General features: G+C 47.2%; 61 protein-coding genes (2 of these 61 cut by a window edge). 22 read left to right on the forward strand and 39 right to left on the reverse strand.

The features are described 5' to 3' along the window. Window positions 1-314 carry the 5' end (the start) of a hypothetical protein gene (locus VFH06_05080; GenBank protein HET6747450.1) on the reverse strand. 550 nt of this gene lie to the left of the window's left edge, so 314 of the gene's 864 nt are visible here — the first part of the coding sequence; its start codon is at window positions 312-314; its stop codon lies beyond the left edge, outside the window. A 244-nt stretch (window positions 315-558) separates the two neighbouring features. Between VFH06_05080 and VFH06_05085 the strand changes: the two genes are divergently transcribed. The 6 genes from VFH06_05085 (at window position 559) to pth (ending at window position 7,110) form a co-directional block, all read left to right on the forward strand. Continuing rightward, entirely contained in the window at window positions 559-2,652 is a 2,094-nt protein-coding gene (locus VFH06_05085) for an ATP-binding protein (GenBank protein HET6747451.1), read from the forward strand. A 45-nt stretch (window positions 2,653-2,697) separates the two neighbouring features. Further along, entirely contained in the window at window positions 2,698-3,633 is a 936-nt protein-coding gene (locus VFH06_05090) for a response regulator (GenBank protein ID HET6747452.1), read from the forward strand. Between the two features lie 14 nt (window positions 3,634-3,647). Further along, on the forward strand, window positions 3,648-4,337 hold the full coding sequence (locus VFH06_05095; GenBank protein ID HET6747453.1) for a pseudouridine synthase: 690 nt from the start codon (window positions 3,648-3,650) through the stop codon (window positions 4,335-4,337). 87 nt (window positions 4,338-4,424) lie between these two features. Beyond that, complete coding sequence (locus tag VFH06_05100) at window positions 4,425-4,811, forward strand: hypothetical protein (protein HET6747454.1); 387 nt, start codon at window positions 4,425-4,427, stop codon at window positions 4,809-4,811. Window positions 4,812-4,913: 102 nt separating this feature from the next. After that, window positions 4,914-6,272, forward strand: a complete 1,359-nt coding sequence (der, locus tag VFH06_05105; GenBank protein ID HET6747455.1) for a ribosome biogenesis GTPase Der — start codon at window positions 4,914-4,916, stop codon at window positions 6,270-6,272. Between the two features lie 271 nt (window positions 6,273-6,543). After that, on the forward strand, window positions 6,544-7,110 hold the full coding sequence (pth, locus tag VFH06_05110; GenBank protein ID HET6747456.1) for an aminoacyl-tRNA hydrolase: 567 nt from the start codon (window positions 6,544-6,546) through the stop codon (window positions 7,108-7,110). A 21-nt stretch (window positions 7,111-7,131) separates the two neighbouring features. Here pth and VFH06_05115 read toward each other — a convergent pair whose 3' ends face one another. Further along, window positions 7,132-7,881, reverse strand: a complete 750-nt coding sequence (locus VFH06_05115) for a ZIP family metal transporter (GenBank protein HET6747457.1) — start codon at window positions 7,879-7,881, stop codon at window positions 7,132-7,134. 334 nt (window positions 7,882-8,215) lie between these two features. On the opposite strand from VFH06_05115, the gene dprA reads away from it, so the two are divergent. From dprA to VFH06_05150, 7 genes are all read left to right on the forward strand, one after another. Continuing rightward, window positions 8,216-9,073: a DNA-processing protein DprA gene (dprA, locus tag VFH06_05120; protein HET6747458.1), complete on the forward strand. Its 858-nt coding sequence runs from the start codon at window positions 8,216-8,218 to the stop codon at window positions 9,071-9,073. Window positions 9,074-9,104: 31 nt separating this feature from the next. Then, window positions 9,105-9,602, forward strand: a complete 498-nt coding sequence (locus tag VFH06_05125; GenBank protein HET6747459.1) for a hypothetical protein — start codon at window positions 9,105-9,107, stop codon at window positions 9,600-9,602. Between the two features lie 79 nt (window positions 9,603-9,681). After that, entirely contained in the window at window positions 9,682-10,041 is a 360-nt protein-coding gene (locus VFH06_05130; protein ID HET6747460.1) for a hypothetical protein, read from the forward strand. Window positions 10,042-10,641: 600 nt separating this feature from the next. Further along, complete coding sequence (gene topA, locus VFH06_05135) at window positions 10,642-12,930, forward strand: type I DNA topoisomerase (GenBank protein HET6747461.1); 2,289 nt, start codon at window positions 10,642-10,644, stop codon at window positions 12,928-12,930. A gap of 48 nt (window positions 12,931-12,978) precedes the next feature. Continuing rightward, window positions 12,979-13,404 carry a hypothetical protein gene (locus VFH06_05140; protein ID HET6747462.1) on the forward strand — a complete coding sequence of 142 codons (426 nt, stop codon included), beginning with the start codon at window positions 12,979-12,981 and terminating at the stop codon, window positions 13,402-13,404. A gap of 243 nt (window positions 13,405-13,647) precedes the next feature. After that, on the forward strand, window positions 13,648-14,700 hold the full coding sequence (locus VFH06_05145; GenBank protein HET6747463.1) for a sigma factor-like helix-turn-helix DNA-binding protein: 1,053 nt from the start codon (window positions 13,648-13,650) through the stop codon (window positions 14,698-14,700). Window positions 14,701-14,747: 47 nt separating this feature from the next. Next, window positions 14,748-17,552: a type IV secretion system DNA-binding domain-containing protein gene (locus VFH06_05150; protein ID HET6747464.1), complete on the forward strand. Its 2,805-nt coding sequence runs from the start codon at window positions 14,748-14,750 to the stop codon at window positions 17,550-17,552. Window positions 17,553-17,638: 86 nt separating this feature from the next. Here VFH06_05150 and VFH06_05155 read toward each other — a convergent pair whose 3' ends face one another. Next, on the reverse strand, window positions 17,639-17,923 hold the full coding sequence (locus VFH06_05155; GenBank protein HET6747465.1) for a hypothetical protein: 285 nt from the start codon (window positions 17,921-17,923) through the stop codon (window positions 17,639-17,641). A gap of 172 nt (window positions 17,924-18,095) precedes the next feature. On the opposite strand from VFH06_05155, the gene VFH06_05160 reads away from it, so the two are divergent. Further along, on the forward strand, window positions 18,096-18,860 hold the full coding sequence (locus VFH06_05160) for a hypothetical protein (GenBank protein HET6747466.1): 765 nt from the start codon (window positions 18,096-18,098) through the stop codon (window positions 18,858-18,860). A gap of 693 nt (window positions 18,861-19,553) precedes the next feature. On the opposite strand, the gene VFH06_05165 is transcribed toward VFH06_05160, so the two are convergent. The 12 genes from VFH06_05165 to VFH06_05220 form a co-directional block, all read right to left on the reverse strand. After that, window positions 19,554-20,498 (reverse strand): hypothetical protein, encoded by a 945-nt coding sequence (locus VFH06_05165; protein HET6747467.1) that lies wholly within the window; start codon window positions 20,496-20,498, stop codon window positions 19,554-19,556. Between the two features lie 9 nt (window positions 20,499-20,507). Further along, window positions 20,508-21,683 carry a UDP-N-acetylglucosamine--N-acetylmuramyl-(pentapeptide) pyrophosphoryl-undecaprenol N-acetylglucosamine transferase gene (locus tag VFH06_05170; GenBank protein HET6747468.1) on the reverse strand — a complete coding sequence of 392 codons (1,176 nt, stop codon included), beginning with the start codon at window positions 21,681-21,683 and terminating at the stop codon, window positions 20,508-20,510. Then, a complete protein-coding gene (locus VFH06_05175; protein ID HET6747469.1) occupies window positions 21,616-22,920 on the reverse strand; it encodes an FtsW/RodA/SpoVE family cell cycle protein in 1,305 nt (434 codons plus the stop codon). The genes VFH06_05170 and VFH06_05175 overlap by 68 nt, the downstream gene beginning before the upstream one ends. Window positions 22,921-22,923: 3 nt before the next feature. Then, a complete protein-coding gene (mraY, locus tag VFH06_05180) occupies window positions 22,924-23,952 on the reverse strand; it encodes a phospho-N-acetylmuramoyl-pentapeptide-transferase (protein HET6747470.1) in 1,029 nt (342 codons plus the stop codon). 5 nt (window positions 23,953-23,957) lie between these two features. After that, window positions 23,958-25,706, reverse strand: coding sequence for a penicillin-binding protein 2 (locus VFH06_05185; GenBank protein ID HET6747471.1), 1,749 nt, complete (start codon window positions 25,704-25,706; stop codon window positions 23,958-23,960). A gap of 11 nt (window positions 25,707-25,717) precedes the next feature. Beyond that, window positions 25,718-26,068 (reverse strand): hypothetical protein, encoded by a 351-nt coding sequence (locus VFH06_05190; protein ID HET6747472.1) that lies wholly within the window; start codon window positions 26,066-26,068, stop codon window positions 25,718-25,720. A gap of 176 nt (window positions 26,069-26,244) precedes the next feature. Further along, window positions 26,245-27,141: a 16S rRNA (cytosine(1402)-N(4))-methyltransferase RsmH gene (gene rsmH, locus VFH06_05195; protein ID HET6747473.1), complete on the reverse strand. Its 897-nt coding sequence runs from the start codon at window positions 27,139-27,141 to the stop codon at window positions 26,245-26,247. Window positions 27,142-27,598: 457 nt separating this feature from the next. Next, window positions 27,599-27,961, reverse strand: coding sequence for a hypothetical protein (locus VFH06_05200; GenBank protein ID HET6747474.1), 363 nt, complete (start codon window positions 27,959-27,961; stop codon window positions 27,599-27,601). 270 nt (window positions 27,962-28,231) lie between these two features. Next, a complete protein-coding gene (locus VFH06_05205; GenBank protein HET6747475.1) occupies window positions 28,232-28,432 on the reverse strand; it encodes a hypothetical protein in 201 nt (66 codons plus the stop codon). Between the two features lie 21 nt (window positions 28,433-28,453). Next, on the reverse strand, window positions 28,454-29,167 hold the full coding sequence (locus VFH06_05210) for an HAD hydrolase-like protein (protein ID HET6747476.1): 714 nt from the start codon (window positions 29,165-29,167) through the stop codon (window positions 28,454-28,456). Continuing rightward, window positions 29,154-30,173, reverse strand: coding sequence for a gluconeogenesis factor YvcK family protein (locus VFH06_05215; protein ID HET6747477.1), 1,020 nt, complete (start codon window positions 30,171-30,173; stop codon window positions 29,154-29,156). The genes VFH06_05210 and VFH06_05215 overlap by 14 nt, the downstream gene beginning before the upstream one ends. Then, window positions 30,173-31,435: a family 1 glycosylhydrolase gene (locus VFH06_05220; protein ID HET6747478.1), complete on the reverse strand. Its 1,263-nt coding sequence runs from the start codon at window positions 31,433-31,435 to the stop codon at window positions 30,173-30,175. Before VFH06_05220 ends, VFH06_05215 begins: the two co-directional genes overlap by 1 nt. Window positions 31,436-31,537: 102 nt before the next feature. Here VFH06_05220 and VFH06_05225 point away from each other — a divergent pair, with 102 nt between their 5' ends. Next, a complete protein-coding gene (locus VFH06_05225) occupies window positions 31,538-32,386 on the forward strand; it encodes an LssY C-terminal domain-containing protein (protein HET6747479.1) in 849 nt (282 codons plus the stop codon). Here VFH06_05225 and VFH06_05230 read toward each other — a convergent pair. The 7 genes from VFH06_05230 to VFH06_05260 form a co-directional block, all read right to left on the reverse strand. Beyond that, window positions 32,383-33,912 carry a PIF1 family DEAD/DEAH box helicase gene (locus tag VFH06_05230; protein HET6747480.1) on the reverse strand — a complete coding sequence of 510 codons (1,530 nt, stop codon included), beginning with the start codon at window positions 33,910-33,912 and terminating at the stop codon, window positions 32,383-32,385. The two genes, VFH06_05225 and VFH06_05230, sit on opposite strands and share 4 nt — an antisense overlap. 358 nt (window positions 33,913-34,270) lie before the next feature. Next, window positions 34,271-35,251 carry a Kiwa anti-phage protein KwaB-like domain-containing protein gene (locus VFH06_05235; protein HET6747481.1) on the reverse strand — a complete coding sequence of 327 codons (981 nt, stop codon included), beginning with the start codon at window positions 35,249-35,251 and terminating at the stop codon, window positions 34,271-34,273. 78 nt (window positions 35,252-35,329) lie between these two features. Next, window positions 35,330-35,773: a hypothetical protein gene (locus tag VFH06_05240; GenBank protein ID HET6747482.1), complete on the reverse strand. Its 444-nt coding sequence runs from the start codon at window positions 35,771-35,773 to the stop codon at window positions 35,330-35,332. Between the two features lie 170 nt (window positions 35,774-35,943). Further along, complete coding sequence (locus VFH06_05245) at window positions 35,944-36,654, reverse strand: flavodoxin family protein (GenBank protein HET6747483.1); 711 nt, start codon at window positions 36,652-36,654, stop codon at window positions 35,944-35,946. Beyond that, window positions 36,651-37,388, reverse strand: a complete 738-nt coding sequence (locus tag VFH06_05250; GenBank protein ID HET6747484.1) for a DNA alkylation repair protein — start codon at window positions 37,386-37,388, stop codon at window positions 36,651-36,653. The genes VFH06_05245 and VFH06_05250 overlap by 4 nt, the downstream gene beginning before the upstream one ends. Window positions 37,389-37,415: 27 nt before the next feature. Further along, window positions 37,416-37,838: a DUF1761 domain-containing protein gene (locus VFH06_05255; GenBank protein ID HET6747485.1), complete on the reverse strand. Its 423-nt coding sequence runs from the start codon at window positions 37,836-37,838 to the stop codon at window positions 37,416-37,418. Window positions 37,839-37,891: 53 nt separating this feature from the next. Next, complete coding sequence (locus VFH06_05260) at window positions 37,892-38,521, reverse strand: hypothetical protein (GenBank protein ID HET6747486.1); 630 nt, start codon at window positions 38,519-38,521, stop codon at window positions 37,892-37,894. 205 nt (window positions 38,522-38,726) lie between these two features. On the opposite strand from VFH06_05260, the gene VFH06_05265 reads away from it, so the two are divergent. The 3 genes from VFH06_05265 to VFH06_05275 all read left to right on the forward strand — a co-directional run bounded on the left by VFH06_05265 (window position 38,727) and on the right by VFH06_05275 (window position 40,459). Continuing rightward, window positions 38,727-39,359, forward strand: a complete 633-nt coding sequence (locus VFH06_05265; protein HET6747487.1) for a hypothetical protein — start codon at window positions 38,727-38,729, stop codon at window positions 39,357-39,359. A 145-nt stretch (window positions 39,360-39,504) separates the two neighbouring features. Next, window positions 39,505-39,966, forward strand: coding sequence for a hypothetical protein (locus tag VFH06_05270; GenBank protein HET6747488.1), 462 nt, complete (start codon window positions 39,505-39,507; stop codon window positions 39,964-39,966). A 124-nt stretch (window positions 39,967-40,090) separates the two neighbouring features. Further along, a complete protein-coding gene (locus tag VFH06_05275) occupies window positions 40,091-40,459 on the forward strand; it encodes a hypothetical protein (GenBank protein HET6747489.1) in 369 nt (122 codons plus the stop codon). Here VFH06_05275 and VFH06_05280 read toward each other — a convergent pair. Beyond that, a complete protein-coding gene (locus tag VFH06_05280; protein HET6747490.1) occupies window positions 40,434-41,228 on the reverse strand; it encodes an inositol monophosphatase family protein in 795 nt (264 codons plus the stop codon). The genes VFH06_05275 and VFH06_05280 overlap by 26 nt on opposite strands. A 74-nt stretch (window positions 41,229-41,302) precedes the next feature. Here VFH06_05280 and VFH06_05285 point away from each other — a divergent pair, with 74 nt between their 5' ends. Next, complete coding sequence (locus VFH06_05285; protein HET6747491.1) at window positions 41,303-41,569, forward strand: hypothetical protein; 267 nt, start codon at window positions 41,303-41,305, stop codon at window positions 41,567-41,569. On the opposite strand, the gene VFH06_05290 is transcribed toward VFH06_05285, so the two are convergent. Together VFH06_05290 and VFH06_05295 are read right to left on the reverse strand one after the other, a co-directional pair. Next, window positions 41,570-42,394, reverse strand: a complete 825-nt coding sequence (locus VFH06_05290; protein HET6747492.1) for a hypothetical protein — start codon at window positions 42,392-42,394, stop codon at window positions 41,570-41,572. Window positions 42,395-42,399: 5 nt separating this feature from the next. Next, window positions 42,400-43,749 (reverse strand): glycine--tRNA ligase, encoded by a 1,350-nt coding sequence (locus tag VFH06_05295; protein HET6747493.1) that lies wholly within the window; start codon window positions 43,747-43,749, stop codon window positions 42,400-42,402. A gap of 102 nt (window positions 43,750-43,851) precedes the next feature. On the opposite strand from VFH06_05295, the gene VFH06_05300 reads away from it, so the two are divergent. Further along, window positions 43,852-44,520 carry a tetratricopeptide repeat protein gene (locus VFH06_05300; protein ID HET6747494.1) on the forward strand — a complete coding sequence of 223 codons (669 nt, stop codon included), beginning with the start codon at window positions 43,852-43,854 and terminating at the stop codon, window positions 44,518-44,520. A gap of 89 nt (window positions 44,521-44,609) precedes the next feature. Here the strand turns inward: VFH06_05300 and recO are convergent, their stop codons facing one another. The 8 genes from recO to VFH06_05340 are packed head-to-tail and all read right to left on the reverse strand — an operon-like array spanning window position 44,610 to window position 49,926. Next, entirely contained in the window at window positions 44,610-45,284 is a 675-nt protein-coding gene (recO, locus tag VFH06_05305) for a DNA repair protein RecO (protein ID HET6747495.1), read from the reverse strand. Then, the gene (locus VFH06_05310) at window positions 45,281-45,655 is read right to left on the reverse strand and encodes a response regulator (protein ID HET6747496.1); all 375 of its coding nucleotides are present in this window, start codon (window positions 45,653-45,655) and stop codon (window positions 45,281-45,283) included. The genes recO and VFH06_05310 overlap by 4 nt, the downstream gene beginning before the upstream one ends. Continuing rightward, on the reverse strand, window positions 45,652-46,392 hold the full coding sequence (locus tag VFH06_05315; GenBank protein ID HET6747497.1) for a HAMP domain-containing sensor histidine kinase: 741 nt from the start codon (window positions 46,390-46,392) through the stop codon (window positions 45,652-45,654). Before VFH06_05315 ends, VFH06_05310 begins: the two co-directional genes overlap by 4 nt. Before the next feature lie 36 nt (window positions 46,393-46,428). Beyond that, window positions 46,429-47,085, reverse strand: a complete 657-nt coding sequence (locus tag VFH06_05320) for a hypothetical protein (protein HET6747498.1) — start codon at window positions 47,083-47,085, stop codon at window positions 46,429-46,431. A gap of 19 nt (window positions 47,086-47,104) precedes the next feature. Further along, window positions 47,105-47,617, reverse strand: a complete 513-nt coding sequence (locus tag VFH06_05325) for a methyltransferase domain-containing protein (GenBank protein HET6747499.1) — start codon at window positions 47,615-47,617, stop codon at window positions 47,105-47,107. Further along, window positions 47,618-47,827, reverse strand: coding sequence for a hypothetical protein (locus VFH06_05330; protein ID HET6747500.1), 210 nt, complete (start codon window positions 47,825-47,827; stop codon window positions 47,618-47,620). It abuts the gene before it with no gap. Then, window positions 47,811-48,914 carry an exodeoxyribonuclease VII large subunit gene (gene xseA, locus VFH06_05335; GenBank protein HET6747501.1) on the reverse strand — a complete coding sequence of 368 codons (1,104 nt, stop codon included), beginning with the start codon at window positions 48,912-48,914 and terminating at the stop codon, window positions 47,811-47,813. The genes VFH06_05330 and xseA overlap by 17 nt, the downstream gene beginning before the upstream one ends. Further along, complete coding sequence (locus tag VFH06_05340; GenBank protein ID HET6747502.1) at window positions 48,883-49,926, reverse strand: lysylphosphatidylglycerol synthase transmembrane domain-containing protein; 1,044 nt, start codon at window positions 49,924-49,926, stop codon at window positions 48,883-48,885. Before VFH06_05340 ends, xseA begins: the two co-directional genes overlap by 32 nt. Window positions 49,927-49,949: 23 nt before the next feature. Here VFH06_05340 and VFH06_05345 point away from each other — a divergent pair, with 23 nt between their 5' ends. Then, the gene (locus tag VFH06_05345; protein HET6747503.1) at window positions 49,950-51,113 is read left to right on the forward strand and encodes a DNA methyltransferase; all 1,164 of its coding nucleotides are present in this window, start codon (window positions 49,950-49,952) and stop codon (window positions 51,111-51,113) included. An 83-nt stretch (window positions 51,114-51,196) separates the two neighbouring features. After that, entirely contained in the window at window positions 51,197-51,469 is a 273-nt protein-coding gene (locus tag VFH06_05350; protein HET6747504.1) for a 50S ribosomal protein L27, read from the forward strand. Window positions 51,470-51,519: 50 nt separating this feature from the next. On the opposite strand, the gene VFH06_05355 is transcribed toward VFH06_05350, so the two are convergent. The 6 genes from VFH06_05355 to ftsE all read right to left on the reverse strand — a co-directional run. Beyond that, on the reverse strand, window positions 51,520-52,857 hold the full coding sequence (locus VFH06_05355) for a hypothetical protein (protein ID HET6747505.1): 1,338 nt from the start codon (window positions 52,855-52,857) through the stop codon (window positions 51,520-51,522). Window positions 52,858-52,977: 120 nt separating this feature from the next. Then, on the reverse strand, window positions 52,978-53,367 hold the full coding sequence (locus VFH06_05360; GenBank protein ID HET6747506.1) for a response regulator: 390 nt from the start codon (window positions 53,365-53,367) through the stop codon (window positions 52,978-52,980). Between the two features lie 52 nt (window positions 53,368-53,419). After that, the gene (locus VFH06_05365; GenBank protein HET6747507.1) at window positions 53,420-54,637 is read right to left on the reverse strand and encodes a S41 family peptidase; all 1,218 of its coding nucleotides are present in this window, start codon (window positions 54,635-54,637) and stop codon (window positions 53,420-53,422) included. Between the two features lie 77 nt (window positions 54,638-54,714). Continuing rightward, entirely contained in the window at window positions 54,715-55,908 is a 1,194-nt protein-coding gene (locus VFH06_05370; GenBank protein HET6747508.1) for a CHAP domain-containing protein, read from the reverse strand. A 107-nt stretch (window positions 55,909-56,015) separates the two neighbouring features. Then, a complete protein-coding gene (locus tag VFH06_05375) occupies window positions 56,016-56,993 on the reverse strand; it encodes a permease-like cell division protein FtsX (protein HET6747509.1) in 978 nt (325 codons plus the stop codon). After that, window positions 56,990-57,671, reverse strand: the 3' portion of a protein-coding gene (ftsE, locus tag VFH06_05380; GenBank protein HET6747510.1) for a cell division ATP-binding protein FtsE. The gene runs 2 nt beyond the window's last position; the window shows 682 of its 684 coding nt (coding positions 3-684); its start codon straddles the right edge of the window (only 1 of its three bases is visible, at window position 57,671); its stop codon occupies window positions 56,990-56,992. Before ftsE ends, VFH06_05375 begins: the two co-directional genes overlap by 4 nt.

The raw sequence follows: 57,671 nt of genomic DNA on the forward strand, positions 1-57,671 counted from the left end.
CAGAGCTGCCGGACATCATGAGCATCACCAGTTGCACGCGCCAGCTCTTGCAGGGAAGGGGAGAGATCAACCGCACCCGCCACCCGAGCTCCGCCTTCGCCTACTATGTAGTTATGGAAAGAGTTATTAAAGCCGAGCTTCTGTTCGCTTCCTCCGCTATAGTCAAATCCTTCTATCATGTCGCCACGATAAATCGGAAAACCGCTACAATACCGTTCTTTTGATACTTCTAAAGCGCGACTACCAATCTTACGCAGGGCCTTTATTTGTTTCTGGTCAAATTCAAAAAGACTGGACGCCAGACGTTCGCTCATAGTTTTACCTCAATTATTTATTACTTATAGGACACCCCCGAGCATACCTAAGGAAAATCCATCTCAAAACTTGTTGTGCAAACTCCACACATTTTCAAAAATAAGAATACACCCGTGGTCGCCTTGCACTTCCTTCTTATGCTTGGCATAATAGGCGTAGGAAGATCACACTCGTAAATAGGGGGCATTTATCAAACCATTACCGCTCACACGCTTCTGGCATCGCCGTATCTGCGAGGCGATCATGCTTGTTTCGCTGATCGTATTGACGCTCTATTTCTGGGCATATTTTGCCGATGTTAAAAGCATCGGCTCATCGCTACTCGTACCCGATCTGGCGGCCATTACTGCCGGCATCGCCTTTGCGGTTGGGTTCGTTTCGTACTTATGGGCACCAAAAAAGCTCATCGCACTTGGAGTAGGAAGCGCCTATGCGCTCCTTTGCCTCACCACCACCTTGCTGGTCTTCACAACCGGCGGTACTTCTTCGCCATTCATTGCCTTATGGATGGTGGTTGCCGTATTTGCCGGTGTTTTTGGCTGGTATGCGCTCTTGCCGTTGTTTCTCGCTACGCTTGGGTATATGGGCTGGCTCAGTTTTGAAGCAACCCTCACAAGGGAAATGATCGTTACGATAGTGCTCGCCGGCGAACTTCCGCTTGTCGCGAGTTATCTGATGTGGCACAAAAAAGATCAAGAAGTAGCAGAAGGGGAAAACACCACAGGAAAGGCCTACAAGGAGCTCGCCGCCGAATACAGCCAAGTATCCGGAAAATCGGATGTGGTTATTAGCGCCATCGCCGATGGTGTCATTGCTCTCGACAGCAAAGGCACTATTCAGCTCATCAACCCCGCGGCAGAACAAATCGTCGGTTGGACTAGGCAGGACGCGCTCTCGCTTGATTACAAATCGGTTTTAAAGCTCATCGATACTAAAGATGCCGAACTCACTCCCGCCAACGATCCCATTTCCCAAGCCATAGCCACCAACAAAGAAGTTGAAACAGACAAACTTAGTCTGCTTACAAAATCGGGTAAAAAACTTCTCGTTTCTATTACCGTTTCTCCTACCGGCCAGCCAGGATCCGGAGTTATTGTTGTATTCCGAGACATCACCAAAGCCAAGGCCGAAGAAAGGGAGCAAGCGGAATTTATCAGCACTGCCAGCCACGAAATGCGCACGCCTGTCGCCTCGATAGAAGGATACCTTGGTTTAGCGCTCAACCCCAATACTTCTCAAATCGACGACAAAGCCAGGGAATATATAGGTAAAGCGCACGAATCCGCTCAACACCTTGGACGTCTCTTCCAAGATCTTCTGGATGTCTCGAAGGCTGAAGACGGTCGTCTGGCCAATAACCCCAAGGTTGTTGATGTGGTCGATTTCATGCACGATATTATAGAGGGGTTACGGCCAAAAGCCGAGCAAAAAGGCCTCCGGATGATCTATAAACCCATGCCTGAGGCGAGCGATGAAAGCACCCAGGGCGAGCGTCGCCTCAACCCCGTATATTACGCCAACGTCGACAATGATCATCTGCGCGAAGTACTCAATAACTTGGTTGAAAATGCCATTAAATACACGCCCAAAGGAGATATTACCGTTGATATCGGCGGTGATGAATCGGGCGAACATATCGTTATTTCTGTTGCCGACAGTGGAATCGGCATTCCAAAAGAAGATATGGCACACCTCTTTCAGAAATTTTATAGGGTAGACAACAGCCAAACCCGTGAGATAGGAGGGACCGGGTTAGGACTCTATCTGTCTCGTCGTCTTGTTGAGGCCATGAATGGTCGAATCTGGGTAGAAAGTGAGTTTCAGAGAGGGAGCACTTTCTATGTTGAGATTCCAAGGATCAGTCATGAAGAGGCAACGCGCATAATCGAGGCTGCCGATATCGCAAAAGAACAAGCTCCACCTCAAATTATTCCCGATCCGACGTACGCAGCATCGGCAATTCCAGCTCCTGTGCCAAACGTTGCCTCGCCTACGCCCGTCACGACGCCGCCACCTTCCGGCGCACCAGCTCCTATCGCACCTCCTCAAGTCCAGCAAATGGAGCCAACCGTTATGTCCGAAACGGCCTACGTCAGTCCTCCGGCAGAATCGATTGCCGAGCAGCTTCATGGCGCTATTCAATCTGTTACACCTCCTCCGGTGACTGCGCCAGCACCTCCAAGTAGCCAACCTCGCCCTATGCCAACCGCTCAAGCACCTTATACCGTACCTCGTGTTAATACACCCATTACGAGCATCGAGCAGGACCCCGCACGTTACCTTCGCCCCCAGCAAGCTGGCGTTGTCGTTCCTCCTCGTAACCAAAATCAACCATAAGCGCTATAGCATTTTTAAGATTCACTTAGTACAATAGAGGGTAATATGACCAAAATACTACTGGTAGAAGACGATAAAAGTCTACGCGAAATCTATGGCGTACGGCTTTTGGCCGAAGGCTACGATATTGTCTCAGCGGGTGATGGAGAAGAAGCGCTTGCAATGGCAATAAAAGAGCGCCCTGAACTTATTATCAGTGATGTCATGATGCCTAAAATCAGCGGCTTTGACATGCTTGATATTTTGCGCTCAACAACTGAAACAAAAGATATTCACGTTATCATGATGACCGCACTTTCAAGCGAAGATCAACGCGCTCGCGGCCAGGCGCTTGGTGCCGATAAGTACCTTGTCAAATCGCAGGTAGGAATCGAGGATGTCGTTCGCACCGTTCATGAAGTCCTAAAAGACGCCCCTGTTGCCGGTGCCAGTCCCGCTCAAGCATTCGGTGGTCCTGCACCAAGCAGCGTGCCACGTCCGGCTCCTTCGGTTGCTCCTCGCCCCACAACAACCCCTGCGCCTACAGCACCGTCGTTCACGCCTCCTCCGGCGCCAAGTCAGCCCAGTTCACCACTTCCGCAGCCAACTGCACCATTTTCAACCGCGCGACCTTCCGGACTTGGAGAGCGAGTTATTCATCCGATTGGCTCGTCAACTCCACCAAGTGATCTCGCAAGTCGTATGGACCAAGAACTACAGGGCGCTACGAATCCTTCACCGGTGTCTGAACCAGTAGCTCCGGTGGCACCCTCTGTACCATCTACCCCTCAGGCTCCGGCGCCCGCACTAGCTTCACCCGCATCAGCAGTCCCACCAACCACACCAACACCATTAGCTCCTTCACCTTCAGTCCCTTCAGCACCCCAGGCATCGATCATACCCGACGGGCAAGCCTCCGGTGTTCAATTCGAAGAAATACCTCGTCCGCCGGTACCCCCTGCGCCAGGCAGCTCAACAACGCCACCCACACCTCAGGCATGATATAATTCATCCTGATGACAGAACCTCCCCTCGAACGACTCAACAAACACCTCGCACTTCAGCTTGGTGTTTCTCGTCGTGAAGCTGATGACCTAATAGAGAAGGGGAAGATACGAATAAACGACTCTGTCGCGATTTTAGGTGCCCGTTTTAAACAAGGTGATGCTATTTTTGTTAATGGCAAGCCTTTGCAATCAGAAGCATCCTATCGCTACATACTGTTTCATAAACCCATAGGATACGTTTGTTCACGCCGCGCTCAAGGGGAAAATCCTACGATCTACTCGCTTCTTCCACGGGAGCTAGCTGCTCTCAAGCCGGTTGGAAGGCTCGATAAAGACAGTTCTGGGCTTATCCTTTTAACAAACGATGGGGATTTTGCCTACCAAATGACTCACCCCAAGTTCCATAAAACAAAGGTCTATGAGGTATCTCTTGATCATATGCTTGAGCCGCTTCACCAGCAGATGATAAGTGACTTTGGTGTACAGCTCGAAGACGGCACTAGCCAACTTCAGCTCGAGCGACTCGATGAGACACGAAAAAGCTGGCGTGTCACTATGCACGAAGGCCGTAACCGCCAGATCCGTCGAACCTTCGCCGTGCTTGGCTATACTGTTGTGAAGCTTCATAGAACTCACTTTGGGTCGTATGTCCTTGCCAATCTCCCGCCAGGTGAGTACGCTACCTTCTCTCTCAAATAATTCGAATACCTCAAGATTGACTTTCTCTTAAGATACAAATATGATAATTTAGTCCACTTTCAGTTTGATTTAGAAGAGGAGAGTCTTTTGACTCGTCGAATCATTCTCTGGGTACTCGGAGCCCTGGTTGGCGTATTCGTGCTCACAGCCTGTGGTTCCGGCTCGAATCTGCCGGTCAACGTGAACATCAACGAAACCGGCGTCAATGTGTCGGCCGATCCGTCGATGATCACCAGCGAGGTACTTCACAACGGCCTGGTCGCCCAAGGCTTCAAGGCGAACGGCGACAAGACCGAGTACACCAAGGGTGACGTGGTTATCCAGGTGGCAGGCGGGAAGCCGACGGGTGTCAAGTACAAGGGCCAGGCCCTGGACGGCTGCAAGCCCACCGGGCAGTCAGTGCTCTTTGGCGCTGCGACCGGGCTGCTCGACGGCACCCAAGAGGATATCCTCCACCGCTTCTGCGGAAACTAGCACCAGTGGACCCCGCCGATGTTTTGTCGGCGGGTGTTCCTTTTACCATATACCGCTCATGCTCGCAAAATTCTTTTACCTCTGTTATAATTAGCGCTAAGTATGGCCTCAAAACTCCCTACAGTGGCGATCATCGGTCAAGCGAACGTTGGTAAAAGTTCGCTTTTTAATCGTATGGTAAGGGCCCAGCAGGCGATTGTCGCCCGCGAAGCAGGGACAACCCGCGATAACGTCCTCGGCCGCGTGGAGTACAATTACCACCAATTCTGGCTGGTCGATACCGCCGGTCTTAAAGATCCGAATGATGAATTTGAGGCATCTATTCAAGAACAAATTACAGAGGCGGCAGAAGCAGCAGATGTCATTCTTGTGGTCGTCGATAGTACTCAATATGTCAGTGATCAGGACCGGCTTGTTGCCAAAAAAGCCCTTAAGAGCAAAAAACCAGTCATCCTTATTACCAACAAGGCCGATCTTAGAACCGGCGTACCAGCCGATGAATTCAAGCGTCTTGGCATCAAATCTATCATTCGTACCAGTGCCGAGCACAATAGCGGCATCACCGATGCGCTCGATGAGATTATCGCGCATATCCCTGCTAAAAGTGAGGATACGCCTGATGAAGTTCTGCGGATTGCCCTTATCGGTCGACCAAATGTGGGCAAGTCCAACCTCTTTAATACGCTTGCAGGCAAACAGCAAGCGCTAGTGGCCAATATCGCCGGTACTACTCGAGATATCAATCGTGTCAGCATCCGGTACAATCAGCGCGAGGTAGAACTCCTCGACACGGCAGGTATTCGTAAGCCGGGCAAACAAGAGGTAGGTATTGAGAAGTTCAGTGTTCTTCGCACACTTCAAGCTATCGAGGAGGCCGACGTCTGCTTCCTCCTCATGGACGTCAACGAGTTGAATACGCAGCTCGACCAAAAACTTGCCGGCATCATCGACGAAGCAGGCAAGGGAATGGTAATTGTCGTCAGCAAATGGGATAGCGTTGAAGGAAAAGACGCCTTCACCCGAGATGCTCTCGCGCCGCGTATCGCCCACACCTTCAACTTTACTCCTTGGGCACCTCTTATTTTTACAAGTAGCGTAACAGGACAGAATGTCACAAAACTATTTGATCTCGCCCTCGATATTGACGCACGTCGCAAACAGCCTACCAAAACACGTGTTCTTAATGATTTGCTCCAGAGCGCGATCCAAAAACATCCACCAGCCGGCCTTAAAAACACCCACCCAAAACTCCGGTACATGGTACAAACTGATACAACACCGCCTTGGTTCGTTATTTATGGTTCCAATCTTAAATTCGTGCATTGGAGCTACAAACGCTACCTCGAACGACTCATTCGTGAAACCTACAGTTATATAGGCACCCCAATCAAGCTTTCTTTCCGAGATGAAAAACAAATCAAAGCCAACCGCGAAAAGGCGGCCAAGGACCTAAAAAAATAATCCGCTTTTACTAGGCGCTCAAGCTGGTGACGACTTTTCGCGTATAGTCGTCACCAGCGAGCACCTGGAAAAGCGGATTCAGCAGTGAGCCACTTGTCGTGGTCGTGGAACTTGCCTCCGATCGACATTGATTTTCCGGCACAACGCGCGCAGGCTGTCCGTCACTTTACGACGCGTCATCCTACTGTGGGGCTGCTCGTCATTCCACATGGAATCACCTTTCTACTCAAACACTATTATAAAATAAAAGGATTCATTATACAATAAGACCATGAAACTTATCTTTGCACAAGGAAACCCAGGCGCTACCTACGATAACACCCGTCACAACATCGGCTTCGCCGTTCTGGATTCAATTACCAGCACCCTTCAGCTCTCATTTACCGAAAAAACAAAGTTCCAGGCGCTTTTCACCGAAACAACTATTGACGGCGAAAAGATTATCTTTGCCAAACCTACCACGTTTTACAACGAGACAGGCATAGCTGCGCGCACCATCGCCGATTTCTACAAGCTCGATACCGCCAAAGACATCTTGGTAGTCCATGATGAACTCGCCCTACCATTCGGCACCATCAAAACAAGACAGGAGGGCAGCGATGCCGGCAATAACGGTATCAAATCACTCAATCAGCACCTTGGCCCTCGATATGCACGCATCCGTATCGGCATTTACAATCCGCTGCGTGATCAAATAAACGATGCTGATTTTGTCCTTGGAAAGTTCACGAGTGAAGAGGCAAAGGCCCTACCGCTTATCGTTAATCAGACCAACATCTACATCGACCGGTTCATAGCAGGAGAGCTCGCTCCAACTCGCACCAGCATTGTCCTCTAAGAATGCAAAAACATTTTTGCGCTATACACCAAGCAACGTTATAACCGTACCCACGAGCACCACCCCAATAAGCAACATAACCGCCTGAATCGTTCCGATACGACGAGGTTGCTCATGAATGTCCGGAATAATATCACTGGCAGCAACATACAGAAAGAAGCCCGAAGTGAGAGCAAGCAGCACCGGCACAAAATCATGAGAATCTTTAGCAAAAACATACACTAATATCGCTGCGATAACGGTGGCTATTGCTGTCGCTAAGTTGGCTATAATGACCGTCTTTCCTCTCCAGCCGCGCGAAAGCAAGAAAGCAAATGTTCCTAACTCTTTAGGAATTTCGTGAGTCGCCACGGCAAAGGTAGTTATGATACCCGTAGGAACACTGACAAGAAACGCAGCGCCTATTGCCAATCCGTCGATCGCGTTGTGTGTCATGTCGCCAACAACGACAAGCCATCGCTGGGACTTCTTATTGCCGGGCATCTCTTCGTGCTGATGGTGATGATGAAACCAGCCAGCCAGCCGCTCAAACAAGAAAAACAACACAAATCCTACCAAACAAAAGAGGAGCATCTGCTTCGGGTCCGCTTGTTCAAACGCTTCGGGGAGAAGATCAAAAAAAGCTGCCGCAAGCAAAGCGCCTGCGCCAAATGGCATCGTCATTAAAAGCGCTGCCTGACGGCGCTTTTTAACTCGAAGTAACACTATACCGCCTATAAGTGAGATGAGGCTGCCTAAAATAACAGCAATAGTTATATAAAGAATCGTCATAATTGCTTCTTATCATATCAGTTTTTCAAACAACAAAAAAGCACCAGGTAAGGGTGGGCATCACCTGGTGCCATTTTGCCCTTTAACGCACCCCTGAGGGTATAGCGTGACCCACCTCACACATATGGAGGTCCGCTTGTTAAAGGGATTAGTATGCGCGCAATGCTTTAACGCTAAAAAGTGGAGGGTAGAATACTTAATAACGCATTGCGCACAACCTAACATAAGTTAGAATAGGGGGTATAAGGTGCGTTTGACCAAGACGTGCTTAATCAATCGTGTTCCATAATAGCACGTATTTGACTTTGCGTCAATACCTTTTGTCATATTTCTCATGAAAATCAATAGAATTTTTCCAGATAAGCATAAGTACTTACAGATTACAGATTGTATTGCTAAAAAACCAAAAACATTATACTATCGCGGGACTTTGCCTGAAACTCGTCTCCCTAGCGTCGCTATCGTAGGGACACGCAAACCAAGCGCGTATGGCAAAGAGATAGCTCATCGGCTCAGTACAGAACTTGCGAAAGAGGGAATTGTCATCATTAGCGGACTAGCGCTAGGAATAGACGGTATTGCCCACCGCGCTTGCCTTCAAACCGGAGGTAAGACTATTGCCGTACTAGGGAATAGCGTCGATCATATTTATCCGCGCAACCATCTCGGGCTGGCCGAGCAAATAATAGAGCAGGGAGGAGCAGTTTTAAGCGAGTATGAGCCTCCCACCGAAGCGCGAAATTATCACTTTTTAGAGCGCAACCGCATTGTAAGCGGGCTGGCGGATATAGTGGTGATCGTAGAAGCTGCCGCCAGAAGCGGCACGCTCAACACTGCCAGCCATGCAATAGAACAGGGGAAGCACCTTTTTGCTGTGCCTGGCAATATAACGAGCCCTCTTTCATCCGGATGTAATGCCCTGATTCGTCAAGGCGCTCAGCCTCTTTTGTCTCCTCGCGATATCCTCGATATACTTCTGCCTCAAAAAACTGCCCGGCAAGGGGCACTCCCACTTACTTCATCCCCCCTTGAAGCCAAAATCATTACATTAATCGAGCAGGGCATCCGAGACGGCGATGAAATTCAGCAGCAGCTTGGTGTTTCAGCTCAAGAATTCAGTCAAACACTTACACTCATGGAAATTACGGGTATCATTCGGGGCCTAGGCGCCAATCAATGGACGCTCAATTGACAAATTAATAAGGATACTTATTAATACTATTATGGGTACTTCCAAGAGGAACGTCCTGATGGTGTGCGTTGCCGCCATCACCACCCTGGTCGTCACCGCATGCGGTGGTAACCCCCAACCCGCACCGCCCATTCCGTCCACCGTACAGGCAATTTCTCAGGAGCCTGTACCGAGCAAGGGGGAGCGCGTCGTGAGCTTTGCTGTTCCCAGCGAAGCTTCGGGCGCGCTACTCCAGGAGTACTCGATCGTTGTCGGGGCGAGCACACTGGTCTGCACCACGCAGTCGCCTCTGGAGCTGTCTCTCACCGAACCCACCAAGGGTTACAGCGGTGAGATCACCGTCCAGAAGTTCAATAACGGGCTGGTCCGAATCAACTGGGATTCCACGGCTGTGCGCTCCATCATCGTGAACAAACAGCGGTGGGCGCCGATCGATACGAGTAGCGCTCCGCCGCTCGCCACCAACCTTCGCCCCAACGACTGGGGAGGAGAGATCACCAGCATCACAGGCTGTAATTGGGGTATGTAACCAGTGGAAAACCCTGTGGCCGTTCTTCGGGGTACACCTGAAGAACGGCCACATTTCCTTTTGTCCTATATAATTAGGCTTGTTCATTCCAAACGCCAGCGAGACAGGAAGTGATATGACCGAGCGTACGGCTATGCTCTATTTGAGCAAAGCAGCCGCGTCAAGTATCCAGACTGAGCTGCGACAACCGTTCGGCGCAGCCGCACAGGCTAAGGCACATGGGTACATTCTTGAGACCATCGCAAGCTACGCCCTTAAGCAAGGCCTCCATGGGATCGCAGAGGAGCTGGAGACATTCGCAGTACGCGGCGGCGAACTCCGCATTTACCAGGAGGGGCTGGAGGCAATAGAAGCTACGATGGAATTCTGGCCAGACGACACCCCTGAGCCTTCCTTTGACCATCTCGTTACCTTGCGTATTCCGCAAGGGTCTGTCTGAGGTGAACGGCTGGGTAGCCTCTTGACGCTGTCGCGCTAAGAGGCTACCCGAATTTTAATATTTGCAAAAACCTACACATATTATGTAGCGAAATTTGACCCTTGCTTAAGGTATTATCTAAACTGAAGTGTACCGTTCCGTGAGCTAGGGGAGATCCGGAACAATCCACAGAGCAGAGGAGGTGAACCGTTGGATCATCAATGGGAAAGGGAATTCTCTGCCGGAAGACGGTACTGTCGGCGCGCCCACAAGATGAAACATAGATTTCTGAGTGAGGGTGCTGCTGAAGCAGCAAGAGCAATAATTAATAGTCGCGACTTTGATAACAAAAGATCGTACTACTGTACAAGCTGCAAGGCATGGCATCACGCCACCGTTGTCGAAACCGACGAAACAGATACAATATTTTACCGGTGCGTTTCTTCTTTCTAATTGGAGGAGCAATGGGCCATAGCGCCCGCTCGTGGATCAGCCGTCCGAATTATAATAAGGACGGCTTTTCTCATGCACAAGATTTTATATTTACAAAAGCAAAAAACTAGCGTAGTATCTATCTCTAGCGCTTCCAAAGAAAGCGTAAGAAGGTTAGACTCTATAGTAATGGGCAAGCAATTAGTAATCGTAGAAAGTCCAGCAAAAGCGAAGACGATCGAAAAGTATCTTGGCAAGGATTTTGTGGTCAAAAGTAGCATTGGCCATATTCGTGGATTGCCCTCAAAATCAGGAAGTATAGATGTCGCTAACAATTTTGCGCCACGCTTTGAAGTAGACCCCGATAAAAAAAAGGTTATCTCTGAACTTAAAAAAGAAGTTAAGGCGGCTGATACCGTATGGCTTGCGAGCGACCCTGACCGCGAAGGGGAGGCGATCGCCTGGCACCTAGCCGAGGTATTAAAGCTCGATCCTAAGACCGCTAAGCGTATCAGTTACGATGAAGTAACGAAAACTGCCATCATGGACGCCATTGCGCATCCTCGCACTATTGATATGCCCCTTGTTGAGGCTCAGCAGGCGCGCCAGTCACTTGATTACCTCGTGGGCTTCGAGCTTTCACCGGTGTTATGGCGAAAAGTCCGTCCGCAGCTTTCAGCTGGTCGTGTGCAATCGGTTGCCGTTCGCCTCGTCGTTGAACGCGAAGCAGAAATCGACGCGCACGTTCCTGAATCCACATTTAAAATCACCGCCGAATTTACCCTTGAAGACGGCACTGTTTTACCCGCCACAAGCGCCAAAAAACATCAAACAGCCGATGAAGTCCGTGCAATTCTTGAAGCATTCGCAATCAGTAATTTCACTGTTGCCGATATTGAGAAAAAGCCCGGTTCACGCAACCCAAGCGCACCATTTACTACTAGTACGCTACAACAAGAAGCCAGCAGTAAGCTTGGTTTTAGCCCGCGCAGCACCATGCAGCTCGCTCAACGCCTATACGAAGCAGGGCACATTACATATATGCGTACCGACTCGGTAACATTATCCGCTCAAGCCCTCGGCGCCATGACAGCGCACATAAAAAGCACGTACGGAGAAAATTACCATCAATACCGGACCTTTAAGTCAAAAAGTGCTAACGCTCAAGAAGCGCACGAGGCTATTCGCCCCACTAATTTTACGGTTGACTTTGCTGGCGCAGACGCACAGCAGCAAAAACTCTACAATCTCATATGGCGCCGCACGTTAGCCAGCCAAATGGCTCCAGCAGTGCTAGAAAAGACCACTATTTCCGTGGCGGCAAGCAAATCGGACGAAATTATGGAGGCTAAGGGCGAAATCGTCGTCTTTGATGGCTTCCTTAAGGTATATGGTCGCAGCGGTGACGATGTCCTACTTCCAGAGGTAAAAAAGGGAGATCCGCTCACCCTCAAGCAAGCTGAGGCCCTCGAGGTGCTCTCTCGTGGTCCAGCTCGTTACACCGAAGCTTCTCTTGTGAAAAAGCTTGAAGAAATGGGTATCGGCCGGCCAAGCACCTATGCCAGCACGATTAACACTATCCAGACCCGCGGCTATGTCGAACGAGGTGATCTCGAGGGTATTCCTAAGAAAATCCAAAAGATAAGCCTCAAAGATGGTATCGTCTCTCAAAACGAGGAAGAAATCGCGTATGGAAAAGACTCAAACAAGCTCTTTCCGACCGATACAGGCAAGGTAGTCACTGACTTTCTCGTGAAGCACTTTACAGAAGTAATGGATTACGATTTTACCAAATCTGTCGAGGACAGGCTTGACGAAATCGCAAATGGCCAAAAAGACCGCGTCAAGGTACTAACCGATTTTTACACGCCGTTCCACAAGCTCGTTGAGGCCAGCGGTGACATTTCACGCGCCGAAGCGACACAAACGCGCCATATAGGAGATGATCCAAAGTCTGGTTTGCCAATTTTTGCACGCTTTGGCCGTTTTGGCCCCATGCTTCAAAAAGGTGAACAATCAGACGACCCCAAGCCAACATTCGCACCGCTCCCGGCTGGCGCCAAAATCGAAACAGTCACCTTAGAGCAAGCGCTTGAAATGTTTAAATTGCCACGACTTGTAGGCAAAACAGAAGACGGGAAGGAAATTAAGGCAAATATTGGCCGTTTTGGCCCCTATATCGTGATCGATAAGACGTTTGTGAGTATCAAACCACTCGATCCACACACTATCACTCTCGATGAAGCGCGAAAACTCTATATCGAGAAGCTGAAGGCCGATGCTGAAAAAAATATAGCCGACTTTGGCGATGGTATTAAAATCCTTAAAGGACGATACGGTCCCTACATTACTGATGGCAAAAAGAACGCTAAAATCCCCAAGGACACCGAGCCTAAGGATATTACACACGAACAAGCGAAGAAGTTACTCGCAGAAGCACCCACCAAAAAGGCTCGACGAACTTTTCGTCGAAAATAGCATCGTAGGTGTATAATTACTTTTGTTGTCCCTTTACAGAGGAGCGGTATGTTCGTCATTCTTGCAGAAGTTGTCCCCTTTGTTCAACAAGAACTCGTGAGATCATTGCCAGAATCTCGAGGCTGGAACTTCCTGGAAACAGCCAAAGCATTTATGCGCCATAGTGTGAGCGTCGCAAGGAGAGGAGTAAGTGTTTGTGGTAGCTGTGCCTCATATATTAATCACTCCGGCCAGGAACAGCTCCCGGCACATTGTCCTAATTGTGGCATTGAGTGGCGCCACCTCCTGCCTTGCTTTCTTTATTTCGCACTCGGTTCATTTAACAATACCAACGCGGTCAAGAAGTCAGATGAGAACTACTGTAAAGAATTGGCACCTCACCTCACATACACTCCGAGTGTCGCACTGACGTATATATCCCCGGCAACTCGCCCGGGTTACGATATCAACGATGACTGGCAAATCATCACGTAGTAGATGAACGAGGACCAGCGGGGCGAGTTACCTTTTACTTGCCCCGCTCTCTTAAATGACATACTTTTCCACAGTATTTTACAAAATATATCAAAAACATTCTTTACTAATTGCGTCTACTTAATGCTATAATTAATTTTAGTAAGGAAGTTATTTGACATTATAGAAACATTATTCTATAATCGAGGATAGATTGATTAAAAATCTTATTAAAAGAGGTAACAGAAGAAAGGAAACCACATCATGAGTGATACTGCCCAGCCAGATACCGCGACTATGCTCACTACTGCCGTAAATGAAATTCTTGAGGTGATTGAGCACGAGCGTGAGCGCGAGATCATCACACGCCGTTTCGGCTTATTTGACCGTCGCGAAACACTCGAGCAAATCGGTGAATTACTTGGCATTACTCGTGAGCGTGTTCGCCAGCTTGAAAAGGCTATTCTCGTTCGTCTTAAAAACATCGCTGAAGACGATAAAGTCCCTGCGATTCACACCATTGAGCGAGCGCTTGTTCGCGATCTTTCAGAAACTGGCCGCGTTGCTCGCGTTCACGATATTACCGAGCGCCTCGTCGGTAAGGATCACGATGCCCGCAACCGTGCACATATTGCGTTTATCGCTGAACTTTCTCCAAATATTACCGTGGTTAACGAAAACGACAACTATTATCACGCTATCGCCATCAAAGAGCACGGTGACGAAAAGAAAATCAAATCGGCCGTTGACGAGGTAGTACAGACTATCAAAAAGCACGGCGAACCTCTCTCTATCGAAGACCTTCATGGCAAACTCGATCACGAACACCCAACTCACGTACGCGCACTTGCCAGCACAAGCAAGCATCTTGCCAGCCTCAAGGATAACTGGGGTCTTGTAAAATGGCCAACCGTTAACCCTAAAAACATCCGTGATAAAATCTACGTTATTTTAAACGAAAACGGCTCACCAATGCATTTCTCTGACATCGCCAAATCTATCAAACAGAGCAGCTTCAAACGTAAAGATGTTACTACGCAGGCTATCCACAACGAATTGATCAAAGATAAGCGCTTCGTGCTCATCGGTCGCGGCATTTATGCTCTCGACCATTGGGGATTCTCTAAGGGGACTGTCGCAGATATCATTACCGATGTCCTTAAGAAGGCAGGGGAGCCACTCCACCGCGACGAGATCGTCAAACGCGTACTCGAGAGCCGCCACGTCAAAGAGACAACCATTCTCCTTAACCTCCAAAGCAAACCTCAATTCAAGCGTGTAGCCAAAGCAACTTACGCACTGGCTGAAGAAAAATAACGCTCCCTTGCAAAGCTAGGGCACCAATGGGACAATAGAGCGTAAGGATGAACGCTATTTTGTGGATGATCGACTTCTTGCTACAATGGTACGTTTGGGTGCCCATTGTACTTATTTTAGTGTTTTTAACGTGGCGCAACTACCGCAAAATCGATGCTGTTCAGGCTACCGTCGATAGTGTTTTGCTGATTCTTGAAATTCCTAAAGCCAACGACAAAAAAGAACTCGCAGCCGAACAATTGTTTGCCAGTTTGCACGGAATCCTGCGCGATAGCAAAGAATTGAAACTTTCAAAAGGTATCCAAGAACACCTTAGTTTTGAATTCGCCTCTGTTAACGGGCAGATCCGTTTTTATGTCTGGGTACCAAAAGCACTCCAGAGTTTTGTCGAAGGCCAGATCTACTCACAGTATCCCACAGTCCAAATCCACACGGCTGATGAGGATTACGTCGCACACGAGCGGCGCCACAGTGTTGTGTACACGGCAGAGATTGTTCCGACCGATAGTGAATTTCTTCCCATTAAGACATTCCAGAGTTTTGAAGTCGATCCGCTTGCCGGTATTACTGGAACGCTTGCTAAGCTCGAGTCAACCGGTGAGGAAGTATGGGTACAGATTTTAGCTCGTCCTATTCCGGATGTCTGGCATAAATCTGCCAGCAAATGGATCACCAGCGTCAAAAACGGCAATCCCCTCGCATTCCTCTCCGGAGAAGGCTTTAGCTTTAAGTTTTTTGGCGATATTATTGCCGCTCTCTCCAAACCACCAGAGGATGGCAAAGTAGGTAATGGGCCCAAAGAGCTTTCAGAACGTGAAAAAACTCGTATTGCCGAAGCCGAGAAGAAAGCGACGAAACTAGGCTATCAGGTTAAAATCCGCCTGGTTTACCTTGGTGAGAGCACCACGAACGCCAAGCTGCGCATGCAAGCCATCGTCGGTACATTTAAGCAGTTTAACAGTACCAATCTCAATGGTTTTCGTATGACTGGCGGCAGCTTTAAAAAAGAAGATCTGGCTCAGTATAAAGCTCGACTTTTCATGGATAGGGGATTCATCCTTAATATTGAAGAGCTTGCGTCGGTATACCACCTTCCACACACCAATGTGGAAACCCCTAACATTGTTTGGGCAAGCAGCAAAACCGCCGAGCCTCCAGCTAAGCTGCCAATCATCACGGGGAACGATGCTATTGATGAAAATATCAGTGCCTTCGGCCTCACGAACTTCCGCGGTATTAATCATCAATTTGGCATGCTGCGCTATGATCGGTCAAGGCATATGTACATCATCGGTCAAACCGGTGCAGGTAAATCCGGTACACTTGAACTACTCGCGCTCTCCGATATTTTCCATGGTCAAGGGTATGCTATCATCGACCCGCACGGCGACTTTGCCATGAATAATCTTCGTTTTATCCCTGGTAGTAGACTTGAAGACGTCGTTTATTTCAACCCTGCCGACACGGCGTATCCGTTAGGATTTAACCCGCTTGAGGTAACCAATCCTGCCCAAAAAACTAATATTAGCTCCGAAGTAATCGGCGTATTAAAGCGTATGTTTGGTGAATCTTGGGGGCCTCGGCTTGAATATATCCTCCGCTATACTATCCTAGCCCTCCTCGACCGTCCAGAAACAACCATGCTCGACATTACCCGCATGCTTACCGACAAGAAGTTCCGTAAAGAAACGCTGTCATACTGTACTGACACTGTCGTGCTTCAGTTTTGGAACGTAGAATTTGCCAGCTGGACTGATAAATTCCAAGCAGAGGCTATCGCGCCAGTGCTCAATAAGGTGGGTGCCTTCACCGCAAACCCTGTTATCCGTAATATTATCGGCCAGCCAAGAAGTACCTTCAATATTCGTAAAATCATGGACGAGGGGAAAATTCTTATCGTTAACCTCTCAAAAGGTCTCATAGGAGAAGACAATGCCTCGATTCTGGGGTCGTTCCTGGTCACCAAAATCCAACTTGCCGCCATGAGCCGCTCCGATATCCCTGACATCAAGGATCGTCGGCCGTTCTATCTTTACGTGGATGAATTCCAAAACTTCGCTACCGATTCGTTTGCAACGATTCTTTCCGAGGCCCGAAAATACGGCCTTAACCTTACCGTAGCCAACCAGTACATTTCACAGATGAGTGACACTGTACGTGACGCTGTATTTGGAAATGTTGGTACAATGATTTCGTTCCGCGTTTCACCAGACGATTCACCAATTCTTGCCAAGCAATTCGAACCAACCTTCGAGGCCACTGACTTACTTCAAATGCACAACCGTAACTTCGTTATTAACATGGTGATAAACGGTGAAAAAGCGCCCGCCTTTAGTGCTCGCACTCTTAACTTGCCACCACCGCAGACAGATAACACGGGCCGCATTGTTGAATATACACGCGAGCATTACAGCCGCAACAGACAAGAAGTAGAAGACGAAATCAGCGAGCTTATTCAACCCACCGGCGCCAAAAAGACCACTCCCATACCAGCCGCGGCACCGAAAGCATGGCCTATTAATGCTCAAACCAATGTTATTACCCCGAATGCTCAACCCGCTAGCCCGGCAGGGGAGGCGATTAAACTTGCTCTTGAGCAACCCGGCCAGCCTAAAGCACAGGCTAGTCCTCAGCCCCAATCACAGCCTCAAGCCGAAACTTCTGCCCTAACAGCAGAAGGAGACGCACCAAAGAAAAAACGACGTCGTCGCAAGCGCAAAAAGCCAGGTGAAGGGGAGGGAGCTCTGCCACCGGTTGTCCCCCCAAAAGATCTTCCATCTCCAGCACCAATAGGCGAAGCGAAACCGCTTCCTAAAAGCGAAGGCCACGAAACTGAAATCCGGCTTCGCTAGCTCTAAATTAAAGTATCCGCCCTGCTTCTTGGAGGCGGATACTTTAATTACCTCAAAGAAACAAGGACGGATGAGTCCGTGGGTAGTCAAGTATCGAGAAGTCGCGCAAGCGAAGTACCCTTCGGCTTCGTGATGCTATAGAACCGCTGCGTACGATCCATCCCCTGCACGGGTCTCACAATGACACGTAAGAACCCCTTTCCGACAAGCTCCATACACGAATCGTATACGATCCTCGCCGAAGAAGCTTTTGAAAAAACCTCAACCAGATCCGACTCCGGGCATTCTTCGTCAGGAGTACGTGCCAAATAACGCAAAATCGGCCCGCAGTCCATACTCCGACGCCATTCATCAATCTCACGGATATTCACAACTGCCCTCCTCAGGAATCCACCGAACACTATTTTTTATAACATCCTTTCTTAACCATATCAAGTTGATTACGTTATCGAATCCCTCAATTAAAAAATATGAAACGGAATACCCAAACCGAAGAGAAGTACTTAAGCTTGCTTTTTCATTAGACAAGCGGATAATTTAAGCATGAATGAGCTATCTCACTCAATAGCAGAAGCTATAAAGTTCAGGGCCACGACTTCGATTTTAGGGACTTATTTTTTATTCTGGTTAGTATTCCATTGGCAAGCTTTTTACGTAACATTTTTTGTAAACGAGGACCTCATTCTCACGCAACACCATATATTGAAAAATGAGTATATAAATCAATATTTCATTCAACCTAGGCCCGATTCAATTTCTTTTTGGGTGTGTATTATTGTGCCTGGAATACTAACTTATCTGTGGATTTGGGTGTTACCAAAGCTACTCTTTATAAAAGCATTCAAAAGAGAGAGGGAATACACATATGAAAAAAGATCCCAGGTAGTAAAGGACCAGATTAGATTAAAGAAACTCGAAGAAGAGCTGGCTAAAAAGAACGTAAATATTGCCGACCTAGAACTTGATGCGACAAAAAAAGAGCTTAGCGCAGCCAAAAACGAACTCAGTAAGGTAAGAAGCGAGTTAGAAGTACAAAGAGTATTCCATGCAACTGAAGAGCTTACCGACAATGAAAAACAATATCGTGAATTCATGAAAAAAGATAATGCCCATAAAATTCTCGATGATATAAAAGAATGCATCTATAAGTATAGCGGTCGGCTCGATAGGCCCTCATACAATTATACGTTAAATACTGATTCCTACGTAGCCGCTGACACAAACAAGCTTGTAAGAAGAATTAAGGGAACGACGTACCCAACTATCGAGCTCACCGATTTAGGAAGATATTTTTTGAGTAAATTATAAGCAATACCAAGAAGGTAGAACAAAAATAGAACATAATTAATAGAGTGTTCGTTTCCAAGAATCATTTCAAAGCTCCATGGAATTTCGCTGAGCCTTGGAGTTAAATAGATCATACAGAAATATTTATTATTTGACCCAAAGGAGGCAACGATGCATACAGGAGTCAGGGCTAAAGGAGGGAAGCAAAAACTACATTAGAACAAAAACAAAACTATTTTGATAATAAAAGTCTTATAGATTATATGTCGCACAATATATCTTTTACGACATTAAGATATAGTAAATAAGATGTATAAGCACTCATCTACAACAGGGTACTATTAAGCTCTACGAGCTCAATACAAGGAACTCCGGCTTAACACACTCGTGACTTTATACATTCCTAGCGTCCGCACCTCTACTGAGTTTAGTCGTCTTCGAATCATTCTAAGCGTTCCTGCTTATGAGTCCTATACTTTTCCACAGCAAGGCTATTTGCATTTTTCACGTTCTATATTTTTATATATGTTTTTTGACTTTTTTCTTTAAGTATTTATTCGTATAGTTACTTCCCCTATTTTACCTATATCCCCTGCTCTTTTTAGTATTTGTTTGCTTTTTTATATATTCAATACTTTTATATGTTTTTTGAATACGATCTCAAAAAAGAACAAATATAGAACACTCTTTCAGGAAGGAAAGAGAAGCTTTTCTCTATCGATAAAATGCTTTCCCGCTCACCCGAATATCAATGTATTGTGGTGACTGTTTTTTTTGCTGAAACCAATGGATTGCTCGCACCATATCTTCTACCTGCTCCCCTACTCCACGATCAATTGAAAGTTTTATGGGATATGCCAACCCATCGATATGAAGTTCCACTTCACGAGTTGTTCCCGTAGGAATCGCTACTTGAGTTACAGTGTAGCCCTGGGCCTTTGTAAGACCCACGGTGCGCCCAACAAAACTCAAGAAGCGATTGCTAGCTATCGCTTGACCGCCCGCTGCCTGTACGCCGCTATTATCGACGATCTGAACGGAGGGAGTAGGATAATAATTATGCGAGAAGGCCGTTCCTGAAGAATCTACATACTGCTGGCGTCCCTGAATAGACCATCCTGCCAGAGGCTGCCTCATTGCTATCGTATAGTCAGATCTTCCAAATCCGCTATTATTGCCGACTCGAACCGAAGCCACTTCGGGTAGTTTTTGCTTCACATATTCGTTAAGAGCATCTGAATTTGTTAAAAAACGTAACCGTTCAACAGGGCGCGTCACCAGATACGACTGGATCGTATCGGCATAGCTTTTATCGACAGGAACATCAATACCTGGTGTCCGGACATCAACGCTTGCCGTAAACTCATATACGAGCACACAGAGCCCCATAGCCGCAAACAATACGACGAGCAGGAGAGAGCCGAGACGTCGACGTTTTTTTCGAAGTTCGTGGGCCTGAACACGAGGCGACTTAAGCTGTGCGTTTGCTTCGCCAGCACTTGCTATTTCAGAAGAGCGGCTTCCTGTCAGTGTTCGATTACGACGAAAATTATACCTCTGGTCGATATCGGTAAGCCTCTGTTGCTCACTCCTTCCCTCAGTTGGTGCCGCGCGGCGACCGGGCTGTGGGTTTGACTGTTTTTTAGAAAAAAGTCCCACCGCGTCCGCCTATTCTCTTCCCCGTCTTATAGAGCCCATCACTCTTTCGATAATCGCGGCCATATCTGCGGCCGCCTGGGGTTTAGCATACGCATGGAAGGCCTTACTCATTTTCTGCAAGCGAACAGGATTAGCAAGAAGCGTTGTAATAGTGTCAACAAGCAATTGAGGGTTGACTTGTAGTTCAATTTCGTCAATTACCTCAACCGCTCCTGTTTCAGCGTATACGGCCGCATTCTTCAACTGATGTCCCCCTGTCAAGTAAGGACTGGGCACTAAAATAGTAGGACGAGCTAGAGCGGCTAACTCAAGTATTGTCGTCGCACCCGCACGCGCCACAACGATATCTGCCGCACCTAGATATTCGTGCATGTTACCGCTAATAAAAGGATGAAGCTGAAAGCGAGGGTCATCCTGAGGCGTGAGCGTTTTTACGTCATCGAACTGATTGGTTCCTGATATAAGAACGAGTGACGTTATATCAAGTAACTCATGGATACGTTTTACGACAGCATCGTTAATGTTTTGCGCACCTAAACCACCGCCGGTCACTACCACCAGAGGTTGCCTAGGATCAAATCCAAAAGACGCCTTCAGTTCTTTGCGTTCTTCAAGAGAAAAAGGCTTGAATGCCTCGTTTACCGGCGTTCCTACATACTGCGACTTCTCTTCAGGGTATGGATAATACTTTAGTGGTGCTCCTGTACCAATGTAGGTAGCAAATCTCGACAGGATTCTATTTGTGAGTCCTGGATGAGCGTCGGAATCATGAATAACGAGAGGTATTTTAAAGAGCCATGCCGCGCATCCTACGGGCAGACAAACAAAGCCGCCTTTCGTAAACACCACATCAGGCCGCCATAAGAAAAGTTTGACGACGCTTTGTAAAAAACCACATCCCACCAAAAAAAGATCACGGATATTTGGCAGTAATATTGAGAAAGGCCTTAGTAATTGACGCCACACGGGTAGTGAGTGGTACCGACGCAGCTTACCAGCAATAACAGTATCGACACGAATAGAAGGATCGTAGTGGCGCATAATACTCCTGGCCTCTGGGGCAAATTTTCTATCGCACCAAAAACGCACCTCAAGGTTGGCGTCTTTCTTTCGTAACTCACGAAGTACTGCGACGACCGGCGTAACGTGACCGCCCGATCCCCCGCCGAGTGCCAGGATTCTCATATCCATTCTCCTTATTTACTGAACCATGAATTGTATAGCGCGAGAGTTGAAATGCTAAGCCAAGCGCACCGGCAATGAAAATCATACTTGTACCGCCAAAACTAAGCAGTGGCAATGTGATACCCGTAAGCGGAAAAATCCCTATCATGGCTGCTACATTCAATATAACATGCGCCGCAAGCCAACCAAATACGCCCGCTACTGCAAGTTTCATCCACATGTCTGGCAAATGGTCGACGATCCGTAAGAGCCGTATTAAAAGCGCTGCAAACAGCAATAATATAAGTGTTAAGCCGATAAAACCGAATGTTTCACCCATAATCGCGAATACGGAGTCGTTAATAGCCTCGGGCAAGTAGCCTGTAGCCTGCACACTGTTGCCAATCCCAACGCCAAGCAACCCACCACTACCAATAGCGATCTTAGCATGCGTAATGTGATAGTTCGCGTCGTCGATTGAAATGCTCGAAGCATCATCACCCGAGAAGAAGGTCGTGATTCGCTCCATGCGATGCGGCGCAATGATAATCAGCAGAATAAGGAGAAACACGGCTGAAATGCCAAGCCCGACACCAATTTTTCTACTAAGTCCCGCTACCATCAACATCGACGCAAGAATAGCAATCAGCACAATTCCGGTACCCATATCCTTCTGGAGCCCAATCACAAAGAAAATAGCAAGCAGCATCACCGCGCCGACAGGTATGAGCGTCTTATGGAGGTCATTAACAAGGCCCTGGCGCATGCGTATTGCAACAAATCCTGCCGTGAATACAAGCAATCCAAACTTCAAGAACTCTGCTGGCTGCAAACTTCCCAGAGGCCCTAACTCAAACCAACGGCATGCGCCAAGGCTACACTGAGCGATTCCCATATTCAAAAAACCAGCGACAGACAAAATAAGGCAAGCGATAAATCCTCCAGCCAGAAGTCTCCCGGCATGCTTTTTTACCCATTCAAATGGTGTCATTGCCAAGAGGAAAAACGCAGCTAGAGCAAGCAGTAAACTCACCGTCTGTTTTACAAAGAAATACATACTGGTGTAATAATCCGTATCGTAGGCGTTATTTAACACATTGGCACGCTGCGGGCCGATAGCATACATAATAATAAGCCCAAGAAGCATAAGCAGCCCCATGTACAAGATAATATGGTAATCAGGACGATGACGTCGAACAATAGGCCGCTCAACATTCTGAGAGCCCTCCCGGCGGAGCAATCGTCTCACCGCTGGCATGGCTTAGATATGACCTCCGGCAAGTGCCATCATAATACCCAGCGATCCCATCACGCACGCAATCACCCAAAATCGCATCGTTACCTTTGTTTCAGGCCAGCCTTTTGCTTCTAAGTGATGATGGATAGGGGCAGAAAGAAAGACTTTGCGGTGAAAGAGTTTTTTGCTAGTAATTTGGACAAGACTGGAACCCGCTTCGATGACGAAGATGAGCCCAATGATCGGAAGGAGAAATAGTGTATTTGTCAGCATCGCCACTACCCCGAGGCTCGTGCCAAAAGCGAAGCTCCCCACATCTCCCATAAAAAAGCGCGCTGGATAAATATTAAACCAAAGATAACTAAGAAGTGCACCAACCACCGTAAAACAGAACCCGGCTAGAATAACATGACCTTGAAGTAACGCGATAACCCCAAATACACCGTAACTAATGGTAAGAAGGCCGCCAGCAAGCCCATCAAGTCCGTCGCTGATATTAACTGCATTGCTGGTAGCCACCACCGCAAACACAAACAGCGGCACAATAACCCAACCAAGAAAGAGATCGCCCACGAATGGAATGTGAACGCTAGTGTAGCCCAGCTTCACAAAGAAAAACCAGCCAAGAAATAGCGCAAGCAAGGTAATCATCGCGAACTTCAAACTCGACCGCAGACCAGCCACACCGGTTCCCTGCCCGCGAATATTAATAAGGTCATCCAGTAACCCTACGGCTCCTCCGCCAACGAGCGCCGCAAGTGGTAACCATGTCTGCGCTCTATCCAGATTGAAAAAGAGAGTTATTACGGTTATAGAAATAACCCCGATAATGCCGGCCATGGTCGGAATGTTACGTTTGAACTTATCCGCATGAAGCTTAGTAAATACCTCAAGCTTTTCACCAGTCGTACTTGTGCTCCGCTGCTTTTTCCAAAATTTATATCGATAAGCAAAAAAAGTAAATACCGGCGTAAGAATCATCGCTAACAAAAACGCACCGACACTCAGAATGAAAGTTCCGTTTAATTCGTGAGTAAACTGTGCAAGCGCCATATCTCTTATCCTTTCGGTTGTAGTTTCAAATAATCAATGAGCCAGTTTGAAATGTCTGTAAAAATCGGCATGGCATCTTTGTTACCCGCGAGAAGCATGTGCTTTCCGGATACTTGCACCATTATGACATACCGAGGGTCATCTGGGCTACTACCACCAAAACCTAAATAGGTTCCGATAGTCTGATCGTCAGCATATTGCCCGTTCTCAATCACCTGAGAGGTACCTGTTTTACCACCTATGTAATAGCCAGGTTTATCTTGGCTTGCATAAAATATATGGCGCGCTTGGTGTACCATTTCGCGTACTGTCGAAGCTGTTGCTGGGCTTATGACACTAGTCCGCGGTGTTTTAATCGGTTGCTCTGTAAAATTCTGGCCATCATCGCTCATTTTGCCGGCAATAACAGTCGGATAGTAATATGTACCGCCGTTTATAACTGTACTGAAGGCCGAACAAACTTGAAGCATCGTCACGTCCATTCCCTGTCCGAACGCCATGTTCGAATATCGTACTGCGCCACCATCTACATCCGTCGGCGGAATAACGGTGCCCTTGGCTTCACCGGCCAACTCAACTCCTGTTAATTCACCCAGACCAAGCTTGTCATGAAAATACTCATAAAGCGTATTCCGTGCACTCAAGGTGATATTGTTACCATCACCCAGCCGTTTCATAATTTCTATCATTCCGGTATTAAGCGAATAGTTAAGCGCGGTCTGAATAGTAATATTACCTGTTTGACCTTTGGTAGCGTTACCAATCGTACGATCTTCAACTTTTACCGAGTCGGTATTATTGAATGTTGAAGTGGGTGTAATCACGCCTTTATCAACGCCAACAGTGACTGTCAGCGCCTTTATATCCGAACCTGGCTCGTACGGCACTACCACTGTTCCATTGTTAAATGCGGCTGCGTCCTGAACTTTATTAATTTCAGCCGGATTGAAAGTTGGAAGATTAGCCATGGCCATAATTTTACCGGTCTTTGGATCCATCACCATGACGCTTCCGTTTGTTGCACGTGAATTTTTCAATCCAAGTGCAAGGGCTTTTTCGGCGTATGATTGAATATTTCTATCTACCGTTAATACGACATTATCTCCGTTTTTGGCTGGCTGATTCACATTATCGTTACCAATTGTAAGCGGGACATTACTCACATCCGTTACCGAGCGAAGCAGACCATCTTTTCCCGCAAGCTTATCGTTAAGTTCTTGTTCCAGTCCGTATTTTCCATTACCTTCACTATCAACAAAACCTAATGTTTGCGAAGCCAGTTGACCCTCTGGGTACACACGTTGTGTTTCTGCCTGAAAACCGAGACCTTTCAAGTGAACATTCTTAAGCATTTCAGCCTGCTTGCGTGAAACCTTGGTGGCCAAAATTTGATACCGTGACTCCTTTTTTCCTAACAGTTCCTCTAAATTCGGGCGAGCGTTCCCCCCTGCTACTTTTCGCACATTATCAATAATTTCTTGCGGTTTATCCACAACCTTCGGATCGGCAAATACCGTATAGACCGTTTCGTTTAAGACTATCTTTACCGGATTACCATCATCCATTGCGTAAATTTCTCCACGTTTGGCGGGAATGACTAGCTGCTTCGTTTGCTCTTGGCGTGCAAGATCCGTGTAATAGTCGTAACGAATGACTTGCAAGTAAAAGAGACGAATCACAAAAATAGCCATGATAACTAACGTCACGATGGCTAAATAAAATGCTCGGCTGCCTCTCTTAAAATCTAGCTGCATAATGGTTCGGTTTATTCACGCACATAATCGGTACTGGCAGGTTTAGTCATTTCGCGGGCCACACTGCTGTTCTGGACATTCTCTAGCGCAGTGAGGCGTGAGTTTTCAACCTCCAGGTCGGTTTTTTGGTTATTCAGGTCGGCGATCTTACTGTCGATCTTTTGAGCTTCGTAGTCATATCCGGTTGTACGAGTTGCTTGAGTTAAGTATATCAAACCAAGCACCGTAATCATAAGGGCGACAAGCACCGTATGAGTCACAGGGCCAAGTTTCACAGCCGAAGTAAATGCAACCGTATTCTGGTTACGGCCCAGAGGCGCTGCTCCGCGGCGATTTGCAAATTGTGTACGTTGATATGACATATTTTTGTTTTCTTTTTGATTTTGTTTTTATAACCGCCCTGGCAGGGTGCACCCGGTTACCGGGCACACCCTAAAGGGAAATATTTATTTAAAGCGTACAGCGACCTTAGTGATCTCTGACTGGCTTTGTACTTTGATTTGGACAGGCATTGGTGTTTACCCCTTCCCTTTTTGTTTTATTTTTTCACTGCGACCCTGAGCTTGCTGCTCCTGGAGCGCGGATTGTGAACGTCGTAAATACTCCCGTCAAGCGGTTTTTTGGTCACGATGTTCAGCTCTGCCTCGTATCCCGCTTGCTTTTGTTCCGTAAAAAAACGTTTCACAAGTCGATCTTCAAGGCTATGGAAACTGATGATACCCACTCTTCCACCAGGTTTTAGTAATTTTGGAAGAAGCAAAAGCGTCGACTCAATTTGTCCAAGCTCATCGTTTACCGCTATGCGGAGTGCTTGAAAAGTACGCGTAGCCGGATGAATTCGTTTCCATCTGCCACGATACTGCCCTTCTATAAGGCGGGCGAGATCTTCTGTGGTTCGAAGCGGCCGTGCTTCGACAATTGCTCCAGCAATGCGCCGGGCAAATCCGAGCGGCTCTTCACCATATGTCGTTATGATACGCACCAGTTCGTCCTTCGTAGCAGTATTTACCAGCGTTTCACCTGATGTTTCCTGCCGGACATCCATGCGCATATCAAGCGGACCATTTTTTGTAAAAGAAAACCCTCGTTCGCCCCTATCGAGCTGTGGTGATGACACCCCCAAATCAATCAGCACGATAGCAAATTGCCTACCTTCTTCGACAAGTGCTTTAGCCGCACTCGCAAAATCAGTATGCATCAGCCGTGTTCCTTTTTTAGCAAACGTCTGAAGATGCGAAATCGCAAAATCATCGCGGTCAACTAAAACCGAATCGGCGTAATTTTCCGTTAGCTCTAAAATACGTCCTGCATGACCGCCATAGCCCGCTGTAAGGTCAAGATAGTTCTCGCCTTTCTTGGGAGCAAGCAGTTTCAGTGTCGTATCGAGCAAAACCGGAACGTGGAGTTGTTGTGGTGGATGTTCTTTAATACTCATAAACTTTATCTATCCTATCAGAGTTCCGCTTCGCATGTCATCACCTTTTCAACCAACGGACTCCGCGCCAAGAATTTCACGAATCAGCGATGTAAATCCTTGGGCTCTCGTATGTTGTTCTCAAAGGGATGCCAGCTCGCTGGCTCTTCATGATATTTTGTTTCTCGAGATCACCTAACTGGCAGCAGAGAGTTTTTGTTTTGAGTGTGTTTGTTTTTGTAATAAGTGTCCAGGTGGTTATGAAGGGGGTTACAGTGTAACTCATACCCTCCCCACTTGGTTTGAGAGACTTATGTGTGTGAGGTGGAGTTTTTTGGGAGGTGTTGTGTGTTGAGGAAAGTGCGTCAGTCTTTTTAATGTGGTACCGAATCGCCACGTCTCATACTGCCAGATAGTTGATCTCGAGAGCATTTCTTTACTCTTATTGATCCCGACTTGTTAAAGAACAGTGGATAACTTAGGCGTCGGACCCTGCCGGCAAAATTCGCCAGTATGCGCCCGCCCGTACTGCTACAACTTCCCTATCAATCCCTGCGTACTCAAGCAAGTGTTGCTCAAAGGTAACCCGACCCTGTTTTTGATCCAGTTCCACAGCCGTTTTTCCACGACGGAACCGAACATTCAGATCTGCTACTCGCTCATCAAGAATACTTCCCTGAAGAGCCGGCTCTACTTCCCTGTCCCATACGGTCTGCGGGTACAAGTGAAGATACTTGCCAAAACCTCTGGTGAGTACAACGCCACTGGCAAATTCATTTCGAAGCTCTGTCGGAATCGTTAACCGACGCTTATCATCAAGCTTTCGTTCGAAATAATCCATATGCTGTTACGGCTTTGTTCCCTCCCGGGAATGGTTAGTTGATAGTTTTTTAATGTTTGGTAGTGGTGTTTATTTTTTGGTGGGATTACCCACTTCTTTCCACTGGTCTTACTATAATACCCACAATTACCCACGACAACCCCCATTTTTCCATTTTGCCTATAGTACGTTCAGGTTTTCCACAGCTGTGTGGAAAACCTACTTTACAAACAGGGGTAAAAAAATACCACGCCAATACCTGGTGTGGTATTTTTTATTAGCACGCTAGGCTTACGCGCCAGTAATCCAGCTTGCAAGAGCCGCATTATATTGAGATGTCAGCTGAACAGTCAGCCACAGAACAAACAAGGCAATGTTTGCGAGCACCGATACAATCAGTACGGCATTCTTAACATCCTGACCTGTTTGAAACGTGGCGATTGCTGCCATGGCTTCATTGGGGATTTGGTCTTTTTGTGTTTGTTGATTCATGTATCAACATTAGCATACTATTTATGCTTTGTCAACTAAGTGGTTTTGTAGATACTCGCTCACTTCCTGCAACCCGCGGGCATGTCGTACGCTCTTAGGCACTTCGAGTTTTTTAATATCGTATGCAATTGCACTACGGAGCGGAAGCACCCAAAACCCTTCAACACCGTCAGGAATACCCTCAAAGCTGATCGGCTTGTCATCAACGAAGATAATCTTATCCACACCATAAGATGCTCTGCCAGATAGCTCATCGGGCAATAAAAAACGCCCGTCCACCTGTTTCCAAGATGCAATAAGCTCGCTCTTTTTGGCTGTTCCAACGATAAGATGCGGTATGTCCGCTAAACCCGCGGCCTTGATTTTAACCTGTTGCCACTCTTCGCTTCCCGTTGTTAAAATACCGAACGCCGCCTTATGCTTATGCAACTCCATAAGTAATTCTTCCGCATATGGCTCGAGAAGATTTTCACGCGCTGCCTGCTTTAGATAAAGTTGCTTCACGCGTTTTATTGTTGTCTCTACTTCCTCCTTACTCATCGTTTTTTTCAGGAGGCTTCGCAGATACCCAATCACATCAAAGTTATTTTTATAAATAAGCTCGCCTTGCTTGATGTCCTCGGCGGGTATTGCCGTTTCTTTAAATGCGACCGATTCGAATAATAATCGAAGATCGTCTGTTCGCGCTAGCGTACGATCAAAATCAATGATATAAAACTCTTCAATCTGTGACATTGTGATATAGCTCCATAATCTTTTTAGCAATTGCTTCCGGGTTGTGCCGGATGAACGAACGAGTTACAGGAAGAACATCACTCTTAGTTCTCTTGGCTATGCCCCCAAGAAAATTCCCTTCAAGCGACATGTATGCCCGCTTCTCAAGATTCTCATTATCGACTGGAACAATAAACGCGCCCTCTTCCTTATAGCGCGCGGCCAGTCCTGCATTGGGGATCTGCTTGTTATAAAGAACGTAGTCTAGAAAACTCCCGCCACCTAGTCGTTCGATCTCATCGGCGTGGTCGGCCACCGTGAAGCCTTCTGTCTGCCCTTGTTTCGTCACAAGGTTACATACATAAATGACCAATGCGCTCGTGTTGCGCAGCGCCTCTCCAATTCCATCTATAACCAATAATGGACCGAGCGATGTATAGAGATCGCCGGGGGCAATCACCACGACATCCGCTTTATGAATAGCTTCGATCGCCACAGGATTGGCATGCGCGTCAGGTACAAGCGAAAGGGTCGCCCGCCGTGGATCATGACTGAAATAATCCTCATCAATGACACGCTCTCCCTGCAAAATAACACTCGCTTCCGGCCATTCCATTTTTAATCGAACATCATCGAGCGTTGCCGGAATAACCACGCCGCGTACGTTTAAAATTTCCGACGCCGTCTCAATCGCTTCGCTAAAATTGCCCGTCATTTTTTCAAGTGCACTAAGGAGAAGGTTACCGAAAGCATGGCCTTTGAAAGTCCCTTCTTCAAACCGGTAATCAAAAAGATCACGAACTTTTGGCGAATTACTCAAAGCCACGAGACATTGACGTACATCGCCGGGAGGTAATGCCCCCAACTCGTCACGGAGTACACCCGTACTGCCTCCGTCGTCCGCCATATTTACAAGAGCAGCGATGGACCGAGAGTACTGTTTTAACGCACTCAGCAGCGTAAAGCTTCCCGTGCCCCCTCCAATGACGGCTATTTTTGGATCACTGAGCGGATACGGATCGTTCATTATTTTTCCCTCAAGCGTTTGATAACTTTTCCAAACCACTCAGCGCTAGGGCGTAGAGTACGTTCATATGTGTCATAATTCACCGCAATTAAGCCAAACCGAGGCCACTTGCCCTTATCCCACTCAAAGTTATCAAGTAAACTCCAGTGCAAATACCCCTCCAGCTTCACACCACCTGCAATTGCATTTTGCATGGCAATAATTGTCTTCGTGAGCCACCAGCGACGATGTATATCTTCGGAGTCGGCCAGCCCGTTCTCTGTTATGATGATGGGTTTCCTATATTTGTCATGCAATCGCTCCAGGGCAAACTGAAGATGGTCCGGGCTTAGATCCCACCCAAGATCACTTAAACGCTCGTCAGGATTATGGACTCGATATCCGTATACCCTATTGCTGAAATAAAAGTTTACCCCAATAAAATCGCTGTTTTTGATGATCTTTTTCAAGAAATAATCGTCCTGAAGATACTGAAAGATCGCTGTTGAAGCACGACTCAACCAGGCATCATCACCGGGATAAAAATAGATTGAATTCTTAGCAACCGATACCTTGTAGCGTTTATTTAATGCATGAATCATGCGAGCAGTTTGATTATGCGCACGGGCAAGATTATTCAAAACACGAAGAAAAAGCCACTTCTTAGCAATCAAATTAGGCGGCCAGTCGCCCTGATAATATCCTTCGTATACATAGGTATCGGGCTCGTTAATAGTGATTATGTACGTGATATCCTGGCCTAATTCGTGCATTATTTTTTCTGCGAATCGTACGAAATAGCGTATATTTTTGCGCCGGGCAAAGCCGCCCTTTTCTGCAAACCACACGGGAAGCGTAAAGTGAAATAGCGTCAGGACAGGCTCGATTCCCCTACTTTTTAATTCCTGAATGTAGTTCCGATAATACGTTATCGCCTCGACACTCCACGCGCCTTCGTTCGGTTCGACTCGTGACCACTCGATTCCAAAACGAAGCGCGTTCATATTCATCTGCTCAAGTAGATCAAAGTCTTTACGAAAAAGTTTATAGTGCGCTGTTCCCTTACCAGAAACATAGTTGTCAGGATCGGTAGCGTGAACTTCAATTTGTGGCCAGTTTGCAAGATCACCCCATTGAAACTTAGCTTGAGCTGCTTTTGACTTGGCGTTTTCGAGCTCCCATATCGTCCATTGATTATGGGTGTCCCCTTCTACCTGATGGGCGCTTGTGGCGGCCCCCCATAAGAACTTCTTGGGAAATTCTGGCTGAGATTTTTTCTGCATACTTGTATCATTATACCATCGACTTCACAGGGAAAACAAAGCCACCACTTTAGTGGTGCTTATCCCACATCTTTAATCATTTCGATGTAAAATGGAAAGATAATGATTGGAATGATCTTGCGCCTACTGTGGCGGTTGTTTGTCGGAGCTATTGCCATCGCGCTGGCCTACGTTACGGTCTTTTTGTTTTACCCTTACTTACGCAACCATTTTTCTATTCTCATTACATTCATTGTGCTCTACATTCTTACAGCTTACTTCGGTTTGCCACTGCTAGTTCGCCTTTGGAAGTTGGTTATTCGCCCTACGCATTTGCCGCAATATGCCGTTTCTCGCGATGGTTGGTCAAGCGATCCGGTAAATATCGCGATTGTTTGCAACGATGAAGCACAGCTTCGCCAGGCAATGGAGCAGGCCGGATGGCATATTGCCGATAAGCCAAGCTTCAAAAATATGCTCCGTGAAGCGTGGGCGATCATTTTTAATCAACCATACCTTACTGCCCCATTTAGTAACCTCTTTCTTTTTGGCCGCAAGCAAGACATCGGCTTTCAAATCCAGACGGGCGACCCACCAACGCCGCGCCATCGTCATCACATACGCTTTTGGCAGCTACAAAGCGAGCCTGAAAAGCCTCACCATCACATACCATTCTGGGAAAATATCCTTCAAATTTTCTTTAAGGGTAAAAAGCGGCAAATATGGATCGGTACCGCAACACACGATGTCAGCCCTTTTGCGCTCCGGATTCAGAACCTTCAGATTACCCATAAAATCGACGCCGAGACCAACAAAGAGCGTGATTTCGTCGTTGATACACTTCAAAAAGCCGGCCGAGTTAAGCGATTGGAAACAATTGCGGCTGGAGAACCTATATTATTTCGCGGCCAAACGCTAGGTGTGAGTATTGTGACCGACGGTACGCTTCCTGTTATCGAACTAAAGCGCTAAGTTGCCACAACATCTTCGCCGAAATGTTTCTGCAAGCGCATTATGATGCTTCCCTCGTGGCGACCCAGTTTTTCGCTAAGCTCTTTTACGCTAACACCATTTTGAAAATCCTGTTTGAGTGTTTCATCATCATTTGGCTGCCAAGGCTTATACGCGTTCGGGTATGTCTCACGCATTTTTTCGATCTTTTCTGCCCAGGATGACAAGCCATTTTTTGTTTTCGTTTTCTTCTCCGGATGCTTAGCCCGCTCGACCGCTTTTTCATTCAAGTAGGCAAATTTCTTTACATCCGCTGCGGCCCGTACATGGAGCTTTTCATCAATATTCTGCGCGTCTTCACTGATAGCAAGCGCCATTCGGTTAATACCACTTAGATACAGGTTGCGCAAATTTTTTACCCGGCTTAGCGCCACATATCCCATACCTTCAACGAAGGCTTTTCTTAGATCAATCCGGGCCGCATCGAGCGTCATACCCTGACTTTTATGGACTGTGATTGCCCAGGCAAGACGAAGCGGAATTTGACTAATACTTGCCCGTTTTTTATCGCCATCACGGAGCTCCCAAGTATCAGGCATCATGGTGACGGTTTTACCATTACGAAACTCAACAATGGGATATTCGGTTGCCGGCTCAAAGTCGATAACCGTACCAATACTTCCATTGGCATAGCGACGATCCTGAGCGTTTTTCACCGCCATAACCAACGCACCTTTTTTCAGCCGAAGAACCTCAGGTGCCAATACGGAGCGGCCCAGACTTTCTACATAATTGGCGGCGCCTGTAGTTGCCTGCGTATAAAAAAGTTCGTCACCCGGGAGCTCATCAAGCTTACGATCATTGAGCGTATCCACATCAATATTTACCGTATGAAGCTCGGTCAAAACTGCATCTTCCGGCGGCTGCTGATCTACTCGCTCTAAAAGTGCTTCGGCATGGTGGCGTCGTATATCGCCATCACGAAGCGCGTTCAAAATCCCAAGAAGTTGCTCATCATCCTGACGGTGCTGCTCTTCCAGATAGCAGATGGTGGGATCTAGCTCTTGCCATACACGCGAATGCACGACAAAGCCACCAGATCGTCCGTCGCCCTTATTAATTGGCGGCAATTGAAAGAAATCTCCACTCATAATAAGTTGAATACCACCAAACGGTTCATCCTTGCGGCGTACTAACCGGCAGACTTCGTCTACCATGTCCAATCGATAGTCATGAAGCATACTGATCTCATCTATCACTAGTACATCCGTTTTTTCAATGATCTCACGGCGGCCTTTTGCAAGATGTTCGGCATATCCTTGCGGAATATAGTCGAGCACACCAATACCCGCCCAAGAGTGAATTGTGGTGCCTCCAAGGTGGGTGGCCGCAAGGCCTGTTGTAGCGGTTACCGAAACGTGTTTTCCGCCTGCTTTGGCAAGCTTAATAAACCTATTAAGAACATAGGTTTTACCTGCACCGGCAGGCCCGGTTAATAGTACGCTTTCCCCCGAAAGCATCACCTCCAATGCGAGCTCTTGCTTCATCCTCTCCAGTATACCCCTTAGCACCTCATAATCACCACAGCTAGCGACAAAATTACAATAAAGACGTCAAAGATGAGAAAAGCGACCTATTGCAAGGTCGCCTTTGACTCCCCACCAGGCCCGGGCTAGGAGCCTCGCGGACGATACCGGTATCGTTCCGGGATCTCTTCACCAAGGACTCTCATGATTTTGCGCCACCTCTGGTCGTGTCCACGGCCACTAATAACATGAGCAAGCTCATGGCGGCGGAGCCAGCGATAGGCCGGATCATGAAAGTATTAGATTTATTTAGTCAATAGAATAGAGGGTCCGCTACCGAAGTATCGGAGCAGACTTTTCACCTAGGCAGACTTGTCTATTATCCTCGAGGCGGCTCACCGTCGGGCTCATCAAGCAGCTTTTTGCTGCGAATTTCGTAACGCTTTCCTGTAATTTCGCTCGTGACATAATCTTCATTGATAAGGTTCACAAACATATCAAGATCATTACCGTCCATAATAATAATCGCTCCCGCATCATCAGTCATAAGTTCGAGTTGCATTTGATCAGCGTATTCAACAGCCTGCTCCTGCGTAATCGCTCCGATTTCAAGTTTTTGCAACTTGTTAACGATTTTCTTTCGATCCCGCACTAGCGATTGAAGATCGAGCCCATCAGGGAAACTGAGCTTGTATGTTTTACCGATTTCTTCTACCTTTTGATCGGCCAGCGCTTGTTTTTTATAGTCGTAGTTAAAAAGTTTTTCAAATTTACCAGGGTTAAAGGCAAAAATATCCTGCCCAATGATAAGTACTTGATTATCCGCCGGCATCTTTAGACCCACATCAGCCTGAAACGCACCGAACTTGCCCTCACGAAACTCCCACGAGGTTGAACCCTGCAAGACCTGCCCCTGCGAAATTCCTTTGATTGCATAAAATGCCTTGCCTGGCTCATTCTTATGTGTGAACCTTGCAACAATACCTTTGATGCGTTTGAATTCATGCTCTTGCTCACTAAATTCCACAATATCGTGACGCTCTTTTTCAATCAGATGGATCAGTGTTTCTGCTCGACCTACTTTTGCGAGGTCGGCTCTAAGCAATACGTTTTCTTCGCTGTCGGAGAGTTCATAATCTCGGACGCTTAGCCCTGTGCCCGCGCCCATATTGACAAAGTTAATCAGATCAAAGAGGAACAAAGGCTTAATTTGCGCGTTGAGATCGGTACCAAAACTGGTGCTATACGGCGTATAGTTTTTATTAAAGAGGAAAAATTCAACGTCAAGGTCACCCTTCATGCCGTCCATGTTATTGGCCCACAAAAAAATATCGGTCGTTTCTGGTGTTTTTGCTTCCATATTCTAACTTTCTTTTAGTTGCAATTGCCCTTTATTGTAACTCAGGATAATTAGAAAAATCCATAGACATTTAATAATCTACGCGGGTTGTATGCCTGACAATGGTTCTTCAGCCTCAACCTTTGTCGTAGCATAGGCAATCCCGGCGATCACACCCAGGCTCTTCATCGTACGCGGTTCTTCATCTTGTTTGACAACGCCAAGCTCCATACCCTGTTTAAGAACAATTCCATGGGTAAGAAATGAGCTACCAAACCTATTTGGCTCAAGTAGTACAAGCTTCACGGCAGATCCGACGTCACGCTCCGCTAGAAGTCGCCAATTTTGCCGCGCATCGTCGTGTTCACCGGCGGCCTCTTTTACCAGGATATGGACGTCACTATGTGAACGAACCGCAAGCAAGCCGCCTTCTTCGGCATCTCGAAGGTCATAAGCTACAAAACTGCCTTTTGTCTTTCGCTGCACGGGATATTCTTCTCTCGTGCCACTATTTAATAAACCGTCTGGTACTACCATCGTCATCGTGTTTTTATTTCCTTTTGCTGTACGCAGGACTTGCTTATCGGCAAAGAAAATACACCAAAAACAAACCGGCACACAAATTAGTTACTACCGATTATTTTGCGCCACAACTACGAAAAGTCAACGTTTTAAGCAAACTATAGGTTTAAAAATTAACCTGGTTTTAATCTTTAGCGATACTCTGGATTTTCGTAGCCAAAGTGCTCACCTTTTTTCCAGGCCGTAGCTTCATTACCATAGGCTGGCAAACCTCCAGCATCCTTCATCATTTTGGCCGTATGCATAAGATTGTATGCCATAAAGGTAATGTTACGGTTGGTGAAGTCATTTTCAGGGCCGCCCGAGCCTTTATCCAGATAGCTTGGCCCTGGCCCCACTTCTCCGATCCAGCCCGCATCGGCCTGCGGAGGAATGACGCAACCAATATGCTGTAAGCTGTATAAAATATTCATGGCACAGTGCTTCAGACCATCTTCGTTGCCCGTAATAATACAGCCGCCAACTTTGCCGTAGTAAGCATACTGCCCTTTTTCGTTATATTCGCCAGAGTTCGCATAAAGTCGCTCAATCAACTTTTTCGTTTGCGAGCTATTATCGCCAAGCCATATCGGTCCACATACCACTAGAATATCGGCGGCCTGCACTTTTTTATAGATCTCCGGCCACTCATCAGTTTTCCAGCCATACTCGCGCATATCCGGATAAACACCTGTGGCAATATCGTGGTCAATCGTGCGTATCAACTCGGTCTCAACACCATGTTTTTCCATGAGTGCCATACTCGCTCTTAATAAGCCTTCTGTGTTGCTTACCTCTGGAGATTTCTTAAGCGTGCCGTTAAAGTAAAGTGCTTTTAACCCTGAAAAGTCGGGTATGTTCATAATCTCTCCTTTTTTTGCATATACATTTTTCGTTGACTGGGCGGAAGATGCTCGATAGCATAGCGAAGCATAGTACGCGGCATTTCATATGCGTGTTTGTCTAAAAAAGCTAGGAGCGGCCGGCGATCGATCCGTTTGCCTATCTCACGAAGCATCCACCCTACTGCTTTTTGAATCAGATCGTGCGGATCATGAAGCAGCACTTCCGCCAGCTCCAAGGTCACTGTTGCGTTACCACGCTTAATAAACTGAAAGGTCGCTAACACCGCTGCTCGTCGATGCCACACATCATTACTCGCCGCGAGCGTGAATAAGATTTTTTTTGGTTTGGAAAAAAGATATCCGCCGATTATAAACTCCGCTGAACTATCCACAATATCCCAATTGTTAATACACCCTCCGTTGAGCGCTGTTAAATAGAACTCGTAAATTTTTTTACGTTCCGACTCGTCGGCCTTGGCAAATAGGTTCGTTAATAAAATAACGGCCGCAAGCCGGCATTCATGAATCGGACTCTTAAGTAGGATCTCGACTTCGTCTAGAGGTACGTCTTTGAACTGACGACACACCTGCCTTGTTTGAGGAACACGAATGCCTATAAAAACGTCGCCAGCGCCATATTGACCCTCGCCCGTTTTGAAAAATCGCTGCAAAAAGATGGCATCCTCAGCATTTGCATGACGCTCTAGTGCTTTTTGAATATCCCCTGCGGTAGCCATTCTGTTACCAAGCATGTCCGCTATAATAAACCGTTAGCGATCCTACGGACGCATCAAGCCGATAATCAGCGCCATAACCAAGATCGTCACTAACTCGTGAGTGATCGTCATGAGAGTAAGGCGCCACTGACGACCCTCAAAGACATCATGGGTGATAATCCGTGCCGCGGTAAAGCCGAGCCATAGCCAAAACGCAGTCGAAAGCGCGTCTTGCAAAAACGAATTATGGAAGAAGTGATTCGAAAGAAACGTCACATGCGCCAAAATATACGCCGTAAGAAAGCTGACTACGAGCGTGATTAGTATGGGTTTTACCGTGCCATTTTTCTGGAGATCTTTGTCGGATTTACCAATCATTTTCATCCACGCGTTTCCGAAAACAGGTTTTGCATACCAAATAGACCCGATAACCATGCTCGAAAGCGTTGCCAAAATAACCGCCCACCAGTTTACCATGACTTCCATATTTCCCTCCTTTTAGTTATATCTGGATTATACCTATTAAGCCAGTTGTGCCATTAATCATGGCCAAGCTCTGCAAGCATCTCAAGTAATTGCTTGCGCGTAAACCGGCTCATATCTACATTGTTTTGCAAGGCAAATACATACCCCTGCACGATATGCTTAAGATATGTAGCGTCTTGGCGCCAAAGATAATGGATTTCAAAATGATCGACAGAGTTCATCACCCTGCTGGCAATCACTACCGAGCCAAACAATGGCCCAATATCACAAGATACATTTAGTATGTCCTCCGCCCGAATACTGACCACGCTCGACGACCAGAAGAAATTACGCTTCGTAATAGTAATCTTAGTGCGATCCATCACAATCGTATGAGGAAAAAGCGTCAGCGGAAACACTGTACGGGCACTGACGAGAACTTCTTGTGATTTTCGGACGAGCTTTTTAAGCTCGGTCATTTCTTCAGTTCTTTTATTAGTTCGTAGTTTAGGAACAAGCGAGAGGCCGTTCAGAAGCTGGTCACGGGACGGCATGGTTATCTCGTGATGCAAGATGTGTTTAAGGTCGTGAAAGGCTTTGGTAGCTACTCTTCCCATTTTTTTACTCTGACGAACAAGCAGTTCGTACGTTGTAGGGTTTGCCATTGGCTGATTAACTGGTTCAACCAGTTCTTCGTCCTTCATATCGTTACACGTCCTCCACTTAAGTAGATTACCTGCATTATACAACAGGCAAATAATATGGTGCAATATACGCATATAAGGTACCTGTGGCCACTTTTCGATCAGTATATATATTTACAACTAATCAATTAAATTATACAGTTATGTCTGTGTCACATGGATGAATGATTGTCGCCAGGCGATCACGAGGTAAGGAGTTGCCAAAGTGAAGGACCAGCCGTTCACGCCCACTGTTTACGGTGAGCCGGAAGGACATCGTTACGTATACCTTCGCCCCAACCACGGCATCGACGTCGAACTACTCGTCAATCGCCTGCTCTGCTACATGCACGGTGGCATCTGCGCAGCCATCGTTCGATGGATGGAGGGAGGGAACGGAGAGCTTGAAGTTCGGATCTATGCCCCTTCCGACAAGCACGCAGCCCTGGTACCGAGCGGCATGTCTCTGATCAAGCTCGCAGAGCTCCGAGAAGAAGGTGTGCTCATCGACCTGCGCGACATCGTCGAAGCAAGCCAGACCTACTGGGTGGCCGACATGCGCACGGGTAAGGAAACGGGGCGTTCCTATTTCTTCCCTGGCGATGACTGCCCAAGCTCGACTTGCCTTCTTCCTGAAAGTGTTTATGCCCGTCAGAGGGAAGAAGTATCGGCCCCGGCTCTCGCCTACAGCGAACTCATGGGGCTCGTGCGCACACCGCCTGAGGACTCGCTGGTTCTGCGTGAGCCACCGGTGGCGATGATGTCGAGCCATCAGCTCTACGACCAAGGCGTCCGTCTCATCATTGAGGACATGACGGCAATCCAGCGCATCAGCGATGCCAAGGAAGAAAGCGCCTAGTTCCATCATGTGATTCGTGGGGCCGCTCTGGTTTTTGACTAGATCGGCCCCATAAATCATTCCTATCTGTTGCATAGATAAAGAAATTATTATACTGTATTCTAAGGCCGTGTGACGGTAACCATCGAGCAGAAACGAGGCAGTCATGAGCAACCCCGATGTCCAGGTGGACGTGATCATCAGTGGCAAGATCCAGGAGGATCGTGCCGGATACCTCCGAGATCGGATCTACGAGGAGATCGGCAAGTCCATCCACGAGGAGTGCCGGACACTGGACTCCGCCATTTCGGGCAAGAGCCAGTACGAGGACACGATCAACCTGATGCTGTTCAAGATCACGATCGTCGTCGTCATCGACCGCCGACTCAGCCAGAAGTTTCTCAAGTTCATCACGGACAACGCGCTCCGTGAGGTTCTCGCCGACCTCGGCCGCGAATGGGCCATGGAGTCCATCGAGACGGCCATGGACGCGGTCACCCACTCAGCGAACACCGCCGGCGAAGCCGTGGGCAGAGCATGGGATTCCACCCTTTCGGCCATCGCCCGCGGGCTGAAGTCGGCCGCAGCGACGATCGAGGGGGAAGCGTCGGGCAAGAGCCGCACGTGATTCCCGGCGGGGGCGTTCATCACCATAGAACGCCCCCGCCACTAAAATTTAGGCTTTCACTTTTGTATACATATATTATGCATTAATATTTTTCATTTTGTCCATAACATGATACGGTAAAACCATGAGTTATGGAGAAATATACATCCTCCAAAACGACAGCGGAAACTGGCTCATCCAAGAAGATTATTTGCCAGGCAGCCTTGAAGAAGCTCGAAAATGGGAAGCATTTGGCAAACATATCGGCGAAAAACTTATCGAAATCGCCCTTCTCCAAGACAGTATCTCAAATGAATCCCCGCCTGCTCCAGTTGTTACACTTGCTCATTCCGACATCCAAAGAGGCCGCCATAGTAAACCGATCGAGCGCCACCCTCGTTCACCTAATTGCTACCACTTAGCTAAGCAGCAGTCAGAAATGGCGCTACGTGCTATTCATACCGATATACAGCACATGCATTATCTTCTTACAGAAAATCAGGAACAGCCTTAAATACACCACTCAATAGATTAATGATCTGTGTATTGCCCATTAGCGTGCTTGATGAAGTAAATGGTGCTTGTTCTCCTTCAAGCGTCAGTACCTGGCCGCCTGCCTCACGAACAAGGAGAAACGCAGCAGCATTATCCCAGGGCTTCAGCCCATTGTGATGATAGGCATCTATGCGACCGCACGCCACCCAGGCCATAATAAGCACACCGCTCCCAGGGCAGCTTGTCCAGGGCATTATTCCTTCCTGCTCATAGATTGCGAGATGCCGTTTTAAATTACGCGCCATCGCAGCATCGTCATAGCTATTACTCGTTGCGACACTCGCCCCTACCAAATTGGCCTGATTACTTACAGAGATTTTTTCGCCGTTGCGAAACGCCCCTTTGCCCAGCTCCACTTCGTAAAGTTCGTCTTTGTATGGATCAAGAATAACTCCACACATCGCTTCTCCTTTTTCAATATATCCGATAGAAATCGCCGACTCACGCATGTCACGTTTAAAATTGTAAGTACCGTCAATAGGGTCAAGCACAAAACCCGTAAAGTCATTTTCAAAAAGCTGGCGACGTGCTTCTTCATCATCTTCTTCAGAAAGGATCATCGCATCTGGATAGGCATCCGAGAGTGATTTGCGAAGTATATCCTGTGACTTAATATCAGCCACTGTCACAAAATCCTTAGCATTCGTTTTTTCAGTATGGCTTCGTTCATTTGTTAGTAGCATAAAAGCCCCTGCCTGTCGTGCGGCTTTTTTCATCTCATCGATCATTTTTTTAGCATACATGATATCTTTCTTTTGGCATACTTTACAAATAGGCAAAAAGCGGTTATTGTAGGTTAACTATGAGCAACGAAAAAGAGTTTTTTTACGACCAAGACGGGCAACCGCACCGTTACAGCGACGTCGATGGTGGTGAACGATTTGTTGATTTCGAAGAAGTATTCCCGGAACGTGCCCGCCGCCTCCTCGCTCGCGCAGGACTCAGACTTGACGGCATGGAGGGAGTTGACCATATCTATATCGTTCGCCCGACTAAGCCCGAAGAGTATGCCCAAGGCATTCGCACTAATACGGTTGTCGAGGTCCGCAGATTATTTGAAAGAGGATAATTACCTCTTTTCTTTTATTAGTCTTGCAAATTCTCGTTTTATAACCAGCATAAAGTCCTCAAGATAATCTTCGGCCTTTCGCTGATCTGAGGCTTTTATTTTTGATTCCGCATGAGCATATGAATTCCTAATTGTGTTCACCCATCTCATATTTTCAAGCTCTTTTTTCGAAATCATTTTTTTGTCGTAAAGAATCTTTGCCATGAAACCAATACTAAAACTACGGATTCCGTATCCAAGCGCCCGTATATATTCCCGTGTATAACTTGTAACAAATTCATAGTGCTCCAGGAAAGCATACTCGTCTCCATCAGATTTCATTCTATATTGAGCTTGGATCGCCTCCTGCTCTTCTTTGTAAAAAAGCGACTCGAGTTTGATCTTATCGCGTCGATCCGTTGTATATCCCGCAACGGCACCCGTTATAATACCTGCAACACCGGCGATAATCGATGATACCGTTGAGTTCACAATACCAGACCAGTCAATTAAGTGCACCAACCACGATAATAGCACCACCATAAGAAGCATTAGCGGGCTCAGTAGCCCAAATATCATTAAAAAACTCGCCAGTTTTTCTATATAGCTATTGAGTGGCACCCTTGTGATATTAAAGTTAGTCACTACAAGTGCAAGCGCATTCAAGTACACCGCAATAACAAGCATTGACACAAAAATGACAGCCGCAAGAAAAAGAGATATTTCTATGGAAAAAATAGGGAGATGGATATTCTCTAATTCAGGCCGAAAAATAAGCAAACCGACCGCGACAGCCAAAAACGCAACAACGTAATTGGACTGGTCTTGTAGCTTGCTACTTGTCATGAGAGCTAGCGCAGATCTTGAATTGTTATTCGTTTTTGCTCGGTCGTATCGCGATCTCGGATAGTTACCGTATTATCCTCGAGTGTCTGGAAGTCAATCACAACGCAGTGCGGCGTACCGATTTCATCCTGACGGCGATAGCGTTTTCCAATATTGCCGTTATCGTCCCACATCACATTGCCGTGCTTTTCTTTAAGTATTTTATAGACTTCACGCGCTTTTACTACCAATTCGGGCTTGTTCTTAAGGAGTGGCGAAACGGCATATTTTACCGGCGCTAAATACTCGGAAAACTTCAGGAAAATCCGCTTTTCACCGTTTATTTCATCTTCGGTGAAGGCCGCCGACAAAACAGCCATCAAAGCTCTTTCCACGCCAAAGCTTGGTTCAATCACATGAGGAACAAATTTTTCATTCGTGCCTTTTACTGTATATTCCATGCTTTTGCCGCTAACGCGCTGGATATTACCAAGATCGAAATCTGTTCGATACGCAAGACCCAAGAGTTCTTCGCGGCCGATAGGAAAATCGTATTCGATATCCACTGTACGCTTGCTGTAATGCGCACGATCTTCCTCAGGGACTTCCAGTTCATGGATCTTATCCTGCGGCAAGCCAAGCGCCATAAGAAATTCGTGAATATCCTTAAGAAGCGCGTCAAAACTTTCCGCCCATTTGTCCGGGTGAACAAAGTACTCGATCTCCATTTGTTCGAATTCGCGTGAACGAAAGACAAAATCACGAGGTGAAATCTCGTTCCTAAATGCCTTTCCCTGTTGCGCAATACCAAACGGGAGGTCGGGATAAAAGTTATCGACGACGTTTTTGTAGTTCGTGAAGATTCCCTGGGCCGTTTCGGGGCGTAGGTAGCTAATCGACTTTTCATCTAATACTGGCCCAACGTGTGTTTCAAACATCATATTGAATGTCCGTGATTCACTTAAAGGATTCCCGTCTGGGCTTTTGAGGTTTTTTTCACGAATTGCCTGATCCATTTGCGCCATTGTCATACTCGTTGGGTCGATGCCATTGTCTTTTAAGATATGATCCGTACGGTAACGGCGGTGATTCACCGTATCTTCGCATAGAGGATCAACAAAAGTATCGACATGTCCGCTGGCCTGCCAGACTTTTTGGTTCATGAGAATTGCCGCATCAACACCATACATATCGTCACGAGCATCTACAAACATCTTCCACCATAGCTGCATAATATTGCGTTTCAGCGTAACGCCCAACGGACCGTAATCCCAGGTTCCACTCAAGCCGCCATAGACGTCACTTCCCTGGTAAATAAAACCACGACGTTTCGCAAGGCTAACAATATCTTCGAGCTTGGTGTTCTGTTTTTCCATATTGACCATATTATAACAGATACAAGTTTATTACACATCGTTTGATAGTTAAACGGATACGTTATATAATAATTTTAGGACACTACAGATGGAGGCGATCGCGTGTCAATCGATCTGAGCCAAGGCGGACGCATGCTGAACAGCGGCGACACCAAAGGAGCTCTGCGTTTCTTTGAGAACCTTCGAGAATCATTCAACCCCGTAGGTAATGCCGAAGTCGAACAGATGTACGGCATCTGTCAGCGCATGCTCGGTAACTACGACGAAGCAGAAGCAGCGTTCGAGTCCGCCTACAGGCTGGCCCGTACTCGGATTCACAAAGGTCGCATCCAGCGAGATTGGTGCATGGTACCCCTCGTCCAGGGAGATACCGGCCGCGCCATGAAGTTCATCGAAGGATCGCTCGCGCTATTGAAGTACGACGACAACACACCGGACCCCGAGGATGGCCGACCATTCTTTCAGCAGGAGGCTGAACGCAAGATCGAGTACTTCACAAGTCTTGGCTTTCGTTGCCGCATCGATGCAAAAAATGGCAACATCAGCCGAGCGCGAGTCGGCTACAAGATGACCCGACAAATGCTACGTGACGTCAGGCCCTACGAGCTCAACTCGCTCGCATGGGAACTCAAGTTCGTACCGTTCGGGTTACGCTACGAACTCTTCCCCCGAGCATTCAAGCTGGCCTGGAAGGACCGGAACTGGAAGCGCTCTGCGCAAGTCTTCCTGCTCACCTTCTGTCGGCCGATCGGTCTTCTGTTCAAAAATTGAGCTCACCCTCTACAATGCCCCTGGTTGTGCGGCTACTTCAAAATAGCACACCCGGCCTGCTTTTCGCAGGCCGTTCTCATATCCCTAAATCATATCGCGGCGTGCTGCCTTGCTACATGCCAACACGCCGCCAAGATATCACTAACCCCTCCAATTTGCACAACCACAGCTAAAGGTTTGGCATTTAATAAACGTAAAAATTTGATATGATCTGCTGCCAAGTCTCCGCTAACATGCTCTCTAAGACCTCTCTCGCCAACGTCATACATGTAGTGTTTATCTGCCTGAAGTAGCTCGCCGTTCACATCATGACGAAAACTCAGCTCATGACCTAAAAGTGCGGCATAGCGCAAATAAAACCACGTTTCTACAAGAGCTCTGGAAATCGAATCGGCATCAAGTCCGGCAAGAGTCTCGGCCAACAGATCATACCATTCCGGCTCATCCACCGTTTCCGTTGCTCGCGCTACCTGCTTGATCGCTTCATAACCAAATTGTAGTTTGTCGTAATCTTCCAAAATATGGCGATAAAATTGCGATAACCTGGCCGATGTCAAAACTCCCATATCGCCTTTTCCTTGATGAATCACCACATCACTCACCGCAAACAGTTCTATGCCTCCCGCCAGCTTGCTTTTTTCTTTACGTACTCCACGCGCCATCGCTGTTTGGCGTCCTTCCGGAGTTAAAAATTGGACGATCCTATCCGCCTCACCATAATTAGTCCGCCTTAGTACAATAGCTTTCGTTCGACGATCGCTCACAAAAGCGCCTTTCGGACTGCGGCCTCTAGCTCCTTCGGCTGCATTTTTGTCTTATCTAGCACACGCCGCACTCCGTACGCCTTAAGATCTTCTTTCACGAGCTGATCAGCGCTATTGGTACAGAGAACAACCGGTATTCCTGCTAAATCCGCATGAGAGTGCATTTCATGGAGGAGTGTAAAGGCGTTAGGCCCTGGCAGTAAAACGTCGAGCACAATCACATCGGGCCGGACCGCATCAAGAGCATCTATAGCAGCAAGAGCATGCGAAGCAATTTTCGTCCTCATCCCCGCCGCTTCTAAGGACCGCTGATGCTGCTGAGCCATCCAATCATCATCTTCAACGATTAATACGAGTGGATTTTTTGTCATAACAAACTCAACTGGGCAGAGGCAGTTACATCAACATAGAAGGTCGCGCCGTCTCTGTGCCGCGTGGCTCCGATTTCTCCCTGCATTGCGCGTGCAAACTGGCCCGCAACGAATAAGCCTAACCCGCTGCTCTGTGGACGCATATGAAGCGGCTGAGATGCATTTCCTAAGCTTGCTTGAAGTCGTCGCCACATATCCGCCGGTACAGCTGGTCCATAATCGCGCACGCTTAGCCTGATCTTCTCCTTATGAGCCTGCGCTCCAGCCCTCAGTTCCACTGGAGTGTCCGCTTCTGCATAGTGAAGCGCGTTATCGGCGAAATTAAGAATAATCCGCCTCAATAGATCCTTATTAGCCACCGCCAGCATCGGTCGGTATCGTGAGGCCACCCTAATTTCACGGTTTTTAGCCTTATATAGCGGCAACATTTCGTGTACGACCTCCTCGCAAATTTGCTGAGGATTAAGCGGCTCCAACTCAAACAAACTATCCTCTAACCGAGCAGATTTTGCCAGGTCGGTCGTAAGGCGAAGCGCTCGCTCGCTCGTGAGTAAAATCTGTTTCGCAATTCGCGCTCGCTCGCTCTCCGTCAAACGAGAATCCTCCAGTGCAAACGCCAACTGGCGCACCAAAGCCAGGGGAGATTTCAGCTCATGAGACGCAGTAACCAAAAAAGGCAGCTCGCTCTCAAAAGATACGGCTCCCTTTTTTAGCTGTTCAATATTTTCCCCCTGCATGCTACTTTAAGTGTAGCATATCAAGAAGCCCAAGGATTACTGATTAAAGTTTATCGTTTTGATTATATTCTCAAAATCAGGTTTGAATGTGTCGGCATCTGTTTGTACCGTCACCGTCTTATCACGAATTTTATAAATCACAGCTGATCCGCGAATATCTTTCGTAAAGTTTCCATCAAGCCGAGTACCGTTATTACCATTGGCACTTACGGCCGAGGTACGCAGATCGCCTTTTTTAACAAGATTTTCATAGGTTTTTACCACCTGATCGTAATCTTTTTGCTCAATCGTTACGCGCAGAGAAAATTGCTGAGTTGGGGATACCGGAGGCACTACAACTGGGTTTAAGTACGCTTGATACGAACCGCCCCTTGCGACGTCGCTTGCAACATACACACTCCAGGTCTTAGGATAATTGAAAGTTAAACGGCCATAATCATCCGGGCCAACAAACGTCCGGTTTGGTTCTTTTTCACGTTCGGCGAATTTTACTTCGTCGTCATCTTGCTGCTCTTTTTTACCCTGCGCAACGGCCAGTTTCACTTTTCCGTCTACGTTGGTTTTTTGTTCGTTATAGTTTACGTACGCCCAAATCGCCAAGCCTCCGGCCACAAGCACGAGCACCGAGAGGCCGATTATGGCAAGCATCGAGCCACTGATACCACCTTGTTCATTTTTATGTCGCTTCATCATGGGGTCATTATACTTGTGTTTATTTTGGCTGTAAAGGAGCAAAGGTATACAGATGATGCGCACCGAGCACTCTGAGCGCTGTCATATGAGGGATAGCACAGCCGTAGCTGATAACTGAGATCGGATGACGCAAGCGATTCACTTCACTTTGTAGCTTGCGCGCTACTTTTCCAATATCCCGAGAAACAGCGAACACATACACGACTGTCGTTTCGGGAGGTAATTGCACCTGCCACATATTTGCCGACACTATGCGAATATTCTTGCTTCCTCGCGAAAAGAATCGCGACAATAGCACAAGAGCCGGATTCAACTCGTAACCGATTGCCTTGGCGCCGGTTTTAGCCGCTACTCGCAGTACGATACCATCCCCCGATCCCAGATCCACGAGTACATCACGGGAGGTTAAACCATATAATTCCTTGAATACCTTCTCAAGCTCCCGTCGTTTGCTTGGCACATAGGGAGCGCCAAAGAATACCACAAACCCGAACAGCAAAACGATTCCGGCTACAATCCAAAAAACTACCATCTACACCTCGTCAAAGCGTGCCTTCACCACTTGGATATCATTCTTTAGCGATAAAAGGTCATGCTCAATTTCAGCCGCGAGCTTTTCTGCCTCCGCGAATTTATCCAGCGCTTTCTCGAGCGCAAAGTCATCACTCTCAAACCATGCAACCAACTTTTGGAGCATAGCAGTTTTTTGTGCGATTGTTGCGCTATTACTTTTTTCTGACATTACGAACCTCCGCTGTTATTAGTATATCGCTTTTCTCAATTTCAAGCATTGTCCCGGGGCGTACCTCTCCGCGGACAATCGCATAGCCGCGCTGTAATACGATTTGCGGATCCATCTGGTGCAACACTCTTCGAATTGCCTGTAACTGATCATGAGCCTGTGCCTGTCTCCGATCAATACGCTCAAAAGCACGCTGAAGAATCTGTTCCACATCACGCTGTTGCTGCTCAATGATTCGCTCCACTTTTGGAACGATCCTTTGCACCTTGTGCCTGGTTGCGCGTATCATCTCGCGGCGATCGGGAACAAGCAGCTGAGCTGCATTGCTCGGTGTTGCTGCTCGTACATCTGCTGCCAAGTCTGCCAGAGTTACATCCACTTCGTGCCCGACCCCCACAAGCGTCGGAATACGGCTTGTAGCTATCTCGCGCACCAGCAGCTCATCATTAAACGTACCTAAATCATCAGCACTTCCGCCACCTCGAACGATCACCAGTACTTCGGGGAGTACGTCGTGGGAATTAAAATACTTAATAGCTCGTACGATCTGATCAGCAGCCCCGTCTCCTTGCACTTGCACATGAGCGACATCCACCTTAATACCACCGAAACGCTCGCCTAATATTTTGATAAAATCGCCGTATCCAGCTGCCTGTATACTACTTATAATTCCGACATGCATCGGTACTTCAGGAAGTACTCGCTTTCTCTCAGGTGCGAACAACCCTTCTTTGGTCAGTTTTTCTTTTAATAATTCAAAGCTTTTCTTCAAGCTTCCTTCTCCGCTTGGGCGGATACTGCGCACCGTCAGGCTAAACTTTCCCCACTGCGTAAGCTTTGGAGTGGCCCCCACGATAACCTTCATTCCTTCTTCAATCGCCACGCGAAGCTGCCAAGCCATCATAAAGCAGCCCACACTTCCCCCATTGTCCTTCAGGTCAAAAAAGACATATTTTCCCTGATTTACTTTAAAGCTACTTACTTCTCCTTCAACTTCAACATACGGAAATGCATATTCAAGCGATTGATTGGTAAGCGCGATAAAATCGCTGACACTAATTCGAAGCTTTTGTGTCTCGTCGTCCATACTTCAAAATCGCATGCTGATAAAATAAGTAGCCAAACAAAATAGTCCCAATAAGTAAGATCACGCGTGTCAGTACAATACCTGCTATTGCAACACCTTGGCTAAGCCCGGCTATCGCCAAAAAACCTACCATGATCGCCTCGTATGCTCCCGCGCCTCCGGGAGTTACCACAAAAAATGCCGCCATACTTGCCGCGCCATATGCAATCAAAATAGGAGCAGGATTGACCGGCGTACCAAGCGCCCAAAATGTAATCCAAAATAACAACGCGTCGAAAGCCGTAAATACCAACCCCCACAAAAATGGCTTCAGCAAGATGGCCTTATCCTGCTTCAGTGCCACATAATCGCTATGCATTTCTTGAAAAAAATGACGCACTTTAGTATCGTTAAGTACCTTGCGCCGCTTTCCTAGCGTCGCTTTTCGCACCAAACCGTTTGTCGTATGAGTTACCCAGTCTGCAAATTTCTCGGTTCTCCGCTCGCCGTTCAAAAGATACGCGCCAAGCAAAATCACCGTCGTCATACCGGCCACCATTGTACTGCTCACTAGAATGATCCAGCGGTTGATATTACCGTCTATTGTTACAGCCAAAACAGCCACCACTAGAAGCACAATGAACGAAACAAATCCCATAGCAAACCGCACTACCTGCGCCATAGCGGCACGACCCGGAGGAACGCCATATTTGCCTAACCGCCATGTCATATACGACACACCGCTCACCCCACCGCTTGGCAGGATATGATTTACAAAATTCATCTCAAGTGACATCCGGGCCAGTTCCGGGCCTTTCACGTCATCGATCGAATTCTTTGCACGCAGGTATGAGAAGATCATTTCACCGCTTGCATAATACGCCAATGCCTGACCCGGGATCAAAAGAAGCAACAGCCATAAGTTTACCCGCTCTAAAAGCTGCCATGCATGCACCAGCTCATGACGCGAAAAGAAAATGATCACAACGATCAATACTAGCGTTACAATACTTACCCACGCTCGAAAAGACATGTTCTTAGTATATACTATGAAACATGTACATTGCGATACTTGGACGCCAACCAAATTTAGGCATGGCCGAACTTGAGCGACTCTATGGTGCGGAAAACACCGCGTGGTTTTCACCCGATTCAGCCACCGTTGAAGCTACCGATTTTTTCGTTGAGCGTCTTGGTGGCACACAAAAAGCCGGAAAGATCATCGCGGAATTTCCTAATGGAGATTGGCACCGTATCAGTATGCAACTCGTAAATTATTACAGAAGGCACTGGGACTCAGCCCAAGGTAAAATAACTCTTGGAATCAGTGCGTACGGCTTCAAAACAAGCCCTCGTGACGTGCAAAAAACCGGCATCATTCTTAAGCAAAAGCTAAAAGAAGCCGGAATCAGCCTTCGTCTTGTTCCCAATGCCGATACCTCTCTTAATACTGCCGTCTCTCATCACAACAAGTTAGGGCTTAGCGCCAATAAAGTTGAGTTGCTTGTAGTAAAGGCGTCCGATGGCCGTGTTTGTATCGCGGAAAGTATCGGCGCACAAAACATTACCTCGCTTGCTCGTCGTGATCAAGGTCGACCAAAGCGTGATGCATTCGTGGGTATGCTGCCGCCAAAACTTGCTCAAATTATGATCAACCTTGCGCCTACCAAGCCAGGCGGTCGCGTGCTTGATCCTTTTTGTGGCACCGGCGTTATCCTTCAAGAAGCGGCCCTTCTCGGCTATGCCGTGTACGGCACTGACCTCAGCGAAAAAATGATCCGTTATTCACACGACAACCTCGCGTGGCTTAAAGACGCATACCACATCTCCTTTAACCAGGACCTCTATGTCGGAGATGCCATGGAAACAATCTGGGAACAGCCTATTGATGCCGTAGCCTGCGAAAGTTACCTGGGCCAACCTTTCAGCGCCCCTCCCTCACCCGAAAAGCTCGACCAAGTGCGAAAAAACTGCAACCACATTATCTCCACTTTTTTAAAAAACATCAGCTCTCAGCTTCAACCTGGCACACCACTCTGCGTTGGTGTACCGGCCTGGAAGAACTCGCAAGGCCAATTCACTCACTTACCGCTCATAAAATCGGTCGGAGACTTTGGTTTTTCGGTTGTCTCATTTAAAAACACGGACGTCCATGGCCTCCTTTACTACCGCGAAGATCAAATTGTTGCCCGTGAGCTACTTGTCTTGGTAAAGAAGTAGCATAAAGCCGCTTTTATCTTGACGAAAACTCCGTATCAGAGTACAATAGAGCAGATTGTTATAGAAACTATAAGGAGTTATCCATGTCACACGTTAAAGCAGGTGGAACAAGTAAAAACATCCACAACAATGCCGGCCAGCGTCTTGGTGTTAAGCGCTTTGGCGGCCAAACCGTCCGCACGGGCGAAGTTCTCGTACGTCAAACCGGTAGCACAAAAATTGCCGGCCCAGGTACATTTATGAGCAAGAACTTTACTATTCATGCCGCTCAGGATGGAACCGTCTCATTCCAAAAGGTAAAGAAGAGCCGCTTTACCGGTAAAACAGCTCCTCGCACCGAAGTAAGCGTCAAATAAACATCTTATCTCAAAAAAATCACCTCGGCCGAGGTGATTTTTCGTTATTGTTATTCTTCGGCCTGGAGCTTCCCCTGAATCTCTGTAAGCTCTTCAATAAGCGACCGAATTCGCTTTCCGCTCTCACCGCGCGCAGAAAGTCTCTCGGTAAACTGCTTTACTGTGTCACCGGTCATTTCAGCGGCACCTCTAAATACAGAAACATCAGGATAGTAGATAAGCTGAGCATGATCACGCAGCATACTATCGAGACTTCGTTGTATTTCCAGCATACCTGAATTCGCCTCTTCCATCTTGCTTAACTGTTCGCTCAGTTTTTCAATAGTCTCGAGGGCTTCTTGTCGGAAGGCCTGCTTTGTGCTGCGTTCTTCCGTTTGCTCTTGTCTACGAACACTTTCTTCGGTCTTTACGTATCGAGCTGTTTCGGCCTGCATATCAACAATCCGAGCATCGTGCTCGCCAAAGGTCTTCTTCATATCATCAAGTACGGGCAGTACACCGCTTTGCTCTATCGTGTGACCAATGCGGTATGCATTTGGATATGTTTCATCAAATCGAGTAGCAAGTTCTACTGTTTCTTTGCTCATATTATCGAGCTGCTCGGTTGTATGCTCTATTACTTTAGAAACAGCTTCTGCCACTTCCATATCTTGCAACTCAAGCTTTTCAATCTCTCTCTGCTCCTCAGCAGATGCCTCAAGTTCCTCCTGTGGGTCTGCTTCTTTCTCTTGCGGTTCAGTTGCGCCCGCTAGTCTTTCGGCCAGTGAAAGTTGCCGCCAAGGTATTTCTGGAGTAGGCTCTTTCTTTGCTCCCGTAACAGGTTCTGCTTCTATTTCTGAAATAAGATCTTTGTTACTGGCTGCTCCTTCAAACGCTTCATCAGATTCGGGGGCAACTTCTTCTGCCAGCTCAGTAGGCGAAACGACTTCTGAATCGCGTCCTTCATCAAGTATGTTTTTCATGTCAACAGTTTGGGTAGGTTCACCTTCGTCAAGCTCTGCGGGAGTATCAAGTGTTTCGATCTCATCTCGTTTAATAACCATCGTATCCGCAGCCATGTTTTCTGCCTGCTCCTCTTCCTTCGCGGCGGTGTCGAGTGGTTCATACTGAGCATCGAAAGGCTTGTTGTAGTCAATATGGACAGGTGTGCCAAAGTCTTTGCCTAGGTTCACGATCCTGGCGGGGTGCCTGATACCTTTGTCATCGGGGGCAAAAACCACACCGACAAGCCCTCCGCGTTTCGCGATAGCATTAACTGCGAAACGACCAAGAGCACCTTCTCCATAAAGAGCATCTCTTTTGGCTTCCACGACAGAATCAGGCGTTTCAAAAAACTGCTTGGCATCGTAGGGTGTAATCTCAATGTATGGTTTTTTTGTTTCAGACATTTTTTTGTGTGTCACTTTCGCTTTATCTTCTATTATCGTAGCAGAATATAGCTATTATGTCAATAAAATGCTTACGTTAAAAACACCACGTCTACGGCGTGGAATTTTTAGTGTGCTTGCTTATTTTGCTAGTTCGAGGTGGTGCTTGATGCGCTCCACGACGTCGCCAATAACCACCTGAGATTTTACAAGGTAATCATCGACACCTAGTGACTCAGCTCGCTCTTTATCTTTGGGCTGACTAAGCGCTGTGAGCATAATAACCCGGATATTGGTCGTCTCCGGCGTATTACGTAAGATATCAAGAACGTCAAATCCACTGATCTTAGGCATCATCGCATCAAGAAGAATGAGGTCCGGCTTGAAATCGATAGCCGCTGAGAGAGCCTCTTCACCGTTATTTACTTCCCGTATTTCAAAGCCTTCGAGCTCCAAACGAGATTTATAAACTGCGGCTAAAGCCGTATCGTCTTCTACAAGCAGAATTTTTTTCTTTGCATTTGCATCCATAACTATACTAATAGTACCCTAAAACCTACCAAAAGCACAAGCGTCGGCTTTACTACTGTAATTTTGCCTTTGCGGCGTCGAGCTGAGGGTCTCTTCCGGCATCTGCATCCGCTGCGGTAAGATCGACGGCTTGATCAGGACTAATACCCTCTTTGGTGATATTTTTTCCATTGGGTGTATACCACCTGGCCACGGTCACCTTTAAGACGGCTCCGGCTCCAAGGTCCAAGACCTTTTGCACAGTTCCCTTGCCAAAAGTCTTTTCACCGATAAGTGTCGCTTTTTTATGGTCTTGGAGTGCTCCGGCTACGATCTCACTAGCGGATGCACTACTGCCATTAACGACTACAACTGTAGGAATGGAGCCTAGGATTGCGTCTGAGCCTGACCGAAGCTCATCGGTCACTTTGCCGTTCACTCTTTCAGAAACAACCACCTCATTATTCAGCCATAGGCCTGCTACATCTTGTGCCGCCGTAATATAGCCGCCACCATTGCCTCGAAGATCAAGTATGACACCATGCACATTCTGCTGTTTGAAGCTTTCGGCTGCTTTACGTGCCAGTGTGCCCGTGTGGTCGTCAAACCGACTAATAGTAAGGATGCCAAGACCATTTTGTACTGAAGCCTGGACGCTTGGGTTATCAACAACCTGTCTTGTAACGGTAAAATCCTTCGTTTCGTTACCTCTCAATACGACGAGTTTCACCGTTGTGCCGGCTTCGCCACGGATTTCGGTTGCAGTTTTATCTGCCGTCCAGTCTGAAGCGGCTTGATCATTGACGGCCACAATCGTATCGCCGGCTTTAAGCCCAGCTTTTTCGGCCGGATTATTTGCAAGTACCCTGATGATCGTAGGCTTACTACCCCGGATACCAATTTCGGCACCGATTCCACCTCCGATATCACCGGTAAGGTCTTTGTTGAAATCCGACGCCTCTTTAGGGTCCATATAGACCGTGTATTGGTCGCCGGCCGCAGCCACAAGGCCCCTACTTGCTCCTTCAATCAGTTTTTGAGTATCAAGATTACCATCAAAATTACCCTTGAGCTGTTGGAATGTTTGCTGAACCGAGCTTAAGTCAATCGTGCTGTTTGCCGCGACTTTAAAGCCGAATATAGGCCCGACGGTAGCTATAAAATTATTACTTCGAGTACCAGCAACAAACCCTACTACCGCCACGATTGCGATGGTAAAAAAATAGACGGGTCGTGAGATACCTGTTTTTTCTTCTTTCGACGACGTCATTGACTGTTTTTTTTCTGCCACATAAAAACCCTCTTAACTAACGTACTAAGTATAGCGCACATCCGAAGTTGTGCGCTAGGGGTGAAATTGCTCACCGTTTAGAAGTAGACGTACTGCTGATAGGTACCAATTGGTACCTGCATCTTGCTGTAGTTACCCCAACCAGGACCACCGGCGTTGTAGTAATTGTACTGGCTAACAATCATCGTGCCGTTATTCTTATCGATACTTTCTACCCATACGACATGACCAGGACGACCCCCGGTAGTAATGACGCCGGCCGATCGTTCTCGAGGCGTGGAAGATACAGTGAAGCCAGCTGCCCGACCACTTGAGACAAAGTCGATGGCATCTCCCCAGTACGTAGGAGCGTAGCCCGTTTCTTTGAGGATTCTCCATGCCACGTAGCTAGCACATTGACGACAACCATAACCCATGCCATCACCGCCGTTGCCGTCGACACCTCCATGCGAAAGTGCGTTTGAATCAACATAACAATTAGAGGAATTCCAGGGGTAACCACCAGAAGTTCCCGGCAACACGACTGCTCCTCCACCTCCTGCCGCAGCAATCGCGGCTTCGATGGCAGCCTGCTGCTGTTGTTGGACCTTTAGCTTTTGTGCTTCACGATCAGAGGAGAGTTGCCTATAGGCATTTTCTTGTCCTTGAGTCTTCGCAAGAAGTGTATTTCGTTCAGCTTCTTTAGCGACAAGAGCATTTTTAGCATTTGTCTGATCCGCAAGAGTTCGTTGAACATCGGTTTTTTGAGCTTCAAGGTCAGCTTTTAATTTTTTAATCGTTTCGATGGTCACAGATAGCTGGTCGCGAATGACATTACGGTATTCTTGTTTATCGACATAATCGGCGATGCTTTTGCTACTTGCCAGCATTTCAAGAGGTGAAATTGTATCGTCAACATATAAATCAGCCAGTGTCGTACCGAGAGCTGTCCGGTTATCACTGATTCGTTTTTCGGTATCCGCAATATCTTGCTGTAATTTAGCTAGCTTCACCTCAGTAAGGCTGATCTGTGTCTGGATAAGGCTCTTTTGGCTATCAATACCTTTGATTTCTTCTTGAAGCGAAAGAATTTGCTTATTAAGATCACCTGCTTTCGCCTGATATTGATCGATTTCTTTTTGGAGGGCATTGATTTGATCATCGTATTTATCGGCCGATACTTTTGGGCTAAATGAGAATGGGACGGTTACCACCATGAGACCAGCAATCGTCGTTAGTGCTACCCGACGAATGATGTGCTTCGAAACTGGTGTGGTGGACCGCTGTTTCATTACGCTTATGCTAGCACGAAAATGAGCTTATGTCAATGTTACCACTAGATTAGATAGCAGCGGTGTCTTTTGTCACGGACGTAAAATGCGGCCCTTGGTTTATAGTCTTATATTTTTAGGTAGCGTCTTGTTGCAAGGAGCGAAGAAACAATACCGATGATCGCACCGAGAAGGATCATACCTAGGAGCACAAACGCAATGTATACCGAGAGTAAATTGATAGTATTTTGAACCATGACGCCATAGCTGAGTAGCGGACCGCTTGCTCCATAGAGAATAGCTATGCCAAGCGCCGTCGCAACGATTGCGGCAATAAAACCATAGACCACCGCCTCAACGACGAATGGTCCTCTGATAAAGCTGCGATCCGCACCAATGAGCTTCATCATCTGAATTTCGTCACGGCGATTAAAAATGGCCATACGAATCGTATTAAACACGATGAGAGAAGATATGGCGATGAAAATAATACTAGCACCCAGTCCGGCTCGTTCGGCAAAACTTACCCACCGACCAATGTTTTCAATGGCCGAACGACGTTCACCAGCAAATGACGGTTTACGATTTGGGTCGATGTTCTTTTTAAGCGTTTCGTCGGTATCCACAAACTTTCGCAGTTCGTCAGTTTTGTTTATATCAACTGGGCTAATTCGGAAGGTCCCAGGAAATTCGTTAGTCGCTTCGTTTAATGCATCGAGCGCTCCGGTATTCGATTTATTAGACTGGGCAAAGTTTGAACGTGCTTCTTCAGGACTGATAAAGGATACTTTGCGAACGGAGCTGAGTTTTTCAAGTCCTGATTGGATTTTCTTTACGTCGTCGTTTGATGTGTCGTTTTTGATATAAATCGACATGTCTACTTTGTCACGGATTTCAGATACGGTATCAAGCAGGACATTACGAGCAGCAAGGGTAACGAATACCACTAATAGCGTAATTGTCATGACGGCCGTTGCGGCGATAGTAAGCCACGCATTACGACTGAAGTTATTGACACCATAGCGACACATCCGGACAAATGTGAGCCACTGACGACGTTTGCGCTTTTGCAATGCAAATGCTTTTGCATCCATTTTCTTACTCATTGGCGATAACTCCCCTGGGCCTGATCGCCTGTAATTTTACCGTGCTCCAGCGTTACAACGCGACGCTTTAACTTGTTAACGATTTCAACGTTGTGAGTGGTGAGAAGAACTGTCGTGCCGTATTTGTTAATTTTTTCAAGTAGACGCACAATATCCCAGCTATGTTTTGGGTCGAGATTTCCGGTTGGCTCATCGGCAATAAGAATCTTAGGTTGGCGCACGACAGCACGAGCGATCGCTACGCGTTGGCGTTCACCACCGGAAAGCTGATGCGGAAATTGCTTTTCCTTACCCGTTAATCCGACGAGTTCAATAACCTTAGGGACGGTATTTTTAATTTCACGACCGGTCATACCGGCGATTTCAAGTGCAAATGCAACATTCTCAAAGACGGTGCGCTGCGGCAGGAGTTTGAAATCTTGAAAAACAACGCCAATTTTGCGACGAAGCAATGGAATGTGCTTATCTTTGAGTGTATCGTAATCGATTCCACCAACGACTATTTTGCCGCTTGTAGGCTTCTCTTCTCTTGTCAGTAGACGAAGTAGAGTTGTTTTTCCGGCTCCACTTGTTCCGACTAAAATGACAAATTCACGAGGCTCAACGTGAAGACTAATCCGGTTTAGCGCCGGCTTCATATCTTTTCCGTAAGTTTTTGTTACCCTATCTAACAGAATC

It is taken from the genome of Candidatus Saccharimonadales bacterium (assembly GCA_035697325.1).
Classification (GTDB): domain Bacteria; phylum Patescibacteriota; class Saccharimonadia; order Saccharimonadales; family Saccharimonadaceae; genus JALRBM01.

What these genes read in the sequence shown, in the direction of transcription:
- VFH06_05085 (HET6747451.1), top strand. Translation starts at nt 559, where the DNA reads ATGCTTGTTTCGCTGATCGTATTGACGCTCTATTTCTGGGCATATTTT.
- VFH06_05090 (HET6747452.1), top strand. Translation starts at nt 2,698, where the DNA reads ATGACCAAAATACTACTGGTAGAAGACGATAAAAGTCTACGCGAAATC.
- VFH06_05095 (HET6747453.1), top strand. Translation starts at nt 3,648, where the DNA reads ATGACAGAACCTCCCCTCGAACGACTCAACAAACACCTCGCACTTCAG.
- der (HET6747455.1), top strand. Translation starts at nt 4,914, where the DNA reads ATGGCCTCAAAACTCCCTACAGTGGCGATCATCGGTCAAGCGAACGTT.
- pth (HET6747456.1), top strand. Translation starts at nt 6,544, where the DNA reads ATGAAACTTATCTTTGCACAAGGAAACCCAGGCGCTACCTACGATAAC.
- VFH06_05115 (HET6747457.1), bottom strand. Translation starts at nt 7,881, where the DNA reads ATGACGATTCTTTATATAACTATTGCTGTTATTTTAGGCAGCCTCATC.
- dprA (HET6747458.1), top strand. Translation starts at nt 8,216, where the DNA reads ATGAAAATCAATAGAATTTTTCCAGATAAGCATAAGTACTTACAGATT.
- VFH06_05125 (HET6747459.1), top strand. Translation starts at nt 9,105, where the DNA reads ATGGGTACTTCCAAGAGGAACGTCCTGATGGTGTGCGTTGCCGCCATC.
- topA (HET6747461.1), top strand. Translation starts at nt 10,642, where the DNA reads ATGGGCAAGCAATTAGTAATCGTAGAAAGTCCAGCAAAAGCGAAGACG.
- VFH06_05140 (HET6747462.1), top strand. Translation starts at nt 12,979, where the DNA reads ATGTTCGTCATTCTTGCAGAAGTTGTCCCCTTTGTTCAACAAGAACTC.
- VFH06_05145 (HET6747463.1), top strand. Translation starts at nt 13,648, where the DNA reads ATGAGTGATACTGCCCAGCCAGATACCGCGACTATGCTCACTACTGCC.
- VFH06_05150 (HET6747464.1), top strand. Translation starts at nt 14,748, where the DNA reads ATGAACGCTATTTTGTGGATGATCGACTTCTTGCTACAATGGTACGTT.
- VFH06_05160 (HET6747466.1), top strand. Translation starts at nt 18,096, where the DNA reads ATGAATGAGCTATCTCACTCAATAGCAGAAGCTATAAAGTTCAGGGCC.
- VFH06_05170 (HET6747468.1), bottom strand. Translation starts at nt 21,683, where the DNA reads ATGAGAATCCTGGCACTCGGCGGGGGATCGGGCGGTCACGTTACGCCG.
- VFH06_05175 (HET6747469.1), bottom strand. Translation starts at nt 22,920, where the DNA reads ATGCCAGCGGTGAGACGATTGCTCCGCCGGGAGGGCTCTCAGAATGTT.
- mraY (HET6747470.1), bottom strand. Translation starts at nt 23,952, where the DNA reads ATGGCGCTTGCACAGTTTACTCACGAATTAAACGGAACTTTCATTCTG.
- VFH06_05185 (HET6747471.1), bottom strand. Translation starts at nt 25,706, where the DNA reads ATGCAGCTAGATTTTAAGAGAGGCAGCCGAGCATTTTATTTAGCCATC.
- VFH06_05190 (HET6747472.1), bottom strand. Translation starts at nt 26,068, where the DNA reads ATGTCATATCAACGTACACAATTTGCAAATCGCCGCGGAGCAGCGCCT.
- rsmH (HET6747473.1), bottom strand. Translation starts at nt 27,141, where the DNA reads ATGAGTATTAAAGAACATCCACCACAACAACTCCACGTTCCGGTTTTG.
- VFH06_05200 (HET6747474.1), bottom strand. Translation starts at nt 27,961, where the DNA reads ATGGATTATTTCGAACGAAAGCTTGATGATAAGCGTCGGTTAACGATT.
- VFH06_05205 (HET6747475.1), bottom strand. Translation starts at nt 28,432, where the DNA reads ATGAATCAACAAACACAAAAAGACCAAATCCCCAATGAAGCCATGGCA.
- VFH06_05210 (HET6747476.1), bottom strand. Translation starts at nt 29,167, where the DNA reads ATGTCACAGATTGAAGAGTTTTATATCATTGATTTTGATCGTACGCTA.
- VFH06_05215 (HET6747477.1), bottom strand. Translation starts at nt 30,173, where the DNA reads ATGAACGATCCGTATCCGCTCAGTGATCCAAAAATAGCCGTCATTGGA.
- VFH06_05220 (HET6747478.1), bottom strand. Translation starts at nt 31,435, where the DNA reads ATGCAGAAAAAATCTCAGCCAGAATTTCCCAAGAAGTTCTTATGGGGG.
- VFH06_05225 (HET6747479.1), top strand. Translation starts at nt 31,538, where the DNA reads ATGATTGGAATGATCTTGCGCCTACTGTGGCGGTTGTTTGTCGGAGCT.
- VFH06_05230 (HET6747480.1), bottom strand. Translation starts at nt 33,912, where the DNA reads ATGAAGCAAGAGCTCGCATTGGAGGTGATGCTTTCGGGGGAAAGCGTA.
- VFH06_05235 (HET6747481.1), bottom strand. Translation starts at nt 35,251, where the DNA reads ATGGAAGCAAAAACACCAGAAACGACCGATATTTTTTTGTGGGCCAAT.
- VFH06_05240 (HET6747482.1), bottom strand. Translation starts at nt 35,773, where the DNA reads ATGACGATGGTAGTACCAGACGGTTTATTAAATAGTGGCACGAGAGAA.
- VFH06_05245 (HET6747483.1), bottom strand. Translation starts at nt 36,654, where the DNA reads ATGAACATACCCGACTTTTCAGGGTTAAAAGCACTTTACTTTAACGGC.
- VFH06_05250 (HET6747484.1), bottom strand. Translation starts at nt 37,388, where the DNA reads ATGCTTGGTAACAGAATGGCTACCGCAGGGGATATTCAAAAAGCACTA.
- VFH06_05255 (HET6747485.1), bottom strand. Translation starts at nt 37,838, where the DNA reads ATGGAAGTCATGGTAAACTGGTGGGCGGTTATTTTGGCAACGCTTTCG.
- VFH06_05260 (HET6747486.1), bottom strand. Translation starts at nt 38,521, where the DNA reads ATGAAGGACGAAGAACTGGTTGAACCAGTTAATCAGCCAATGGCAAAC.
- VFH06_05270 (HET6747488.1), top strand. Translation starts at nt 39,505, where the DNA reads ATGAGCAACCCCGATGTCCAGGTGGACGTGATCATCAGTGGCAAGATC.
- VFH06_05275 (HET6747489.1), top strand. Translation starts at nt 40,091, where the DNA reads ATGAGTTATGGAGAAATATACATCCTCCAAAACGACAGCGGAAACTGG.
- VFH06_05280 (HET6747490.1), bottom strand. Translation starts at nt 41,228, where the DNA reads ATGATCGATGAGATGAAAAAAGCCGCACGACAGGCAGGGGCTTTTATG.
- VFH06_05285 (HET6747491.1), top strand. Translation starts at nt 41,303, where the DNA reads ATGAGCAACGAAAAAGAGTTTTTTTACGACCAAGACGGGCAACCGCAC.
- VFH06_05290 (HET6747492.1), bottom strand. Translation starts at nt 42,394, where the DNA reads ATGACAAGTAGCAAGCTACAAGACCAGTCCAATTACGTTGTTGCGTTT.
- VFH06_05295 (HET6747493.1), bottom strand. Translation starts at nt 43,749, where the DNA reads ATGGAAAAACAGAACACCAAGCTCGAAGATATTGTTAGCCTTGCGAAA.
- VFH06_05310 (HET6747496.1), bottom strand. Translation starts at nt 45,655, where the DNA reads ATGACAAAAAATCCACTCGTATTAATCGTTGAAGATGATGATTGGATG.
- VFH06_05315 (HET6747497.1), bottom strand. Translation starts at nt 46,392, where the DNA reads ATGCAGGGGGAAAATATTGAACAGCTAAAAAAGGGAGCCGTATCTTTT.
- VFH06_05320 (HET6747498.1), bottom strand. Translation starts at nt 47,085, where the DNA reads ATGATGAAGCGACATAAAAATGAACAAGGTGGTATCAGTGGCTCGATG.
- VFH06_05325 (HET6747499.1), bottom strand. Translation starts at nt 47,617, where the DNA reads ATGGTAGTTTTTTGGATTGTAGCCGGAATCGTTTTGCTGTTCGGGTTT.
- VFH06_05330 (HET6747500.1), bottom strand. Translation starts at nt 47,827, where the DNA reads ATGTCAGAAAAAAGTAATAGCGCAACAATCGCACAAAAAACTGCTATG.
- xseA (HET6747501.1), bottom strand. Translation starts at nt 48,914, where the DNA reads ATGGACGACGAGACACAAAAGCTTCGAATTAGTGTCAGCGATTTTATC.
- VFH06_05340 (HET6747502.1), bottom strand. Translation starts at nt 49,926, where the DNA reads ATGTCTTTTCGAGCGTGGGTAAGTATTGTAACGCTAGTATTGATCGTT.
- VFH06_05345 (HET6747503.1), top strand. Translation starts at nt 49,950, where the DNA reads ATGTACATTGCGATACTTGGACGCCAACCAAATTTAGGCATGGCCGAA.
- VFH06_05350 (HET6747504.1), top strand. Translation starts at nt 51,197, where the DNA reads ATGTCACACGTTAAAGCAGGTGGAACAAGTAAAAACATCCACAACAAT.
- VFH06_05355 (HET6747505.1), bottom strand. Translation starts at nt 52,857, where the DNA reads ATGTCTGAAACAAAAAAACCATACATTGAGATTACACCCTACGATGCC.
- VFH06_05360 (HET6747506.1), bottom strand. Translation starts at nt 53,367, where the DNA reads ATGGATGCAAATGCAAAGAAAAAAATTCTGCTTGTAGAAGACGATACG.
- VFH06_05370 (HET6747508.1), bottom strand. Translation starts at nt 55,908, where the DNA reads ATGAAACAGCGGTCCACCACACCAGTTTCGAAGCACATCATTCGTCGG.
- VFH06_05375 (HET6747509.1), bottom strand. Translation starts at nt 56,993, where the DNA reads ATGAGTAAGAAAATGGATGCAAAAGCATTTGCATTGCAAAAGCGCAAA.